This window comes from Nocardioides halotolerans DSM 19273 (assembly GCF_000422805.1).
Taxonomy (GTDB): Bacteria; Actinomycetota; Actinomycetes; order Propionibacteriales; family Nocardioidaceae; genus Nocardioides; species Nocardioides halotolerans.
In genome coordinates this window covers 159,234-215,463 of the sequence record NZ_KE383925.1, presented here as the reverse complement: position 1 = coordinate 215,463, position 56,230 = coordinate 159,234, and the positions used below count along the sequence as shown (strand labels likewise).

The following is a 56,230-nucleotide window of genomic DNA, read 5'->3' as shown; positions in this document are numbered from 1 at the left end:
CGCGAGGTCGCCGACGTTGCGGGCGAGCGGACCGCCCACCGAGGTGGTCTCCCACTGGTTGTAGAGCGGCCACTGCGGCACCCGGCCCAGGCTCGGCCGCAGGCCGACGACGCCGCAGAACGACGCGGGGTTGCGCAGCGAGCCACCCATGTCGGAGCCGTCCGCCAGCGGGACCATGCCGGCCGCGAGCGCGCAGGCGGCGCCCCCGGAGGAGCCGCCGGCGGAGCGGGTCGGGTCGACGGGGTTGAGCGTCGTACCGAAGATCGTGTTGAACGTGTGCGACCCGGCCGCGAACTCGGGCACGTTGGTCCTGCCGATCACGACCACCCCGGCCGCGCGGATCCGCTCGACGAGCAGCTCGTCCTGCTCGGGCACGAAGTCCTTGAACAGCGGGGAGCCGAACGTCGTCCGCCAGCCGGCCACGGCGTGGGTGTCCTTGAAGGCGAACGGCAGCCCGTGGAGGGGGCCGACCTCGTCGCCCCGCGCCAGCCGCTCGTCGGCGTGGGCGGCGCCTTCGCGCGCCCGCTCCTCGTCGAGGCTGACGATCGCGTTGAGCTCGGGGTTGCGCTCGGCGATGCGGGCCAGGTGGAGGTCGAGCAGCTCGCGGGCGGAGATCTCCGTGCGGCGTACGGCGGCCGCCTGCTCGCGTGCGGTCGACTCGGCGGTGAGGGTCACCGCCGGCGACCGAAGATCCCGCCGATGACGACACCGAGCACGACCAGCCCGGCGCCGACCGCGATGCCCTTGACGAAGTCGTCACGAGACGAGATGCCGCCGGGCCTCGCCGGTGCGGTGAACACCTGCGCGCCGGCGTCCGACGAGGAGGCGACGACGGCCTGCGTCGCGGACGCCGACCCGGGAGGCGCCGAGATGGCGTGCCCGACGTTGGCGAAGAACTCGCCCGCCATCCGCTTGGAGACCGAGCTGAGCATGCGCTGGCCGACTCCCCCGACCATGCCGCCCACCACCGCATCCGCGTCGTAGGCGATCTCGGTCCGGCCGGGCGCCGGCTCGGTGAAGCGCACCTGGACCGTGGCGTCGACGGTGCCGGGGGCGCCCGAGCCCTGGAGGGTCATCACCAGCGACTCGCGCTCGCGGAGGTCGGAGAGCGAGCACGACCCGTTGTAGGTGCCGCGTATCGCGGCCACGCCGGCGTTGACGGTCATGGCGTACTGGTGGTCGCCCGTCTCCTCGAGGCGCTCGCAGCCCGGGATCGTGGCGACGAGCACCCGCGGGTCGAGGATCGCCTCCCAGACCTTCTCGACGGGCTGGTCGACGACGTTGGCACCGGAGATCTTCATGGGCGTTCCTTCGCGTCCGACTGGTCCCGAGCCTGCCCCACCGACCGGCGGAGCGCGAACAGGTCCGAGGGAGAGATGGGCATGGCGGTGATCGGGATGCCCTCGGCGTCCTCGATGGCCGCGGCGAACACCGCCGCAGACGGGATCACCCCGGCCTCGCCGGCGCCCTTGATGCCGAGCGGGTTGAGCGGCGAGGGCGTCTCGACGTGGTCGATGTCGATGCCGTCGGGCACCTCGGTGACGTAGGGCATCAGGAAGTCCATGAACGACGCGTTGAGCAGCTGCCCCGACTCGTCGTAGGCCATCCGCTCGTAGAGCGCGCCGCCGACGCCCTGCGCGACGCCGCCGTGGATCTGGCCCTCGACGATCATCGGGTTGATGAGGTTGCCGCAGTCGTGGACGACGGCGTACTTCAGGATCGAGATCTCGGCCGTCTCGGGATCGGTCTCGACGATCACCGCGTGCATGCCGGAGGCGAACGTCGCCCGCTCCGGCGAGTAGAAGTCGCGGCCCTCGAGACCGGGCTCGTCGTCCTCCGCCACCGGCGGCTTGCCCGGGTCGCCGACCTGGAACTGGGTGGCCGCCTTGGACGCCTCGTCGAAGGCGTAGCGCAGCGGGTTGGAGAGCACGGAGACGGTGCCGAGGTCGATCGAGGCGCCGACGCTGTCGGGGGGAGCGCCCTTGACCGACACCACGCCGTCGGCGATCTGGAGGTCCTTCTCGTCGACCTCGAGCGCGTCGGCGGCGATCTTGAGCACCTTCTCCTTCGCGCGCTTGGCGGCGAGGTGGATCGCCGAGCCGCTCATCACCGCGGCCCTCGAGGCGAAGGTGCCGACGGCGTACGGCATCCGGCGGGTGTCGCCGGTGACGACCTCGACGTCCTCGAACCGCACGCCGAGCTCGTCGGCGACCAGCTGCGCGAACACCGTCGCGTGGCCCTGCCCCTGGGTGGTGAGGCCGGTGGCGACCTTCACCTTGCCCGAGGTCTCGATGTGGACGTGCGCGCCCTCGTAGGGGCCCACCCCGGTGCCCTCGACGTAGCACGCGAGCCCGATGCCGACCCGGCGACCCTGCGCGGCCATCTCGGCCCGGAACTGCGGGAACTCGTCCCACCCGACCAGTGTCTTGAGCTTCTCGAGCGAGGCGGGGTAGTCGCCGGAGTCGTACTCCAGCTCGCGCCCGTCCTGGAAGACCAGCCCGTGGTCGTAGGGGAACTCGTCGGGCTGGATGAAGTTGGCCGCGCGGACCTCGGCGCGGTCCTTGCCGAGGTAGCTCGCGATGGCGTCCATCGTCCGCTCCATCGCGTAGCAGCCCTGCGGGCGGCCGGCCCCGCGGTAGGGCGTCACCATCACCGTGTTGGTGTAGAGCGACTCGAAGACGACGCGGTAGCTCCGCGGCTTGTAGGGGCCGAGCAGCTGGGTCGAGGTGATGATCGGGACGATGAGGCCGTACGGCGTGTAGGCGCCGTGGTCGTGCCAGAACTCCACGTCGAGCCCGAGCAGCCGCCCGTCGTCGTCGAAGCCCACCTCGATGTGCTGCTCCTGGCCGCGCTCGTGGGCGGTGGAGATGAAGTGCTCGCGGCGGTCCTCGGTGAACTTCACCGTGCGGCCCAGCGTCTTGGCGGCCAGCGGCACCAGCAGCTCCTCGGGCCACGGGTGGTTGATCTTCACCCCGAACCCGCCACCGACGTCGGGGGTGATGACGTCGACCTGGCCGAGGTCGAGGCCGAGCTTCACCGCGATCGCGGCGCGGACGCCGGTGGAGGTCTGGGTGGAGGTCCAGGCTTGCAGCCGGTTGAGGTCGGGGTCCCAGCGGGCGACGGTGCCGCGGCCCTCCATCGGCTGGCAGGCGCTGCGCTCGACCGTCAGGTCGAGCGCGAGCCGGTGCGGCGCCGCGGCGATCGCGGCCCTGGCGTCGCCGACGTTCTGCTCCAGGCGGGCGCCGACGTTGCCGGGCACGTCGTCGTGTACCAGCCGCTCGGCCGCGCGCGCCGCCGGGATGCCGACCACCGGTGGCAGCAGCTCGTAGTCGACCCGGATGCGGTCGACGGCGTCCTCAGCGACGTAGCGGTCGTCGGCGACGACGAACGCGACCGCCTCGCCCACGTAGTTGACCTCGCCGTTGGCCAGCGCGTACTGCGTGCGCCCGTGCGTGAGCGCAGGGTGCGGGATGAGGAGCGGCAGCGGCTCGGCCATCGGGCCCTCGAGGTCGTCGTAGGTCCACACCGCGTGGACCCCCTCGACGTCCAGCACCTCGGACACGTCGATGTCGACGATCCGGGCGTGCGCGTGCGGCGACCTCAGCACGGCGGCGTGCAGCGTGGCGGTGCCGAGCGCGACGTCGTCGACGTAGCGCCCCTGGCCGCGCAGGAACCGCTGGTCCTCGACCCGCTGGACCGCTTGGCCCATCAGCTTGGTGGTCATGTGGTCACCCGCCCAGCCCGGTCGAGGCGTTGTCGTCGTCGCGCTCCTCGTAGGCGAGCTGCCCCGACTCCGGCTCGGGCGGATCCGCGGGGTGGACCCGCGGCGCGCCGTCGCGCGCCAGCTCGGCGGCGCGCTCCACGGCCTTGACGATGTTCTGGTAGCCGGTGCAGCGGCACAGGTTGCCGGCGACCATGTCGCGGGCCTCCTCGTGCGTGGGCGAGGGGTTGTCGCGCAGCCCGGCGGTGATCGTGGTGAGGAACCCCGGGGTGCAGAAGCCACACTGCAGGCCGTGGCACTCCAGGAACGCCTGCTGCACCGGGCCCAGCGAGCCGTCCGACCCGGTCAGCCCCTCGACGGTCGTGATCTCGCTGTCCTGCGCCGAGACCGCGAACATCAGGCACGACCGCACCGGGCGGCCGTCGACGAGCACGGTGCAGGCGCCGCAGACGCCGTGCTCGCAGCCGACGTGGGTGCCGGTGAGCCCGAGGTCGTGGCGCAGCGCGTCGGACAGCAGCCGCCGCCCCGGCACGCGCACGGGGTGCGCGGTGCCGTTGACGGTCAGCACGACGTCGTGCCGCTCCTCGGTCATCTGGTGCCCTCCCGCGCAGATCGAACCACGCGCGCGGTCAGCACCCGCACCAGCTGGGCGCGGTAGTCGGCGGTGGCGTGCACGTCGTCGGCCGGGTCGAGGTGCTCCAGCGCGACGTCACCGAGCCGGTCGTCGGGCACGCCGGAGAGGTCGACGACCGTCGGCACGTCCGCGACCGAGAGGTAGCCGACCTTGACCGAGTCGCCGTCGACCAGCGCGGCCGCGCCGACCAGCGCGTAGTCGCCGTGCCGGCGCGCGATCTCGTCGAAGGCCACGCCCGCACCCGGGGCGAGGGCGGGGAAGAACGCCGAGACCGCGATCTCGTCGTGGTGCAGGCAGCACTCGAGCGGCCCGACGTAGAGCTCGTGGGCGGGCACGGTGCGGGAGCCGCTCGGGCCCACCACCTCCAGCGAGCCGCCGAGCAGGGTGAGCACGACCGGCATCTCGGCCGCCGCATCGGCGTGCACGAGCGAGCCGACCGTCGTGCCGCGGTTGCGGATGGTGGCGTGCGCGACGCGCGAGAGGGCCATCGGGACGAGGGGCTGCACGCGGCGTACGTCGTCGCTGGCCAGCACGTCGGCGTGCCGGGCCAGCGCCCCCACCGTCACCCCGATGTCGTCGGCCGTGATCGTGTCGAGGCCAGGGATCGCGTTGATGTCCACGAGCATCGAGGGCGCAGCGAGCCGCATCGAGAGCAACGGGACCAGGCTCTGGCCGCCGGCCAGCACCTTGGCCCCCGCATCACCGGCCAGGGCCGCCACCGCATCGGCGAGCGACCCTGGTCGGCGATAGGCGAAGGGGGCTGGTTTCACAGTGCCCTTGTTACCTCATGGGCCCCTGTCTCCGTGCCACCGCGGCTCCCACGGTTGACCAGGTGGTAGAAGACGATGACCAGGATCGTGCCGAGCGCGATGCCGGTCAGCGAGAAGTCGTCGGTGATCTTCAGCGTGACGTCGCCGATGCCGACGATGAGCCCCGCGGCCAGGCCGACGAGGTTGACCGGGTTGCCGAAGTCGACGCGGTTCTCGACCCAGATCTTCGCGCCGACGAGGCCGATCATGCCGTAGAGCACCACGGTGATGCCGCCGAGGACGCCGCCGGGAGTCGCGTTGACGATCGCCCCGAACTTGGGGCACAGGCCGAGGAGGATGGCGACCACACCGGCGACGTAGTAGGCCGCGGTGGAGTAGACCCGCGTGGCCCCCATGACACCGATGTTCTCGGCGTATGTCGTGGTCGGCGACCCGCCGAACAGGCTGGCGAGCGCGGTGGCGAAGCCGTCGGCGCCGATGGCCCGGCCCATGTAGGGGTCGAGGTCGTCGCCGGTCATCTCCGCGACCGCCTTCACGTGGCCGGTGTTCTCCGCGATCAGGGCGATCACGCCGGGCAGCACGAGCAGGATGAACGTCATCGAGAAGCTCGGCGCGTGCACGACGTCGACGCCGTCGCTGAGCGTGCCGCTCGGCAGTCCGACCCAGTCCGCCGCCTTGACGCCGGCCATGCTGACGCGGTCGTGGTCGGTCGCCTCCGTGGCACCGCCCAGCACCGAGTTGATCTGTCCGAAGACCCCGTCGAACAGCCACGAGATGAGGTAGCCGAACACCAGCGCCAGGAGCACGGCGATGCGGGCCCAGAACCCCGGCAGCAGCACCGCGGCACACACCATGAACGTGGCCGTCAGCAGCGCCACCCACTGGTCCTGCGGCCAGTAGATGTCGGCCACCACCGGCGCGAGGTTGAAGCCGATGAGCATGACGACCGCACCGGTCACGGCCGGTGGCAGGATCTTGTGGATCAGCCCTGAACCGGCGAAGTGGACGAGCACACCCACGGCGAGGAGCACCAGGCCGGCGATCATGATCGCGCCGGTGACGTCCGCGGAGTCACCGCCCTGGGTGCGGATCGCGACGACACCGCCGACGAACGACGCGCTGGTCCCCAGGTAGCTCGGCACCCTGTTGGTGGTGATGAGCAGGAACAGGATGGTGCAGATGCCCGAGAACATGATCGCGAGGTTGGCGTCCAGCCCCATGACGAGCGGGAAGACGAAGGTGGCGCCGAACATCGCGACGACGTGCTGGGCACCGACGCCCACCGTCTTGCCCCAGGGGAGCCGCTGGTTGGGTGCGACCGGCTCGCCCGGCCCCGGATCGACCACGTCCCACTTGAACATCGACATGCTGAGTCCTTTCGCTGGCGCACCCCCGAGCGGCACGAACCGATGCTGCACATGAGACACCCGCCACCACCCCAGTGGTGTGACCTGCGCGTTACCCGTCGGTAGGTGTCGCGACCGACGAGCTCGAGTCGGCACGAGGTGCCAGGCGGCGACGACGTCTGCCGGGCCGGCGGGGCGATAGATTCCCTGAGGTGATCCCGGTGAGCACGCCGCCGCGCGTGGCGGCGCACCTGCGGTCGGTCGGCGACGCGGCGGCGAGCGTGCTGCACCGCGGCCCGGACGCGGTGTACGTCGACGTGGCGGGCCGGTGCGTCGGCGTCGTCGGCACCCGCGCCACGGCGGTGCCGTGCGCGCTGCGGACGACCCTCGACCTGCTGCCGGACGTCGTGAGCGCCTCGGTGCGCGGCGGCGTGCTCCACTTCGACGACACGCCCCTCGTGGTCGGCCGGGTCGTCGACGTGACGGTGCCGCGCCTCCCCATGAGGGGCACGCCCGGCCCGGTCGACGTCGCTGCGCTCGTGGGCCGCGGAGGCGGGCTGACGCCGTACGGCGACGACGTCCTGTGCGGCTGGCTGGCGGTGACCCGGGCGGCGGGCGTGCCGACGCCGGCGGTCGACGAGGCGGTGCGCGCCCTCGCGCCCACCACGACGCTGCTCTCCGCGACGCTGCTCGAGTGCGCGATGGCGGGCGAGGCGGTGCCGGCGTTCAACGCCTGGCTGGCGGGCACCGGTCCGGTCGAGGACGTGGAGCGGATCGGGCACACGTCCGGACGCGGCCTGGTGGAGGGCGCGCGCCTCGCGCTGTCGGGGCTTGAGAGGGTGGCAGCGTGACCCAGACACACGTCGAGCTCAGGAGGGGCGCCTACGCCGACTCGGTGACGCTCCTCCAGGTGAGCCGCACCGTCCAGGGCATCGCGGGCGTCGCCGCGGCGCAGGTCGCCATGGCGACCGCCCTGAACGTCGAGGTGCTGACCGAGATGGGCTTCGACGTACCCGCGGAGGCGACGCCCAACGACATGGTGGTCGCGGTGCGGCTCGCCGAGGACGGTTCGCTCGACGCGGCGCTGGCCGGCGTCGAGCGGGCGCTCGCGGAGTCCACCCAGCGCCGGGCCTCCGGCGCCACCGAGGAGGCCGCCCCGCGCACGACGGCGGCGGCGTTCCGGCGCGCGCCCGAGGGGGTCGCGCTGGTCTCGGTGCCGGGCGCGAACGCGTTCGTCGAGGCGATGGACGCCGTCGAGTCCGGCCACGACGTGATGGTCTTCAGCGACAACGTCCCGGTCGAGCAGGAGGTCCGGCTCAAGGAGGCGGCTGCCGAGCGGGGGCTGCTCGTGATGGGTCCGGACTGCGGCACGGCCGTGGTGGGCGGCCTCGGCCTCGGCTTCGCGAACGTCGTCGAGCCCGGCCCGGTCGGCATCGTCGCGGCGTCCGGCACGGGCTGCCAGCAGGTGCTGGCGCTCCTCGACCGCGCAGGGGTGGGAGTCACCCACGCGCTCGGCGTCGGCGGCCGCGACCTCTCCGCCGAGGTCGGCGGGCTCGCCACGCGCGAGGCCCTGCGCCGGCTGGACGCCGACGCGGGGGTCGAGCTCGTGGTCGTGATCTCCAAGCCTCCGGCGCCGGAGGTCGAGGCCGAGGTCCGCGACGCCGCGGCCTCGCTCGGCACCCCCGTCGAGCTCGCGCTGCTCGGCGCCGGGCACCCCGACCTCACCCAGGCGACCGAGGCGGTGCTGTCCCGGCTGGGCCGGGAGGTGCCCTCGTGGCCGGTCGTCGGCTCGGCCGGTGCGCCGTCGGGCGGGCGCTACCTGCGTGGCCTGTTCGTCGGCGGGACCATGGCGAGCGAGGCGAGGATCGTCGCCACCGGCCTCCTCGGCGACGACGCCGGCCACACGTTCGTCGACTTCGGCGACGACGCCTACACGACCGGGCGGGCGCACCCGATGATCGACCCGACGCTGCGGCTCGAGCACCTGCACCGCGCCGCGGAGGACCCCGACACGGCGGTGCTCCTGCTCGACGTCGTGCTGGGCCACGGCGCCGAGCCCGACCCGGCAGCGGCGCTGGCACCCGCGCTGTCCGGCGTACGTCCGCCGGTCGTCGTCAGCGTCGTCGGCACCGCGGCCGACCCCCAGGGTCTCGACCGCCAGGTCCGGGCCCTCGCGGAGGCCGGCGCCGAGGTCCACCTGTCCAACGCCGGCGCCACCCGCCGGGCCGTCGAGCTGATCGGACACCTCTCGTGAGCACTCCCGCCGCCGTCGTCAACGTCGGAGCAGACCTCCTGGCGGACGCCGTCGCCGACCAGGCGGTGCCGGTCACCCGCGTCGACTGGCGGCCGCCGATGGAGGGCACCGAGACCGACCTGGCGACCGTCGCCGCCGACCCGCGCCGCGCGGCCGCCAACGCCCGTGCTCTCGCGGCGGTGCTGGAGGTGACCGCCACCCTCGTCGACGTGGCGCCGGCCTCCGAGCTGCTCGGGCTCGAGAAGGGGCAGTTCCTGCACGCCGGGCCGCCGGTCGAGTGGGAGCGGGCGTCGGGTCCGCTGCGGGGCGCGCTGATGGGCGGTGCCGCGCTGGAGGGTCTGGTCGACGACCCGGAGGACGCCGTGGCGCTGTTCGAGGCCGACACGTCGGTCTCCCTGGAGCCCTGCCACCACCGGTCGGCCGTCGGTCCGATGGCCGGCGTCGTGACGCCGTCGATGTGGCTGTGGGTGCTCGAGGACGCCGCCACCGGCCGGCGTACGTTCTGCTCGCTCAACGAGGGCCTCGGCAAGGTGCTCCGCTACGGCGCCTACGGCCCCGAGGTGCTCACCCGGCTGCGCTGGATGGGCGACGTGCTGGGTCCGCTGCTCCAGTCAGCCGTGCGCACGGTGCGCGACGGCGCCGGCCCGATCGACGTGACCGGCATCCTCACCCAGATGCTGCAGATGGGCGACGAGGCCCACAACCGCAACCGCGCCGGCACGCTCATGCTGCTGCGGGACCTCTCCCCCGCGATGGTCACCACCGGGTTCGAAACGGGAGACGTGTCAGAGGCACTCCGCTTCATCGGCGGCAACGACCACTTCTTCCTCAACCTCGCGATGCCCGCGTGCAAGCTCGCGCTCGACGCCGCGCGCGGCATCGACGGCTCCACCATGGTCGTGGCGATGGCGCGCAACGGCACCGACTTCGGCATCCAGGTGGCCGGCACCGGCGACGAGTGGTTCACCGGCCCGGCCCAGCTCGCCGACGGCCTCTTCCTCGGCGACTACGGGCCGGACGACGCCAACCCCGACATCGGCGACTCGGCGATCACCGAGACCGCCGGCATCGGCGGGTTCGCGATGGCCACCGCTCCGGCCATCGTGCGGTTCGTCGGCGGGTCGGTGCCCGACGCGCTGGCGACCACCCGGCGGATGCACGAGATCACCCTCGGCGAGAACCCGCGCTGGTCGGTGCCGATCCTCGAGTTCCAGGGCACGCCGACCGGCATCGACGTGACCAAGGTGTGCCGCACCGGCATCCTGCCCCAGATCAACACCGGCATGGCCGGCAAGAAGGCCGGCGTCGGCCAGGTCGGCGCCGGCCTGGTCACCCCACCCGCCGAGATCTTCCCGAAGGCCCTGACCCGGCTGGCGGAGTTGAGTCGGGACTTCCGCCGGTCGAGTCGGGACTTGTGACAGTCGAGTCGGGACTTGTGACGGTCGAATCCGGCGATTCGACCGGCGGAGGTCCCGACTCAACTCAGTAGCTGGGCTGGCTGGGGTCGATCTGGTTGACCCAGGCGGCGATGCCGCCGCCGACGTGGACGGCGTCGGCGTACCCGGCGCCCTTCACGATCGCCAGGGTCTCGGCCGAGCGGACGCCGGTCTTGCAGTGCATGACGATCTGCTTGTCGCTCGGCAGCTGCTCGAGGGCGTTGCCGTTGAGGAACTCGCCCTTGGGGATCAGGACCGCGCCCGGGATCTGGTTGATCTCGTACTCGTTGGGCTCGCGGACGTCGACCAGCACGAAGTCGCGGGTGCCCTCGGCGCGCTCCTTGAGCATGTGCTCGAGCTGGACGACCGAGATCGTCGAGCCGGCGGCGGCCTCGGCGGCCTCGTCGGACACCGCGCCGCAGAAGGTCTCGTAGTCGATGAGGCCGGTGACGGTGGGGTTCTCACCGCAGAGCGCGCACTGGGGGTCCTTGCGGACGCGCAGCTTGCGCCAGCTCAGCTCGAGGGCGTCGTAGATCACGAGCTGGCCGACCGCGGGGTCGCCGATGCCGGTGATCAGCTTGATCGCCTCGTTGACCTGGATCGAGCCGATGGACGCGCACAGCACGCCCAGCACGCCGCCCTCGGCGCAGCTCGGGACCATGCCGGGCGGCGGGGGCTCGGGGTAGAGGCACCGGTAGCAGGGGGCGTCCTCGGCCAGCGTCGGCGCGAAGACCGAGGCCTGGCCGTCGAAGCGGTAGATCGAGCCCCACACGTAGGGGATCCCGAGGAAGTACGCCGCGTCGTTGACCATGTAGCGGGTCGCGAAGTTGTCGGTGCCGTCGACGATCAGGTCGTAGCCCTCGAAGACCTGCATCACGTTGTCGTTGTCGAGCCGCTCCTCGTGGAGGACGACCTCGACGTACGGGTTGGTCTCGAGCACCGACTCCTTGGCCGACTGGGCCTTGGACTTACCGATGTCGGACTGCTGGTGGATGATCTGGCGCTGCAGGTTGGACTCGTCGACCTCGTCGAACTCCGCGATGCCGAGCGTGCCGACTCCGGCCGCGGCGAGGTAGAGCAGCGCGGGGCTGCCGAGGCCGCCGGCGCCGATCACGAGGACCTTGGCGTTCTTCAGCCGCTTCTGACCCGCCATCCCGACGTCGGGGATGATCAGGTGGCGGCTGTAGCGCCGCACCTCGTCGATGGTGAGCTCGTCGGCGGGCTCCACGAGCGGGGCCAGCTGGTGGTTGGGCACGGATGCTCCTCGGTGCGGTCTCGGCGGTGACCTCGGGTGAACGCCGCGGGTGGGCCGGTGTGTTCCCGAGGCGGGTCCTCGGTCACCCCCTTGGTCACCTCCATCGTCGCCGCGCCACGGCGCACGCCCCGACACGTCCCGTCATCCGGTCAGGCGCACCGGTGGCACCTTGGGTAGGGTCTCGACCGTGAGTACCGGGCAGTACGACGTCGACGCGGCTCGCCCGCGTGGGGGGCGGCTGCCGCGGCGCGAACGACGAGCGCAGCTGCTGTCCTCGGCGCTGGAGGTGTTCGTCGCGCAGGGCTACCACGCCGCCGCGATGGACGACATCGCCGACCGGGCCGGGGTGTCCAAGCCGGTGCTCTACCAGCACTTCCCGGGCAAGCTCGACCTCTACCTCGCGCTGCTCGACCACTCCTGCGACACGATCATCGCCAACACCCGCGCGGCGCTGGAGTCGACCCAGGACAACAAGCAGCGCGTCGAGGCCACGATGGCGGTCTTCTACGACTACGTCGCCAGCGACACCGGCGCGTTCCGCCTGGTCTTCGAGTCCGACCTGACCAACGAGCCGGCCGTGCGCGAGATGGTCGAGCGGGTCACGACCGAGACCGCCGCCCTCGTCGCCGAGGTGATCCACGAGGACACCGGCCTCTCCGACGAGCAGTCGCGGCTGCTCGCGGTCTCGCTGGTGGGAATGGCGCAGGTCAGCGCGCGGTTCTGGCTCACGGAGGCCGGTGGCATCGAGCGGTCCGACGCGGCCGCCCTGGTCGCGGCGCTGGCCTGGCGGGGGATCCGTGGCTACCCCCTGACCGACGAGCACTGACCCGAGACCTTTCGTCTCACTTTCCGAGGAGGAATGACCGTGGAGGTCAAGATCGGCGTCCAGCAGGCCCAGCGCGAGCTGGTGGTGGAGGTCAACGAGACCGCGGACGCGGTCGAGAAGCTCGTCGGCGAGGCGCTGACCAACGAGGGCGGCATGCTCGCCCTGACCGACACCAAGGGCCGCCGGGTCGTCGTACCCGCCGGCAAGGTCGCCTACGTCGAGATCGGCACCGGCGTGGCCGGGACCGTCGGGTTCCGCAGCTAGGTCGCGCGCGAGGAGCAGACCATGGGTGTCGGCACCATTCTCTGGGCGCTCATCGGTGGCGCGATCATCGGCCTGCTGGGCAAGTGGATCGCGCCGGGTGACCGCGACATCCCCCTGTGGGCCACGGTCCTGTGCGGCGTCGGAGGCGTCTTCCTGGGCAACTGGATCTACGTCGAGGTCCTCGACTTCGACAGCCAGACCCGCGGCCTCGACTGGTGGCGCCACATCTGGCAGGTCGGCGTCGCCGCCCTCCTCGTCATCGCCGCGGCGCGCCTGATGGGCCGCCGCCAGCGGGTCTGAGCGGGCGGACCCGACAGCTCGGGGCTACGACGCGAGGCCGAGCTCGGCCATCCGCTCGGCGTGCCGCTCGGTGAGCCGGGTGAACATCCGGCCGATCGCGGCCAGGTCGAGGCCCGGGCGGTCGACGCCGCCGGCGAGCAGGGCGGACAGCGCGTCGCGCTCCGCGGCGACCCGCTGCGCCTGGGTGAGCGCCTCCCCCATCAGGCGGCGTCCCCACAGGGCCAGCCGCCCGCCGAGCCGCGGGTCGGCCCCGATCGCGGCCCGCACCCGGCCGACCACGAACGTCGCGTGCCCCACGTCGTCCAGCGAGGCGACCACGAGGTCGCGGGTGTCAGCGTCGAGGAATGCCGCGATCTCGCGGTAGAAGTCGTCGGCGAGCCCGTCGCCGACGTAGGCCTTGATGAGGCTCTCGAACCAGTCTGCGGGCGCCGTGTGGGCGTGGAACAGGTCGATCGCGTCGCGGAACGGCGCCATCGCGGCGAACGGGTCGGCGCCCAGCTCGGCGATCCGGGCGTGCAGGGCCGCGACCTTGCTGAACTCCGCGCTCGCCATGGTCGCGATCGCGACCTTGTCCTCGAGGGAGGGCGCCATCCGGGCGTCCTCGGCGAGCCGCTCGAAGGCCGAGATCTCGCCGTAGGAGATCGCTCCGAGCAGGTCGACCACCGCATCGCGGTAGAGCGGGTCCTCGAAGACGAGCGGGACGGCCTCCGAGGCCTCCTCGGGTGTTGATTCAGCCACCCGCGCACCCTACCGATAGCATTGATGCTGGTAGACGCCGTCAACGGACGGCGCGGTATGTGCGCGGTTGACGTGTGAGTCGGCCGCACCGAACTGACTGATCTTCCAGTTCGGCTCCCCGGCACCAGCCGGAGCGGGCTGACGACCACACACGAAAGCGACAAGACGCTGACCACCTTCCGAGAGCTCGGGGTGCTCCCCGACATCTGTGACGCGCTCGAGCGCGCCGGCATCACCACTCCCTTCGCCATCCAGGAGATGACCCTCTCGGTCGCGCTCCTCGGCACCGACCTGATCGGGCAGGCCCGCACCGGCACCGGCAAGACCCTCGCCTTCGGCATCCCGGTGCTGCAGCGCAGCGTCACGCCCAAGGACCCGGCGTACGCCGACCTCCCGCAGGGCAAGCCGCAGGCGCTGATCGTCGCCCCGACCCGCGAGCTCGCGCTCCAGGTCTCCGGCGACCTCGCCCTCGCGAGCAAGGACCTCGGGCTCCGCGTGCTCACCGTCTACGGCGGCGTGGGCTACGACACCCAGCTCGACGCGCTCAAGGACGGAGTCGACATCGTCGTCGGCACCCCCGGTCGGCTGATCGACCTCTCCGACCGCCGCGCGCTCGACCTCTCGCACGTGCACGCCGTCGTCCTCGACGAGGCCGACGAGATGCTCGACCTCGGCTTCCTGCCCGACGTCGAGAAGCTGCTGTCGAAGACCCCCGAGACGCGCCAGACGATGCTGTTCTCGGCGACGATGCCGTCTGCGATCGTGACGCTGGCCCGCCGCCACCTGCGGCACCCGATGAACATCCGCGCCGAGTCGTCCTACGACACCACGATGGTGCCCGCGACCGCGCAGTTCATCTACCTCGCCCACGACCTCGACAAGCCCGAGATGATCGGGCGGATCCTGCAGGCCGAGGACGCCGGCAAGATGATCGTCTTCACCCGCACCAAGCGCCAGGCGCAGCGGGTGGCCGACGACCTCGAGGAGCGCGGCTTCAAGACCAGTGCGCTGCACGGTGACATGGCGCAGGTCGCGCGCGAGAAGGCGCTGACGAGGTTCCGCGAGGACAAGCTCCAGGTCCTGGTCTGCACCGACGTGGCCGCCCGCGGCATCGACGTCGCCGGCGTCACCCACGTCATCAACTACACCTGCCCCGAGGACGACAAGGCCTACGTGCACCGCATCGGCCGCACCGGCCGGGCCGGCGCGTCGGGCATCGCGATCACCTTCGTCGACTGGGCGGACCTGCACCGCTGGAAGATGATCAACAAGACGCTCGACCTGCCCTTCGACGAGCCGCAGGAGACCTACTCGACCTCCGAGCACCTCTTCCACGACCAGGGCATCCCGCCGGGCACCAAGGGCCGGATCGTCCCCGAGAAGCCGAGGGAGCCCCGCGAGCCCCGCGAGGACCGCGACTCCCGTGGCGGTCGCGGCGGCGAGCGTGGTGGCCGGGGTGGCGGCGGCCGGGGTGGCCGCGACGGCGAGCGCCGCGAGCGCGGCGACCGTCCCCAGCGCGACCGCACCCGCAGCCGCACCCGCAGCGGCGAGAAGGTGGCCGAGTCCGCCGGTGCCGACAGCACCGCGCCGGCCCCGGAGAGCGCCGAGGGCGGCGCCCCACGCAGCCGCAACCGCCGCCGTCGTCGCCGTTCGGGCTCCGGGTCCGGCTCGGGCGAGGGCAAGGCTCCCGCCGGCGCCTGACCGCACGAAACTGGCGCTGACCGGCTGGAACTCCTTGCGGTCAGGACCAGTTTCACCGGGTACCCGGTGAAACTGCCTGACATCGACGTCACGCCGTGACGTCGACCTCGGTGCCGATCGGCGCGAACTCCCACAACGCGATCGCGTCGTCGCGCTCCTGACGCACGCAGCCGTGCGACTGCGGGCTGCCGAGCTGGGCGAGCGTCTGCACCGGCTCGCCGTCGTCGATCGGGATGTCGTGGAAGCCGATCGCGGCGCCGTTGGTGCCCTGGGTGAAGCGGACGAAGTACTTCATCGTGCCGGAGTCGTCGATGCCCCACGCCTGCTCCGACCTGGAGTAGACCGAGTAGGTGCCGGGCTCGAGGTTGTCGTAGAGGCTGCCCGACACGAGGTAGGTCCGCACGACCTCCTCGTCGTCGTCGACGAGCCACACGCGCTGGTCGGTCTGGTCGAACACCACGCGCCGGCCCTCGCCGGAGTCGGCCGGCACGGGCGGGTCGGCGTCGGCCGGCCGGCTGGCGGCCCCGTCCTTCGTCTTGTCGTCGCCCTTCGCGTCGCCGGCACCGGGCTTCTCCTGGCCCGAGGTGGCCGACGACGCTGACGACCCCATCGCCGACGCGGCGGCGTCCGAGGGCTCCGCGGACGGCGTGGTCTGGGCGCCGGCCAGCACCGAGCCCACGGGCGCCGAGTCACGCGCGGTGTCGGCGTTGCGGCCGCCCGCGTCGCCGCTGGCGACCGACGGCAGCACGCCGACGCCGCCGAGCATCGCGATGCCGGTGACACTCACCGAGGCGCCGAGGACCGCCAGCCGGCCGTAGCGCGGCTGGGTCTTCTCAGCGCGCCGGCGCCCGGCCGGCGGGGCGGCCCGGCGGCGCGGGGGTGCGGCCCGGTGGCTGCTCATGCCTTTCGGGGTCCCCGCGGAAGCGCGAGCCCGACCGCGCGAAGCGCGCGCACCGAGCGGTTTCGTGGGGTGATCATGGCTCAGGACGCCGCCCGGGCCGACAGGTTGGCCGCGACCTCGCGGTAGGCCCGGGCGCCCTTGCTGCTGCGGCTCGTCGCCAGGATCGACCGGCCAGCGGCCGGCGCCTCGGCGAACTTGATGGTCTTGGGGATCGGCGGCTCGATCACCTCGAGCTCGTAGGTCTCCGAGATGTTGTCGAGCACCGCCCGGGCGTGGTTGGTGCGCCCGTCGAACAGCGTCGGGAGCACGCCCCAGACGGCCAGACCGCGGTTGGTGAAGCGGCGTACGTCGTGCACCGTGTCGAGCAGCTGACCCACCCCGCGGTGCGAGAGCGTCTCGCACTGGAGCGGGATCAGCACGCCCTCGGCCGCCGTCAGCGCGGCGACGGTGAGCACGCCGAGCGAGGGCGGGCAGTCGAGGAGGATCCAGTCGTAGTCCTCGCCCTGCTCGGCGAGGTCCTCCACGACCGTGCGCAGGACGTGCTCGCGGCCGGTGCGGGTGAGCAGGTCGGCCTCGGCGCGCGCCAGCTCGATGGTGGCCGGGAGCAGGTCGACGCCGTCCTCCGTGGTGATGATCGCCTCGGTCGGCGCCAGCCCCTTGGTCAGCACGTGGTGGACCGAGAGCTCGAGGTCCTCGGGGTCGATGCCGAGCGAGAACGTCAGGCACGCCTGCGGGTCGAGGTCGACGAGCAGGACCCGGTGTCCCAGCTCGGCGAGGGCGGCCCCGATCGAGGCCACCGTCGTCGTCTTGGCGACGCCACCCTTCTGGTTGGCGATCGCGAGGACGGTCGTACGGCGCTGGGTCATGTCAGCCCCATCATGCCGGACGGCCGGGCCGGGCCGGTGCACCCACCTGCCAGACTGCGAGCCATGTCGACGACCGCACTCGTGACCGGGCCGACGGCGGGCATCGGCCACTCCTTCGCCCAGCAGCTCGCGGCCCGCGGACACGACCTCGTGCTCGTCGCGCGCGACGAGGAACGCCTCGAGAAGACCGCGGCCGAGCTCCGAGCCGCCCACGGCGTCGAGGTCGAGGTGCTGCCGGCCGACCTGACCGACCGCGCCGACCTGGCCCGCGTCGAGGCCCGCCTCGCCGACGCCGCCCGGCCGGTGGACCTGCTGGTCAACAACGCCGGGTTCGGCCTCAAGGGCAGGTTCCTCGACAACTCGGTCGACGCCGAGACAGCGATGCTCGACGTGCTGGTCACCGCCGTGCTGCGCCTCTCGCACGTGGCGCTGAAGTCGATGGCCGAGCGCGGCCACGGCGGCATCATCAACGTCTCGAGCGTCGCGGCGTTCCTCCCCCGCGGCTCCTACAGCGCCGCGAAGGCGTGGGTGAACAGCTTCTCCGAGTGGGCGGCCAACGAGTACCGCCCCCGCGGCGTGACCGTGATGGCGCTGTGCCCGGGCTTCACCAAGACGGAGTTCCACGAACGGATGGACGTCGACCGCAGCTCGGCTCCCGACTTCATGTGGCTCGACGCCGACAAGCTGGTCGCCACCGCGCTCGCCGACTTCGACAAGGGTCGCGTCTTCTCGATCCCCTCGGCGCAGTACAAGGCGATCGCCACGGCCTCGCGGCTGATCCCCAACAGCGTGCTGCAGCGGTTCCAGTCGATCGGGCGCAAGTAGACGCCGGTCAGTCCGTCAGCGCGCTGAGCGGCGCGAGCGGCACCAGCCCCTCGACCTTCGCCGCCAGCCCGGGGTCGACGGTCACGAGCGCGTCGGCCTGGAGCTGGGCGACCGCGACGTACTCCGCGTCGAACGTCGTCCGCCACCCCTGCTGGTTGGCGATCTTGAACGACGTCGCGCGCGACACCCGGTCACCCAGGACGCGGATCTTGAGCTCGGTGAGGCGGGTGTGCAGGACGCCGGCCTCCTTCTCGCTCAGCTCGCCGCGGCGTACGCGCTCGAGCAGGAGGGTGAGCGCCTGCGAGCGGATCGCGTGCGGAGCGACGAGCTGGTGCTCGGGGTTGATCGCCAGCTGCTCGGTGACGATGTGGAGCAGGGTGGGCGCGTCGATCACGTAGCGGGTCATCGCAGCACCTCGGGCGTGGTCCGGGTCGAGCGCGCCGAGGCGGCGTCGGCGAGGGCGAGCAGCCGCTCGAGCTCCTCGGGAGCGGTCGTGTTGCAGCCCAGCTCGTGGTCGTGCTTGCCGAGGCCGTGGTGGTCGCTCGACCCGGTCACGACGAGGTCGAGGTCGCGGGCGATCGCGCGGAGCCGCTCGCGGGCCGCGGGCGGGTGGTCCTGGTGGTCGACCTCGAGGCCGGCCAGCCCGAGTCCGGCGAGCTCGGTGAGGGCGCTCTCGGGCATCGACTCCTCGCCGTGCCGGCCCCACGGGTGCGCCAGCACGCTCACTCCCCCGGCCTCGTCGATCACCCGGATCATCTCGACCAGCGGGGCGGCGTACCTGTTGACGTACGCCGGCCGGCCCGGGTTGAGGAAGCGCCGGAACGCCGTGCTCCGGTCGGGCACCACGCCCAGGGTGACGAGCGCGTCCGCGACGTGCGGGCGACCGGTCGCGGCGGTGCCGTCGGCCGCCCGGCGCACGTCGCTGATGTCGACGTCCACCCCGGCCTCGCGCAGCCGCTCGAGCATCGCCGGCACCCGGCTGCTGCGGCCGTCGAGGATCTTCCGCAGGTGCTCGAGCAGGGGCGGGTACGTCGGGTCCGGCAGGTAGGCCAGCAGGTGCGCGCCGCGGCCGAGGTGCTTGGTGCTGACCTCGATGCCGCGCACCAGCGTGATGCCGACCTCCGCCGCGGTGCGCGCCGCCTCGGCCCACCCCTCGGTGGTGTCGTGGTCGGTCACCCCGAGCACGTCGAGCCCGGACGCCGCCGCCGCTCGCACCAGCTCCTCCGCCGTCTGCGTGCCGTCGCTGGCCCGCGTGTGGGTGTGGAGGTCGATGCGCACCGTTGGAGCGTAGGCCGAGGTGGTCGGCGGGGCGGCGCGGGGCGGGCGCGGGGCGGCGGTCAGCAGGCAACCTGGGGAGCCCGATCCGCCCGGATCCAGGGTGCTGGCTGACCGCTCCCCGGGCCTGAGCCGCCGCAGCGGTCAGCAGGCAACCTCGGCCACCCCGATCCGCCCGCACCCAGGTTGCTGGCTGACCGCTCCCCCGCCCGCCGCCACCCGCGCCCGCCCGGCAGGCCTCACCAGGCCGGAGCGGGTCCCCCGAACGGCAGCTCCACGAGCGGCGGGCCGAGGCCGGAGACGTCGCGGAGGATCCAGTCGTCGCGCAGCAGCATCAGCGCCGAGGCGGGGCGCAGGACCATCCAGAGCCAGCGGCCGTCGGCCTCGCCGGCGACGACGGAGCGGTCCCACTCCGCGGTGGAGGCGGAGGTCGAGACGGGCCAGAGCGGGACGGACTTGGAGTCGATGCGGACCCGGGTGGCGGGCGGTCCCTCGCCGATCTCGACACCCGGGTCGTCGTGGCGGGTGCCGGCGATGCGGGCGCCGAGCCCGGTGCCGGGCTCCTCGGTGATCACGAGGGCGTCGACGGGGCCGTCGAGAGCCGAGGTGCCCGACACGCAGGTCATCGCGGCCCGGCCGCGGTCGACGGTGCCGACCGCCGCGAAGTCCGTCACCCGCCACCCGGGGCTGAGCGGCCAGGGCAGGTACGTCGGGAAGCGCGCCGTGGCGCCGAGGTGCTCGACGAACGCGTCGTACGACGCCTCGCCCGGCCGCCAGAGGGGCTCGACCACGCCGTGGTCGGGGCACGACCAGAGCTCGCCCGCGCGAGCGATCGGGGTAGCGCAGCGCGGGCACCCGACCGACAGCGTCACTGTCCAAAGGTCGGTGAGTTGGGCGGGAGCGTCAAGCGTTCCAGTGGACGACGGCCGGACTCTCGCGCTCGTGGCCCAGCACCGAGACGGTGCCGGTGTCGAGCTTGAGCAGCCGCCCGTCGGTCGCGGGCAGCCCGAGCCACCGCGCGGCCAGCGCCCGCAGCGCGTGGCCGTGGCCCACGAGAAGCACGTCGCCGTCGGTGTCGTGGCAGCGCGCGATCACGCGGTCCAGGCGCTCGGCGACCTCGTCGGCACTCTCACCACCCGGGACGGGGTGCGTCCACACCGTCCAGCCCGGCACGGTCTCGCGGATCTCCTCGGTGGTGATGCCCTCGTAGTCGCCGTACCTCCACTCCACCAGGTCGTCGTCGACCTCCGCGTCGGGGAAGCCGGCCAGCTCGGCGGTACGCCGCGCCCGCTGCAGCGGCGAGGTGAGGACGAGCGCGAAGGGCCGCTCGGCGAGCCGCGGCGCGAGCTCGCGTGCCGACGCCTCGCCGTCCTCGGTCAGCTCGATGTCTGTCGTGCCGGTGTGCCGCCCGTCGCGGCTCCACTCGGTCTCACCGTGCCGGACCACCCAGACCTCACCCATGGGAGAGAGGTAACCACGGATCAGTCCTCCGCCAGCACCACCACGGCGTCGCCCGGGCCGATCGAGTAGGTCTGCGACTTGGGCGGGTTCACGACCACCCCGAACTTGAGCCCCGGCTCGGCGAGCAGTGCCGACTTCAGTCCGATCGCCGTCTCGTTGCGCCGCGCGGCTCCGGCCACGACCGTCGCCCAGCTGACGCCGTCGCCCGGCTGGACGTACCACTCGGCCGGCCGCAGGTAGATCTCGCTGCCGTCGGCGCCCAGCAGCTCCTTGAAGACCGCCTCGAGGCGGCCGTCCTCGGACAGCTGGGTGACGACGAGGCTGACGATCTCGCCGCTGACGACGATGTCGTCGACGTCGGCCACCGACGCGAGCACCCGGTTGCGGTCGTCGAGCATCTCGCTGACCACCGGCGTCTCGGACCCGGTCCGGCTCAGGATGTCGCGCACGTGGAGCAGGCTGATCAGCGTCCGCGAGTCGGCGGTCTGCACGTCGAGGTCGCGGTCGTAGCAGAGCACCACGATCTGGTCGAGGTCGGCGCCGACGTGCTCCTCCAGCACCGCCCGGCTGGTCGTGGACGCCTTCACGACGGTCACGGCGAGGTTCTGGAACACCGGCAGCTCCGGGTCGCCGTACGTCGTGACGACGGTGAGCGTGGAGCCGGGCGGCGCGTAGCGGTCGAGCTCGCGGACCACGATCGGCGCGCGGTCGTTCCAGCCGATGACGAGTGCCTGGGTGGGCCGCGCCTCCACGGCGCCCTGCTCGCCAAGCCGGTTCAGCGCCGGCTCGGTCATCGACCGCGACTGCCCCTCGAGCGCCGAGTCGTCCTCGACGACGACGATGAGGGTGTGGTCGGCGCTGATCACCGTGTCGGGTGCGGGGTTGAGCTTGGAGGTGGTGCCGTCGAGGATGCCGACCACGGAGGCGGCCTCGAACGCCAGCTGCGCCTCGGCGTACGTCGACCCGGCCAGGCCGTGGTCCTCGAAGAAGTAGAACTCGTCACCGGAGTAGTCGAAGAGCTCGGTGTAGACGGCCGCGGCGCCGGACTGGCGCGAGGTCTGCACGACCAGCTTGGCGACGGTCTCGCGGATGTCGAGGAGGGTGGTCCGGCCCTTGCCGACCAGGGCGGCGGCCTCGAGGTTGCTCGGCTCCTGGATCTCGGCCACGATCCGCGGCCCGTCCTCGCCGTTGTGGGTCAGCGCGAGCAGGGTCTTGATGACCTCGGAGTCGGGGTCGTCGGACTCGGGCGCCAGCAGGATCACCGACCGGGCGGTCTCGTGGCTGCTCAGGCGCAGGTCGTCGAGGTCCATGGGCGAGCCGGACCGGCAGATGATGCGGGTGCCGCGGCGGTCGGGGACCTTGACCCGCAGCTCGTCCTCCATCTCGATCTTGTCCATGTCGGCCAGGATCACGATCACCGGGTCCTTGCGGCTCTCGTTGGCCAGCGTCAGCTCCGAGACGATCGTGAAGATCGACTCCGACCAGCCGAGGATGACGGTGTGGTCCTCCTCGAGGACGATCGAGCGGCCGCGGCGCAGGTCGGCGAGCTTGGAGTCGATGCCGTTGGCGATGACACCGATCAGGGCGCTGACGATGAACAGGCCGCCGACGGTGAGCACGAGCATCGTGAGGAGGAAGCCCCACGACCCGACGTCACCGCCGATGTAGCCGGGGTCTAGCGCGTGGAGCAGGGTGTAGAAGACCTCCTTGAAGAAGCCGCGACCCGTGGTGGCCTCGCTCCGGAGCCGGAAGATCGTCGTGATCACCGCGAAGACCAGCGTCAGCATCACGGTCGCGACCGTCAGCCACATGATGAGCGCCGGCGTCCCGCGCGTCATCGAGTTGTCGAACATGTAGCGGAGCCGGTCGCCGAGGCCCGACCTACGCTCGGTCGCCGTCCGGACCGTCGCGCCGCGGCTCTCGGCCATCGCCTTCGCGGTGCGGACCCGCAGCTGCTGTCCCGTGCGCGCCATGTGTTCCTCTCCCGTGCCGGACCGGGAGTCGGTCCGCGTGCGGCCGAAATCGACCCGGACGATCCTCCCCCACCGACCGCGAGGGCGTCACTGGCACGATCGGGCCATGCAGACCGTCCCCGGACCGGCCGATCGCATGAGCGCGTCCCTGGCCCGCCGCGCCACCGCGCTCGCCTTCGCGACCCAGGGGATGGTCTTCATCAGCCTCACGACGCGGCTGCCGCGGTTCTCCGACCGCTGGGACATGTCCGAGATCGACCTGTCGCTGGTGCTGCTCATGATCGTGCTGCTGGCCGGCGTGGGCTCGGTCGTCGCCGAGCTGGTCGCGCACCGCAGCTCCAGCGCCGCGACCCTGCGGACCGGCCTGCTCGTCGTCGGCGTGGCCGTCCCGGTCGTCGCCGCGGCGCCTGCGGGCCCGGTGTTCGTGCTCGGGCTCGCGGCGTACGGCGTGGGGCTCGGCATCGTCGACGCGACCAGCAACATGCAGGCCGTGGCGATCGAGCACCGATACGGCCGGCCGATCCTGCCGTCCTTCCACGGCGCCTGGACCTTCGGCGGGATCCTCGGCGCGTGCTACGCGCTGGCGGCGGCCCACGCCCCGCTGTGGACGGCGGGTCTGGTCGCGGTGGTGCCGCTGCTCGCCCTCGCGGCGCCGTACCTCCCGCGCGAGCACGGCGAGGCGCTCGCCGAGGCCGAGGACGTCGCCGTGCCGTGGCGGCCCATTCTGCTGGTGGGGCTCGGGATGGTGCTCTTCTACATGGTCGACACCGCCTCGCAGACCTGGGGACCGACGTTCCTCGACGACGTGGTCGAGGCGCCGCACTCGCTCGTCGCCCTCGCGACCCTGCCCTACCTGGTGGCCAGCCTGGCGGTGCGGCTGGCGGGCGACTCCCTGGTCGCTAGGTACGGCGCGGCGCCGGTCCTGCGCACCGGCGCGGTCGTCGCGTCGCTCGCGATGCTGGTGGTGGTTGCGGCGCCGACCTGGCCGGTGGCGGTGCTGGGCTTCACGCTGCTGGGCGCGGGCGCTTCGGTGATCGCGCCTCTCAGCTTCTCGGCGGCCGCCCGGATCGCGGGCGGCGACAGGGTGCGCACCGACGCGGTGATCGCGCGGTTCAACCAGTTCAACTACGTCGGCGGCCTGCTCGGGGCCGTGCTCACCGGCCTGGTCGGCGCCGGGTCGCTCCGGCTCGGCTTCGCCGTGCCGATGGTGCTCATCCTCGCGATGCTGCCGCTGGCACGGGCGTTCTCCCCAGTGGGGAGAGGGGCGGCCGGCCCGGTCAGCGCACGCCCGCCATCAGCCGTGTGATCGGCTTGGTGAGGGCCAGGACGACGAGTCCGACCGCGACCGAGATCGCGCCCAGCACCAGGAAGTAGCCGGTCTCGTGCTCGGGGTCGTAGTAGCCCGCGAGCTTCCCGGCCATGGCGGTGCCGAACGCGACGGAGAGGAAGTAGAGCGCGACCATCTGCGTGTGGAACCGCGCCGGCGCGAGCTTGGTCGACAGCGACAGGCCGACCGGTGAGATCAGCAGCTCACCCATCGTGAACGCGAACAGCGTCAGCGCCAGGAGCAGCAGCGGCGCCGCGTGCTCGCCTCCGGGGTTGAGCAGGAACGACCAGAACGCGACGCCCATCACCACGGTGCCGAGGCCGAACTTCACCGGCGTCACCGGCTGGCGGTCGCCGAGCTTGGTCCACACCGCGGCGAAGACGCCCGCGAACACGATCACCATCACCGGGTTGATCGAGTTGACCCACGAGATCGGCATCTCCCAGCCGAAGAGGTCGCGGTCGAGGCGCTTGTCGCTGAAGATCGTCACGACGGTGAACTGCTGCTGGTAGAGCGACCAGAAGACGGCGTTCGCGATGAACAGCGGCACGAACGACCAGACCCGGCTGCGCTCGGTGGCGCTCACCTCGCGCGAGCCGAGGATCAGGACGAAGTAGACGACCGAGGCCACCGACACGATGCCGAGCACCCAGTCGGCGAGGTTGCCGGCCGTCATCAGACCGGTGAGGGCCAGGACGACGACCGCCGCAGCAGCGACGGCGAGCACCGCTGCGTAGCGCGCGCGCTCGGACGGCTCGAGCGGGTGCGGGACCTCGCGGGTCTCCTCCGGGAGGGAACGGCGGCCGAACGCGTACTGCGTGAGCCCGAGCCCCATCCCGATCGCCGCGAGCCCGAAGCCGTAGTGGAAGCCCTCGTTCTCCTGCAGCAGCCCGGTCAGCAGCGGTCCTGCGAACGCGCCGATGTTGATGCCCATGTAGAAGAGCGAGAAGCCGGCGTCACGCCGGGAGTCGTCCTCGGCGTACAGCGAGCCGACGAGCGCGGTGGCGTTGGCCTTCACGCCGCCGCTGCCGATCGCCACCAGGCTGAGGCCGACGCCCACGCCGCCCAGCCCGGGCAGCAGCGCCAGCGCCACGTGCCCGGCCATCACCACGACCGCCGAGGCGAACAGCGTCCGCTCGGGACCGATCAGGCGGTCGGAGACCCACGCACCGAGGATGGTGGCGAGGTAGACCGCGCCGCCGTAGGCGCCGACGATGCCCGTCGCGGTCGCCTCGGAGATGCCGAGGCCGCCCTCGCTCGCGGAGAAGTAGAGGTAGATGACGAGGATGCCCTGCATCCCGTAGAAGCTGAAGCGCTCCCACATCTCGACGCCGAACAGGTTGGCCAGCGGCCACGGCTGCCCGAAGAACCGGGTGTCGCGTCGTTCCTCGGCTTCGTGAGGTGCGGGTGTGTCGGTCCGAGTACTCACCCCTGAGCGGTGACCACCTCACGGGCGAGCATGCCTCGGAAACCTTGCTGATCGATCAGTCAGCTGCCGAGGTTGCTGATCGATCAGTCACCCACCGAGGTTGCTGATCGATCAGCCACCCACCGACGTTGCTGATCGATCAGCCACCCGCCGACGTTGCTGATCGATCAGCCACCCGCCGGGGTCGCCGGGTCCGCGGCGCCCGGCCAGTTCTTGTCCGGCTGCGGGACCGGGCGACCGGGCTGCTCGCCGCCGCGGGCCTCGAGGTAGCTGTTCTTCGGCACCATCACCTTGCGGCGGAAGATGCAGACGACCTTGCCGTCCTGGTTGTAGCCGATGGTCTCGACGTGGACGACGCCGCGGTCGTCCTTGGAGGTCGACTCCCACTTGTCGAGGACGGTCGTCTCGCCGTAGAGCGTGTCGCCGTGGAACGTCGGCGCGACGTGCCGCAGTGACTCGATCTCGAGGTTGGCGATCGCCTTGCCAGAGATGTCGGGGACCGACATGCCGAGCAGGATCGAGTAGACGTAGTTGCCGACGACGACGTTCTTGCCGAACTGCGTGGTCTCCTCGGCGTAGTGCGCGTCGAGGTGCAGCGGGTGGTGGTTCATCGTGAGCAGGCAGAACAGGTGGTCGTCGTACTCGGTGACCGTCTTGCCGGGCCAGTGCTTGTAGGTCGCGCCGACCTCGAACTCCTCGTAGCTGCGTCCGAACTGCATGGGCCCATGCTGCCCTCCCGCACGCGCGAGAGGCAGCCGGTGGACGCGTGGGCTATCTCACCAGCCCGCCTCGGAGCGGGTCAGGCGCCGCCGCCACCGGCCTTGCGCCGGTGCATCTTGGGGGCGCCGCCGACCACCTCGGAGCCGTGCGCCTTCTCCTGGACCGGGCCGTCCTCGTGGACGCCCTGCTCGCCCTTCTTGCGCCGGCCGGCGTTCTTCCGGTCGAGCGCCTCGCGCATCTTGGCCTTCAGGTCGTCGTTCGCTCCGGACATGGCCCCACCCTCGCACGAGTCAGTGACGGTAGGGCAACAGGATTCCGCTGCGGTCGGTCACCGAGCCGTCGGCGCCGAGGGTCAGCGTGCCGATCGTCACCGGCTCGGGGTCGAGCCTGATCCACTTCTTCAGCCCGCTGCGGACGGTCTCCCACAGCCGGGTGTGGTCTCGCGCGTCGCGCACCCGGACGGCGTAGTCACGGAGCGTGACGTCGAGCCGGTCGTCGTGCACGTCGAGGACGGAGTAGGTCGTCAGGCCGAACTGGAACGCGCCCCCGTGGGCGAGCTGGAGGATCCCGTCCTGGGTGGTCGCGGTGACGTCGTGCACCTCGCCGCAGAGGTAGACGTCCACGCCGTACTTGCGGAAGACCTGCCAGAGCCGCGACCGCGCACCGCCGGGGTAGTGAAGCTCGCTGGACCCGCGCGCCCGCACCGGCTCGAGGATCGGCACGTGGCCCTGGACCAGCGTCCACCGCACGCCGTCGGCGCGGGCCTTGCGCAGCACGCCGGCCAGCCAGCGCAGCTGCTGGCGGTCGACGCGGATCCGGGCGCGACCAGGGCTGATGTCGAAGGGGTCGATCGAGACGACCTGCACCTCCGGCGAGGGCCGGAACGCGTAGGCCGTGCTCGCGTGCACGCCGCCCGGGTGGTCGCGGAAGCGCGGCCGGCCTGCCTGGGTGCGGGTGAAGTAGCGCGCGAACTCCTGCTGGAACACCGGCGCGAGCCGCCTCTTCGAGGAGGTCCACGGGTTGTCGCCGTACTCGTGGTCGCCGACCGCCGGGTAGAGGTCGAGGTGGTGGGAGCGGAAGCGCTGGAGGTACTGCGGGTAGTACGTCGCCGCCGCCCGCCGGGTGGCGCTCGCGCGCTGGGCGGCGTTGCCGACCGGGCCGAAGTTGCCCGTGTGCCGGCTGTCGCGACCCCAGCGACCGTCGACCAGGTCTCCGGCCACCAGCACGCCGTCAGGCTCCTGGCGCTGCCAGTCGTCGAGGACCCGGTCGATCGCGCGCTCGTAGGCGGGGCTGGTGGAGTTCGGCGAGCGGCGCGGGTTCCAGAACCCCGGCCCGCGGCGCAGGTCGGCGACGTCGGCGTTCATGAAGTCGGGACTCGAGATCAGCCGCAGCCGGCGCGGGGTGTCGGGCGCGGCGGCCGCAACGGCCCGGCCCGGCAACGTCGTGACGACGCCCCGGTCGGTGACCGTGGCGCCCACCGGACCCGGCGCGGCGCCCGTCCGGACCTCGACCACGACGTCCTGGGCGCGCTTGCCGACCACCGTGCACACCAGGGTGACGGCGTCCGCGGAGAGGTGCGACCGGCGTCGGACCACGGTGCTGGGGGCGCACGCGTCGGGCAGGGCGACGACCGTGGCGCCCGTGACCCGCACGGTCAGCCGTGTCTCCGGCCCTGCGGCGAGGCTGACGAGCAGCGGCAGCACCGAGCGCTCGGTGGCGGAGGCGCCGCCGTCGGCCCAGGCGGCGGCGACGACCCGGCTGGCGGGCGCCGGCGCGGCGCCGACGCCGGAGGTCCCGGCCAGGGCGGCACCCACGGCCAGGACGGCGGCGAGCAGCGGGCGTGGGCGGCGCGTGGTCATGGCGGTCCGACCATAGGTGCCAGCGACCCGGCAGAGTGGGCTCATGGAACCCGGCGCGCCGTCGACCCGTCCGACCGAGATGCGATCCCTCGCGCTGACGCTCGCTGCCCTCGTGCTCCCGCTGTCGCTCGCCGCGTGCTCCGACGACGACTCAGGCGGCGTCGCCTCGGACCCCGCCCCCACGACGGCGACGAGCACGCCGAGCCCGACGGCGGAGCCCACGGTGGGCACCTACCCGGAGTTCGGGCCCACCGACTACACCTTCGAGCTCACCGTGACCTGTTTCTGCATAGGCGGCGGCGCCCCGGTCGTGGTGACCGTCGCCGACGGCGAGGTCGAGGCGGCGGTGTACGGCGCCGGCGGCGGTGGCGGCCGCGACGGCGGGATCGTCGAGGGCGCGCCGGCCGAGCAGACCTTCTGGATGACCATCAACGACGTCATCGAGAAGGCCAACGACACCGAAGCCGCCCGGGTCGACGTCGACTGGCCCGACGGTCAGGACTACCCCAGCAGCGTCTACGTCGACGGCAGCGAGGAGATCGCCGACGACGAGACCGGCTACACGATCGCGAACGTCGAGGTCAGCGACTAGCCAGGGCGCCCAGCAGCTCGTCGAGCACGGCGTACTGCCGCTCGGCCGGGAACCGGTCCGGGTCGAAGAGCGCCTGGACCACGAGGCCGTGGGTGAACGCCGTGAGGAGGTCGACCACCGTCTCGCGGTCGCGGCCGAGCGGCAGCTCGCCCGCGGCGAGCGCCTCGTCGACCAGCGGCCGCAGGCGGTCGCGCCACCGCTCGTAGCGGGCCGCCTCAGCGAGCCCGAGCTCCGCATCGGCCAGGGCGAGGTCCCAGAAGCCCACCCAGACCTTGCTCAGCACCGTCGCCTCGGCGTCGTCGACCAGCACCGCGCGCAGCCGCGCGCGAAGCCCCTCGAGGCCGGGGGCGGGCGGGCCGACGTCCTGCATGCGCGGCGCCGTGCGCTCGTGGACGACCTCGAGCGCGTGCTCCACCAGCTCGCGCTTGCTGCGGAAGTAGTGCGTCAGCAGGCCGGTCGTCGCTCCCATCTCGGTCGCGACGGCCCGCAGGCTCAACCCGGCGAACCCGGTCTCGGCCAGCACCCGCCACACCGCCTCGGCGACCTCGCGGCGACGGGTGTCGTGGTCGACCGGTGCCGGCATGGTGCTAGGGTACACAACAGTCGTTATGTACCTTGCGGAAGGCCTGCCCATGCTCTCGCTCGACCTCGGTGACGGACTCACGCTCACTGCCCTCGAGCCCTGGCAGTCCGCCGAGCTCGCGGCGTTCGTCGCGGCCGAGCGCGACCACCTCGCCCCCTGGCTCCCGTGGGGCGCCTCGCTCCACGACGAGGACCGCGCCCGCGCCTTCCTGCAGCGGTACGCCGACGGCACCGCGGCCGACGGACCGCGCATCTACGCGCTCCGGGTGGCGGGTCGGATGATCGGCGGGACGCTCTTTCGCGTCTTCGACCCGGCCGGAGGTCTCTGCGAGGTCGGCGTCTGGCTGGCCGCCGACGCGCAGGGCCGCGGGCACGTCACGCGCGCCGCGACCGCGATGCTCGACTGGGCGCTGCTCGAGCGCGGGCTGCACCGCGCCGAGTGGCACTGCGTGCCCGAGAACCTCGCCAGCCGCAAGATCGCCGAGCGGCTCGGCATGAGGCTGGAGGGCACGCTGCGCGAGTCGTGGCAGCACCGTGACCGGCTGTGGGACACCGAGGTCTGGGCCGTGCTGGCGCCGGACTGGCGGGCCAGATCGGCTACTTGAGCTTGTAGTCCTTGAGCAGCGCGCGGCCGATGATCATCTTCTGGATGTCGCTCGTGCCCTCGCCGATCAGCATGAACGCGGCCTCGCGGTAGAGGCGCTCGATCTCGTACTCCTTGGAGTAGCCGTAGCCGCCGTGGATGCGGAAGGAGTCCTGGACCACCTCGTTGCAGTACTCCGAGGCGACCATCTTGGCCATGCCGGCCTCGACGTCGTTGCGCTGTCCGGAGTCCTTCATCCGTGCGGCGCGGACCATCATCGCGTGCGCGGTCTCGACCTTGGTCGCCATCTCGGCGAGGCGGAAGAGGATGGCTTGGTGCTCCGAGATCGGCTTGCCGAAGGTCTCGCGCTGCTGGCTGTAGGCGATGGCGAGCTCGAAGGCCCGGTTGGCGATGCCGCAGGCGCGGGCGGCGACGTTGACACGGCCGACCTCGACGCCGTCCATCATCTGGTAGAAGCCCTTGCCCGTCTCGCCGCCGAGGACCTGCTCGTCGGTGGTCCGGAAGCCCTCGAAGACCGCCTCCGTGGTGTCGACGCCCTTGTAGCCCATCTTGTCGATCTTGCCCGGGATGGTCAGGCCCGGCGCGGTCTCGCCGAAGCCCTCCTCCTTCTCGACGAGGAACGTCGTCATCGATTTGTACGGCGACTCCTCGCCGCCGTCGCCGTCGGCCTGGCCGGTCCGGACCAGGGTGGCCACGAGGTTGGACGTGCCGCCGTTGGTCAGCCACATCTTCTGGCCGTCGATCTTCCACCCGTCGCCGTCCTTGACGGCCTTGGTCTTGATCGCGGACACGTCGGAGCCCAGCCCGGGCTCGGACATCGAGAACGCGCCGCGGACCTCGCCGGCGGCCATCCGCGGCAGGTACTTCTTCTTCTGCTCCTCGGTGCCGTGGCGCATGAGCATGTAGGCCACGATGAAGTGGGTGTTGATGACACCCGAGACGCTCATCCAGCCCCGGGCGATCTCCTCGACGCACAGCGCGTAGGTCAGCAGCGACTCGCCGAGCCCGTCGTACTCCTCGGGGATGGTGAGCCCGAAGATCCCCAGCTCCTTGAGCCCGTCGACGATCTCCTGCGGGTACTCGTCGGCGTGCTCGAGCTCGGTCGCAACCGGGATGATCTGCTCGTCGACGAAGGTCCTGACCGCCTTGAGGATCTCGGTCTGGTCCTCGGTCAGTCCGTCGGTCTGGCACAGGCGACCCATGGGGCTGCTCCTCGCCGGGTGTGGGGGTGGGACCGGAGCAGGTTAGCGGTCGTTCACCGCCGGCGCCGTGGCCAGGATCACGGAGACGGTGTGAGGGTCGTCGTGGTCGTGGTGGTGGCGGTCACGGTGCAGGTCGGCGGCCAGTTCGGGATGCCCGGGGCCGTCGGAGGCACTGGCGGGAGCGTCGTGGGCGCCGTGGGTGTCGTCGTGGACGTGGCGGTCGCCGTCGAGGTGGGGGCCGTGACCGTGGCCGTCGCCGTCGCGCTCACCGTCACGCAGGCCGACGGGGGCGGGACCGTCGCCGCGACCGGCAGGATCCGCACCTTGGTGGTGAGCAGGTGGTGGTCGGTGGTCCGCGCGATCTTCCGGGTGCGGAGCTGCTGGTACTTCTTGAACTTCACGCCCGAGCCGAAGATCCAGTCGACCACCATGCCGCGCGGCGGGCTGCAGCTCGTGGCGGTGCGGACCCCGCCGCTGGCAGAGATCATCCCGGCCTGCGCGGTGACCCGGCAGAACACCTGCCGCTTGGCGTTCATGTCGCCGGTCCAGATGACCGGGAGGTTGTTGCTGGCCTTGAGGTGGTTGACCAGCGCGATCTGCAGCCGCTGGCCGATCAGGCGCCACTTCTGGGCGTTGCCGCGGACGTCGGCCGGGTTCTGGAAGTTCATCACGTAGAACTGCTGGCCCGTCGAGAGCGACTGGAGGAGCACGACCGGCATCCGCAGCACGTCACCGTGGAAGTAGGGCAGCTTGATCCAGCTGTTCGACACCATCTTGAACTTGTCCTTGCGCCACGCGATCGAGTTGCGCAGGAAGCCGACGGTGTCGACGTAGCCCGGGAAGATGTCGTAGCGGGACGAGGCCTTCTTGACCCACTTGGCGTACTGCTGGGGCTGGAACTCCTGGAGCCCCACGACGTCCACGTCCTCGCTCTTGAGCACCTGGACGGCCCACTTCATCCGCTGCGCGCCGTCGGCGTAGCCCTTCTTGCTGCCGCCGGGCGCGGTGTGGTCGTAGCCGAGGATGTTGAACGACCCGACGCGGAACTTCGTCTTGCCGTGCACCACCTCGGTCACGGGGACGGGGCTGGCGCCCACCTGGCCGTACTCGTCGGCCTTCTTCGCCGAGGCGCTCACCGCGAGGGCGGTGCCGCCGGCGATGGTGCCGAGCACGAGCGCCGCGATGGACCAGCGGCGCAGGCCCTGGCCGAGGACGCGCTGGCGTACGACGGTGGGGAAGCCCGTCATGGTGGTGTTCCTCCGAGGATCGAGAGTGTCGCGCAAGCAGTGTGCCTTGACTGATGCTAAATCCACAACAGCCCCACGCGTCACAGTTTTCACAGAACTGCCGCTCCGCGACGAGCCATCATGCCTCTCCTCCCTTGACGGGGCGGAACCGCCGAAGGTTGGCCGCCGTCAGGCTCTGTGTGGGTAGGACGGGGCACACTAAGGACATGACTGGGGACATGACGGGCGAGATGACCGGCATCACCGGCGGCGCGACCGGGCTGACCAGGGCACGCAGGCGGATCCCCGCGGCGGTGGCCGGGCTGGCGCTCGTCGCCGTGGCGGCAGCCGCCTGCGGCTCCGACGACGGCAGCGGCGCCACGGCCTCCGACCCGACCGGCTCGACGACGACCAGCGCCGCACCGACCCTGACCGAGACCCCGGCGGCGTCGGAGACCCCCACGGCCAGCGACGCGCCCACGGAGAGCGACCCGGTGCCCTCGCCGATCATCACCAAGGCGGTGAAGGCCGCCCTGAAGGCGGGCTTCCCGGCACTGATCCCCGCGGGGGTCCCCGACGGGTGGACCGTCGTCTCCGCGTCGTACGCCCCGAAGGGCGGCGGCACGTGGACCATCGAGCTCACCGACCCGAACGGCGCCCCCGCCACCCTCCTGCAGTCGACCGCCTCCGCCGCCGACCTCGTCGCCCGGCTGCTCCCCGGCGCCAAGGCCGGAGGCACCGTGAAGATCAGCGGCACCGGCAAGTGGGACGCCTATACCGGCTCCGGAGGGGCGGGCATCGCGAAGGACCTCCCCGGCACCGGCGCGGCCCTGGTCGGCGCCGATCTCAACGTCGTCAGCGACTTCGCCCACCAGCTGCTCACCGCCGAGGACGCCGGCAACGGCAACGGCGGCTGACCCGCCACCGCCGCACCCAGCCCGACCCGCGCTGGTCGAGCCCGTCGAGACCTCCGCAGCGTGGACACCCGGCGGACCGAGCTCGGTTGCGTCCCAGCCCCCGCGTACGAGGTTTCGAGACGGTCGCTGCGCGACCTCCTCAACCACCGGAACGCACCGCTGGTTGAGGAAGGCGCGCTAGCGCCTGTCTCGAAACCTCCGCAGGGAGGGCACCCAGCCCGCCCACCGCTGGTCGAGCTTGTCGAGACCTCCGCAGCGGTGGCACCCGCGGGACCGAGGTCGGTTGCGTCCCAGCCCCGGCGTACGAGGGTCGCGGCTGGGGTCAGTCGCCTTCCCAGAACTGGCCGCCGGCCACGGCCGGGTCGCGCTCGACCGTGGTGACCGGGCGCCGGACCGTGACGTAGCCCTTCTCGTAGGTGCCGTCGGCCTGGCGGACCATCCGGGCGACCTTGAAGTCGGTGTACGTCGTCGTGTACGCGTTGCGCGTCCAGCGGCCGTTGTTCCAGAACGAGTTGAAGTTGGCCAGGTAGCGCTTGACGTTGTTGCGGCCCAGGATCGTGAAGAACACCTCGTCCTCGGCGGTGCCGAGGCTCGCCCAGTTGGAGGAGCCCGTCAGCACCATGTTGGTGTTGGGGACGCCGGCGTAGGTGCCCTGCACCACGAGGTACTTCTGGTGGGTGTAGTAGTCGAGGATGACGTCGTCCTCACCGTCGTGGTTGAGGTCGAAGTCGTCGTCGGGGTGGTAGTCGAGCCCGGTGGAGCGCAGCGGGATCCGGCCGCGCGCCGTCGAGGCGCCGAGGATCTGCTTGGTCTTGAAGCCGATCAGCCCGTAGCTCACCCGGAAGTCGCAGCCCTGGGCCCACTTGTTGCGGATGGCGGCGGCGAGGTAGTTGCCGCGGTTGCCGCGCATGGTGTGCATCGAGAGCGCGAGGTGGGTGCGGGTCTGGCCTCCGTTGCCGTCGGGCGTGAGGCACTGGATCTTGTTGAGCATGTCGAGCACCACGTCGCTCTGCGGCGTCGAGGTCTTGGGGAAGATCCAGGCGGTGTACTTGTCGACCGCGTCGTTGCACTCCGCGCCCTTGGGCGTGCCGCAGAAGCGGATCGGCGGCTGCTTGGTGTTGTAGTCCTTCTTCATGTCCTTGAACGTCGCCACGAACTGGTCGAACAGCGGCTCGTTGCCGGACATGAAGTAGAGGTCGTTCCACTGGTGGTAGATCGCGTTGCGGGTCAGGTTGAAGGACCCGATCGCCATCACGTGGTCGGACTTGCCGGCCTGGGTGAAGGTGTAGAACTTCGAGTGCAGGTTGCGGTACTGGTCGGCGAAGGTGCGGCAGCCCTGCTTGCACTTGTAGATGAAGTTCTTGGCGAACCGGTTGGTGCCGAGCACCGCCCGCACCCGCTTCATCGCGTGGGTGTCCTGGTGGTCGTTGAGCAGCATCTGGATCTTCACGCCGCGCTTGTGGGCGGCGATCAGCGCGTCGGCGACGCCCTCGCGGTCGAAGGAGTAGACCGCGATCCGGATCGTCGCGCCCTTCTGCGTGTGGCGGATCGTGTCGATCAGCCGGCGCTCGAGCTTGAACCGGTCGGCGTTGACGTGGGGGTTGTTGAAGAACGCCCCCTTGTAGGCCTTCCAGCGCTTCGGCTTGGGCTTCTTCTTGTCGGCGGGCGCGCCGGCGACCGTGCCGAGCGGCGCGGTCGCGGTCGTCACCTGCGTGGCCCGCGCGGACGCCTGGGCGGTGGGGACCATGCCCCACATGCTCAGGACCAGCGCGATCGAGACCGCGCTACACGCAGCAATCGAGACTCTCTTCACCGACAACCTCTCCAAGTGCTCCGGATGCATGCGACGGACGAGGTCACGCATCCTCTGTCAGGTCGGGCGGGCCCTCGCGGGCGATGCGACGGACGTCCGCGAGCAGATCAGCGACGAGTGTAGTGGCTGAGGCCAGCAGAGCCTCATTCGACACGGCGTCCGGGCGTGGCCTCTCCGGGACGTCGTCGGGCACCCGCAGGGCGTCCAGGTCGCCGACGACGTGGAACCCGCGCCGCTCGATGATGCGTACGGCGCGGTCGGCGCGCTCGCGACACTCGGCGACCTGCACGTCGTCCGCCCCGAGCCGCTCACCCTCCTGGCGCACCAGGTGGCCCTCGGCGAGGTAGCCCCTGATCCAGGTGCCGCGGTCCACCGGCTTGCGGAACGCCGTGAGGTGCGGGTTGACCCGCCGGAGCAGCTCGATCTGCACCACACCGAGGGCCGGGTTGCGCGGCTCGTCGGGCGCTTCGTAGCGGTCGGGGTCGAGGCCGAGCACACCGGCGAAGTTCCGCCAGTGCTGGTCGCGCGGCGCGCCCGACCCGGGCATCGGCAGCACGTGGACGCGCTCCGGCGGGACGTGCCGGCCCCACCGGCGCAGCACGCCGGCGAGGTCCCAGGTGCGCCAGCCGAACTCGGACTGGCCCTCGAGCGTGTCGCCGCGCATCTCCGCCAGCGGCCTGGTGCCGCCGTTCTTGACGTACTCCGCCCAGCCGGCGGTCAGCATCCCGAGGCTGTCGCGCGCGGTGATCACGACGTGCACCTCGGCAGGCGCGAGCGACTCGATGAGCCGGCGGGCCTGCTCACGCCCGGCGCCGCACATGAACTCGTGGGTGAGGATGGCCGGCCCGCGGTGCCGGTTGACGGCCTTGACCAGGCGCCCGAGCGTGCCCGGCGCCTTGGGGTGACGCTGCTCGAGCCGCGGCCGCTCCTGCAGCTCGAGGGCCGCCCAGAGGTGCTCGCGGTGCCCGCGCCCAGGCAGCAGGAACCCGTCGGCCGCGAGCGCGCTCTTGGCCCCCCAGAGCACCGACTGGAGGTAGGTGGTGCCGGTCTTGGGCAGACCGATGTGGAGGAAGACCGCGGAGGCCATGTCGGGAGAGCGCCTAGACGCTCTGGCGGTACTTCTCGAGCAGCTCGGCCAGCTTCTCCTCGTCGCGCGCCGCCACCGGGAGCAGCAGCTCGGTGACGATGTCGGTGAGCTCGGCCAGGCGCACGTTCAGCGCCCGGCACTCCTGCACCTCGGCCTCGAGCCGCTTGACCCGGCGGCGCAGGTCCAGCACCTCCCCCGCGCGCGTCGAGCGCAGCCGCTCGACCAGACCGGACTGCTTCTCAGCCATCTCCACGTCTCCATTCCACGACCAGTCGGCACACCTTCGACGGCGTCGACGAGTCCGACGCCCGGATCGTCTCCCGGTGCACGATCGTCGCACCAGCCCGCTCGAGCTCCCCCACGATCAGCCGCGGCCGCCGCCGCTTGACGCGCAGGTCCTTGGCGAACCCGTCGTCCCCGAAGCGGGCGAGGAACTCCAGGTAGAGCCGGCCACCGCCCTCCCCCGCCAGCGTCATCCGCGCCAGCCGCCACAGGTGCTGGCGGGCGTCCGGGCCGAGCGTGTCGACGAGGTGCCGGGCGACCAGCAGCCGCGGCCCGGGGCGCCGGGCGAGCTCGGCGCCGGCAGGCAGCACGTCGCGCAGCTCCAGCAGGTTGCACCGCCAGAAGTCAGCGCCCTCGACCCCGCGGGCCGCGGCCTCGGCGTACGAGCGCGGCTGGAAGTCCAGCCCGACCGACGCGACGCCGCGGCCGGCCATCCACAGGACGTCGGACCCGCGGCCGCAGCCGAGGTCGACATACGTCGCGGCGTCGGCCTCCCGCTCGGCGGCCCACGCCACGAGCGGCGACGGCTCGGTGGCGAGCGGCTTCTGCTTGCGGGAGTAGATCCGGTCCCAGCGCGCCCGGCCGACGCGCAGGCCGCGGAACCAGCCGTTGAGCCGCCGGACGGTCGTCGTCGGCGGGTCGAAGTGGAACGCGGGATCGGGCGTGCGCCACGGGCCGTACATCGCGGTGAGCAGCTTGTCGGGGTCGGCCGGGGCCGGGAAGGACCGCCCCTCGAGGGTCGTGGTGCCGAGGGGGTGGATCCAGGACTTCTCGAACCGGTCGCCGATCTCGCCCATCAGGTAGAGCCGGCCGTCCATCAGGAACCCGCCGAAGACGTCGAGGCCGCGGACCACGCCGTCGCCCTCGTCGACGTCGACCTTGAAGGCGAGCGCGGAGTAGCGGGTGATGTGGAAGCCGAGGGCGACGAGGTCGCGCTGGAGCCGGAACGACTCGCGGATCACGTCGACGGGGTGGGTGAGGTGGCTGACGTAGCCGAGGTCGGCGTCGCCGTCGTGGCCGAGCAGCCGGCCCTCGCGCACCGCGCCGAGCAGCGTCCCGTAGGCCAGGAACGCCTCGATGCCGGCCTTGCGGAGGGCGTCGAGCACGACGTCGATCGCGTTCAGCAGCGGCTCGACCTGCTCGCTGCTGCGGCTGTCGAAGGTGACGACCCGGCGCCAGGTCCGGTCAAGGCTGAGCGGCTGGCCGTTGCGGTTGACGATCGAGATCCGCCCGGTGCCGGAGCCCAGCGTGAGCTCCCGGTCGAACACGGTCTCGCCGGTCTCGTGGACCACCACGGTGAATCGCGCGGTGCCGTCGAGGAACTCGTGCAGCGTCTTCGGCCACGGCACCCGCCAGCGGCCGCGGCCCGCGCCGCTGCCGGTGACCGGGGCGCCGTCGCGGTGCAGCCAGAACGAGTAGACGCGCCGGCCGTCGACCAGCATGTCCATCACGGTCTCGCGCGTGGCGCGGGCCGTCACGCCGTCGGCGTCGACGGTCACGTCGCGCACCCGGCCGAGGACACCCACCACGGATCGCGACTCTAGTGGTCGACGGGCACCCAACCGATTTCGTGGAGAGTGCGTCCCCATGGTGAGGTGACCCCTCAACGACGACCTGTACGACGACGAACGACTTGGCTTCGGGTGCACATTTCTCTGGTTCGCAAGACGTCGGTGGCTGCCGTGGCGGTGATCGGCCTGGTCCTGGCCCTCGTGATGACCCTGGTGGCGTCAGGGGCCTTCGGCTCGACTGCCGAGCAGCACCGCTCACGCGGCGCGGCGAAGGGACACCAGGCCGACGCGCGGTGGGTGCCGGGCCACACCAAGGCGGGGCTCGCCAAGATCAAGCGGCAGCAGGCGCGCCGGGCCGCCCACCACGGTGCGCGGTTCATCAGCTTCCGCGACCGGGTGCTCGGCGCCCAGCCGGTGCTGTCCTACCGCGGCGCGGCCGACCCCACGGTGGCGCGGTACGCCGGCGGCTGGGTCGCCGTGTCGACCGGCCCCGGTGCCCCCCGTGCCATCGCGCCCCAGCCGGGCGGTCCGTGGCAGAACATCCCCTCGGCCCTCACCGTGCAGCCGAGCTGGGCGATCAGCGGCCGCTACTGGGCCTCCGACCTGGTCGAGGTCAACGGCGTCTGGCTGCTCTACTTCTCGGCCGAGGTCGCCGGGCTCGGCCTGGACGGGCGCTGCATCGGCGTCGCCACGTCCGCCGACCCGACCGGCGCGTTCGTGCCCGACGAGAAGCCGCTGGTGTGCCCGAGGCAGGCCGCGACCCCCTCGGCGTACGACAAGATCAAGCGGCGGGCGCGCGACATGCCCAAGAGCGGGGTCATCGACCCCGACTACTTCAAGGACAAGCGCGGCCACCGCTACCTGCTCTACCGCACCCAGGGCACGCCGTCCTCGATCCGCCTGGTCGAGCTGCCGCCGAGCGGCCGTCCGGAGGGCAAGGCGCGCAGCACGCAGCTGGTGCGCCGGGGCGGGGTCATCGAGAACCCCACCATGCTGCGCCGCGGGCGCCAGTACGTCCTGCTGAGCTCCGAGGGCGAGTTCGGCGAGTGCAGCTACAAGACGACGTTCCGCCGCTCCGTGAGGCTGACCGATTGGTCGCGCGCCAAGCGGCAGGTCCTCGTCGACAGCCGCAAGAGCGGGCTGTGCGGGCCCGGCGGGGCCGACGTCGGGCGCGGCCCGAGCGGCGAGCCGCTGCTGTTCTTCCACGCGTGGACCTGCCCCCAGCTCGCGGGCAACTGCCCGGGCGGGCACAACTACGACCGCGAGAACCTCTACGACGCGCGCCGGTCGCTGTTCGCCGGCGTGCTGAGGTTCACCGGCAGGCAGTCGCCGCGGATCAAGTCCTACGTCGCGCCGATCCTCCCGCCGCCCCCGCCTCCCCCGCCGACGCAGACGCCGTCGCCCACCGACCCGACCACGACGATCAAGCCCCAGCACCGCGGCAACCGGTAACCGCTGCCGTCTCAGTCGGAGTCGTCGGAGCTCTCGCTGGACGGCGAGGACTCGTCGCCGGGCTCGCCACCCCCGCCGGGGCCATCGGCGAGCGGCTCCTCGGGGATGTAGGCCTCGGCGTACACGAACGGGTGGTCGCTCACCCGGCCGACGATGCCCTTGGTCGCGCTGACGTAGCCGGAGAACTGCATGCCGGAGCCGAAGATCCAGTCGACGCCCATGTGGTCGGGGGTGTCGCAACCGCTGCCGTAGCCGCCGCCGTTCGCGGCCACCATGGCGGTGCCGCCCACGATCGGGCAGAAGACCTCAGCGCGGTCGTTGTAGTCACCGGTGAAGACGACCGGGGTGCCGTCGGCGGCGAGCTGGTTGGCGAGCTTGACCTCGATGCCGACGGCGACGCCGCGCCAGTGCGCGTTGTTGCCGTGGTTGGGGGTGGACGCGGGGTTGTGCGTGTTGAAGAACCACACCTCCCGGCCCGACTCGATGTTCTCCAGCTTGATCACCGGACGGCGGATGAGGTCGCCGTGGAAGTAGGGGATCGCGATGCTGTTGGCCTCGACCAGCCTCCACACGTCGGTGCGCCAGGCGATCGAGTCGCGGATGGAGCCGCGGTCGAGGGACGGGCCCGGGTAGACGTCCCAGCGGGAGCCCGCGAGCGACCGGAACCGGCCGTACTGGGACTCCTCGAACTCCTGGAAGCCGATCACGTCGAGGTCGGCCTGGTTGATCAGCGAGAAGGCCATGCCCATGCGGGTGCTGCCCGAGGCGTAGCCGCGCTTGTTGCCGCCGATCTTCGCGGTGTGGGAGCCGCCGAGCACGTTGAAGGTGCCGACGCGGAACGTCGTCTCGTCGGCCAGCCCGCGGCGGAGCCAGGCCAGCGACCGCTTGAGCTTCTTCGCGCCCTTGACGTCCTGGGCCGGGACGTCGGTGACGATCGCGGTCGGCTCGTCGGCGGGCGTCGTGGTCGCCTCGGCGCTCTCGTCTGTGCCCTGCTCGGTGCTGGTCGCGTCGGCCGCGCCGCTGGTCGCGGTGCCGAGGTCGGCGGCGAGCCGGCCCGTGCCATCACCGTCGTCGCGCGAGCCGATCATGCCGGTCGCGCCGCCCACGACGAGCACCATGAACACGACCACGAGCGCGGCCGTCGCCGCGACCTTGAGGTGGCCCAGGCGCCGGGAGCGTGGCATCGCGTGCTTGGACACGGACCCCTCCCAGGTGCCTGTTCGCGGCGACCCGAGAAAGGCCCCGCACGACGAAATCCTGCTTCGACAGGGTACCCCGCACGCGCGGACCCGATCTCATTGTTGACGCATCTGCCCCCGGCTGCGTTCCCTCGCTGCGGCACCGCGCACCAGTAGCGTTGCGGCGTGAGCACAGCTCCGTCGCGCGTGTACGCCGCCCGCCTGGTCGGCCTGCCGATCTTCGACCCCCAAGGTGACCAGGTGGGGAAGGTGCGCGACCTGGTGGTGGCGATCCGCTCGGAGAGCAGCCAGCCGCGGGTGCTCGGGATGGTGGGCGAGGTCTTCGGGCGCCGCCGGATCTTCGTGCCGATGACCCGGGTGACCAACATCGACAGCGGGCAGGTCTACACGACCGGGCTGCTGAACATGCGCCGCTTCGAGCAGCGCTCGACCGAGACCCTGGTCGTCGGCCAGCTGTTCGACCGCACCGTCACGATCACCACCACGGGCATCACCGGCACGATCTACGACGTCGCGATGGAGCAGGCGCGCAACCGCGACTGGGTGCTGAGCCGGATCGCGATCACCGAGCCAGCCAAGGGGCTGCGCAGGCGCGGGCAGACCCACGTCGCGGAGTGGGGCGAGGTCGAGGGCCTGACCCGCCGCGAGCCCGCCCAGGGGGCGACCCAGCTCATCCACGCCCTCAACGAGCTGCGGCCGGCAGACGCGGCGAGCGTGATCCACGACCTCCCGCCCGAGCGACGCACCGCCGTGGTCGCGGCGCTGACCGACGAGCGGCTCGCCGACGTCCTCGAGGAGCTGCCGGAGGAGGACCAGGTCGAGATCCTCGGCTTCCTCGCCGACGAGCGGGCGGCCGACGTGCTGGAGGAGATGGACCCCGACGACGCTGCCGACCTGATCGCCGAGCTCCCGCCCGAGACCGCCGAGGCGCTGCTGCTGCTCATGGCGCCCGAGGAGGCCGAGGACGTCAAGCGGCTGATGTCCTACGTCGAGAACACCGCCGGCGCGATGATGACCTCCGAGCCGGTGATCCTCGGCCCGGACGCGACCATCGCCGACGCGCTCGCCCACGTGCGCAACCCCGACCTGACCCCGGCCCTGGCCGCGCTCGTCTACGTCTGCCGGCCGCCGCTGGAGACGCCGACCGGCCGGTTCCTGGGGGTGGCGCACATCCAGCGGCTGCTCCGCGAGCCACCCTCGACGCTCGTCGCGGGTGCCCTCGACGAGTCGATGGAGAACCTGCGCCCCGAGGCGACCATCGACGAGGTCGCGGCGCACCTCGCGACGTACAACCTCGTCGCGGCGCCCGTGGTCGACGAGAACGGCCACCTGATCGGCGCCGTCACCGTCGACGACCTGCTCGACCACATGCTCCCCGAGGGGTGGCGCGACCGGGCGGTGCACAGTGCCTGAGCCCACCAGCCGCCGCGCCCGCCTCGACACGCCGCGCGAGACCCGGCGCCAGCTCGTCCGGCGGCCCGCGGTCGACCACGACCTGTTCGGGCGGTTCGCCGAGCAGTTCGCGCGGTTCATGGGCACCGCGACGTTCCTGCTCTACATGACGGCGTTCGTCGTGTTCTGGGTGGTGTGGAACTTCGCGGCGCCCGACTCGCTGCGTTTCGACGACTACCCGTTCATCTTCCTGACCCTGATGCTCTCGCTCCAGGCGTCGTACGCCGCACCGCTGATCCTGCTCGCCCAGAACCGCCAGGAGGCGCGCGACCGGGTGATCGCCGAGCAGGACCGGCAGGCCGACGCGCGGGCCCACGCGGACATGGAGTTCCTGGCCCGCGAGGTCGCCTCCCTGCGGATGGCGGTGGGCGAGGTGGCGACCCGCGACTACCTGCGCTCGGAGCTCCGGTCGCTGCTCAGCGACCTCGAGGAGCGCTCCGCCACCATCGACCGCTCCGAGGCGGGCGACGACGGCTGACAGCCCGGCCCCGACTACGCTGGGACCATCATGAGCAGCCCCCTTCTCGAGCAGGTCCACGCGGCCCTCGCCACCGTGAACGACCCCGAGATCAGGCGACCGATCACCGACCTCGGGATGGTCGAGTCCGTCGAGGTCGACGGCCCGGGCGTGGTGCGGCTGACCGTGCTGCTCACTGTGGCGGGCTGCCCGATGAAGGACACGATCACGCGCGACGTCGGCGCGGCCGTGCGCGCCGTGCCGGGCGTGACCGACGTCGACCTCACGCTCGGCGTGATGAGCGCCGAGCAGCGCGCCGGCCTCAAGGACCTCCTCAGCGACGGGAAGGCCCAGCGCGACATCCCGTTCGCCCAGCCGGGGTCGCTGACCAAGGTCTTCGCGATCGCCTCCGGCAAGGGCGGTGTCGGCAAGTCGTCGGTCACGGTCAACCTCGCGCTCGCGATGGCCGCCCAAGGCCTCAAGGTCGGCATCGTCGATGCCGACATCTACGGCCACTCGGTGCCCGCCATGCTCGGCATCGCCGACGCCAAGCCCACCCAGGTCGAGGACCTGATCATGCCGGTGCCGACGCCGTCCGGCGTCTCGGTGATCTCGATCGGCATGCTCAAGCCCCGGCGCGACCAGGTCGTCGCGTGGCGCGGGCCGATGCTCGACCGGGCGCTCGTCCAGATGCTCGCCGACGTCTACTGGGGCGACCTCGACGTCCTGCTCCTCGACCTGCCGCCCGGCACGGGCGACGTCGCCATCTCGCTCGGGCAGCACCTGCCCGGCGCCGAGGTCGTCGTCGTCACCACACCGCAGGAGGCCGCCGCCGAGGTGGCCGAGCGGGCCGGCACGATGGCCTCGATGATGCACCAGCGCGTGGTGGGCGTCGTCGAGAACATGTCCTACCTCCCCTGCCCCCACTGCACCGCGGCGGGCGAGGACCACCGCCTCGAGGTGTTCGGCGCCGGCGGCGGCGCACGGGTGGCCGACACCCTCTCGCGCCGTTTCGGCTACGACGTGCCCGTGCTCGGAGAGGTCCCGCTCGACCTGTCGCTGCGCGAGGGGGGCGACGCCGGCAAGCCGATCGTCGACTCCGACCCCACGGCTCCCGCGGCGGTCGTGCTCCGCTCGGTCGCGGAGACCCTGGCCGGCCGCGGGCGCGGCCTCGCGGGGATGCAGCTCGGGCTCACCCCCTCCGGCCGGCTCTAGGCGGCCGACGTGTTCGGGGTCGGCCTGCCGGAGCTCGCCGTCATCGCCTTCGTGGCGGTCCTCGTCTTCGGCCCCGACCGGCTGCCCGACCTGGCCCGGCAGGCCGGCCAGATGCTGCGCAAGGCGCGTCAGTTCGCGGACGCCGCGCGCGACGAGCTGCGCGAGGAGCTCGGTCCGGAGTACGCCGACCTCGAGCTGCGCGACCTCGACCCGCGCACGATCGTCCGCAAGCACATCATCGAGGCGATGAACGACGCCGAGGACGACGCCCGTCCCAAGCGGAAGGGCCTGCGCCCCCTCAAGGCCGGCGAGCTCCCGCCGTACGACGTCGAGGCCACCTGAGACCGTCCGGCTCACTTCGCGTCACGTCTGTCGTATCCGGCCGTCTCCGTTCGTGGAGAGGGTGAAGGAGGCGATCAGCCATGTGGGACACCGTCCAGACCAACGAGCAGCACCTCTCGCACGACCTGCCGTGCCCGCGTTGCGGCCACGGCGTGCACACGTTCCTCGCGTGCGGCGACGACTGTGTGTGCGCCCCGGTCGTGATGCCCGGCGCGTCGGGCCTCGCGGCCTGAGCGGGCGCAGCCCGGGCGCTCAGCCCTGGGCGCCGACCGAGCGCCAGTACTCGTTGAGCGCGTTGTTGGTCTTCACGAACCACACGATCGCGCCGACGAGGAAGAACCAGCCCAGCAGCAGGAACCACAGCCCGGTTGCGGCGCTGACCGGCCGGGCCTGGCCCCGGCGCTCGTAGAGCCCGCCGGCCTCGTGGGAGGTCAGGAACGGCATCACGACCCCGACCAGGATCGCGAGGATCAGCGCGACCGGGCCGCCGAGGCCGACGCCGGTGTGCCGCTTCATCTCGTCGTGCGTCTTGTAGTACCAGTACCAGGTGTAGAACCCGAGCGTGACGATGGTGAGCAGGATGCACGTCCCCGTGCTGCGGATCGTGCCGATCGGAGCTGTCGGATAGGCCTCGGTCATGCCGCGCACCCTAGGGCACGGGCGGTGCGGTTCAGGGCGACGACGCGGTCAGGCCGGCGTAGGTGACGTGGTCGCCGGGCCTCAGGTGCCCGACGTACCAGCCCGGGACGCCGGGGCGCTGGAAGCGGTGCGACACCGTCGCGGTGCGGGTGTGGACGCGGTCGGTCCACGGCGGCTCCGGCTCGCGGCGCGGGACCCAGACCTTGAACGTGATCCGCGGACCGGAGGCGCGCAGGCAGACCCGCCACGGGAACCGCAGCAGCTTCAGGTCCGAGGTGACGACCGGCCCCAGGTTGAACTGGCCGACCTCACGCCACGGCTGCGCCAGACGCCGGCTGTCCCAGGTGAGCACGTTGAAGACCCAGACGAACGTGCCGAAGGTGTTCTTCGTCAGCGTGACCGCGCGCGTGCGGTCGCCCGGCCCGACCACGACGCGCACGGCCAGGCCTTCCTGGTCCTGGTGACGCGACTGCCCGGTCCACGTCGCGCAGACGGTCTGGTCCAGTGTGGGCCGGTCTCCGGGACGGTGGAGGATCTCGCGCCGGTTCCAGTCGCGCGGCACCTCGCCCAGCGGCGGCCGCGCCCGCACCGTCACCTCGCCATCGGCCGAGGCCCGCGCGACGTAGCGCTCCGCGCCCGGGGTCAGCACGCGCGCGGTGTACGGCGACGGAGGCCTGCCCGCTGCCACCGACGAGGGCACCAGCAGCGGCAGCAGCAGGGCCGCGGCCAGCCCGACGATCGACGGCCGCACGTCAGCCCCGCGACTGGACGGCGGAGACGTGCGCGAGCGCGACGAGGACCAGCCGGCCACCGGTGCCGGACGCCAGCTCGACGAAGTCAGCGCCGACGCGCGCGAGCGTGCCGTCGTGGCGGCGGCCGTCGGTGCGGTGCACCGAGCACGGCTCGCCCGAGTCAGCGAGGCGGCGGAGGGCCGCACCCAGGCCGAGCCGGGCCGAGGCCGGCCAGGCGACCTCCGGCACCGCACGCTCGGAGGCACCGTGCACGCCGGCCACCGCGTCCAGCCCGACCACCCAGTCCTGGCCCGCGCCGCCCACCAGGCACCAGCCGGACGCGACGCGGGCCACGCGTCCCGTCACCGGCCCGACACCGAGGACGTCGAGCGTCACGTCGTGCTCGACCGTGGCCATCAGCCGGCCCGCCAGGGTCACCGAGCGGTACTCCTCGCGGCTGCGGTCCGCGAGCTCGGGCGCCCGCTCGGCGGCGTACAGCGCGGAGGCCTGGCCCTCGAGGTCGTCGAGGTAGGCGAACAGCTCCTCCTCCCACGACATGGCCCGACCCTGCCACGTGCCCGCCGTGCTTGTGGAGACTCCCTTGACGCTTCGCGTCAACGAGCGTTGACTGAGGCAAACAGAAGCAAATACAAGGAAACTCTCGGGATGAACGTCGTGGCGGCCAGCAGGCCGCGCTGCCTGGCCGTGGCCACCGGCCTCACCGCGGCCCTGTGGGGGGCGGCCGCGGTGCTGGTCCGGATGCTCGCGGCCGGGCAGCCGGCCACGGCGGGTGCCACCCCGGATGCCGGCCCCGATGCCGGCCTGGTCCGGCTGTGCCTGGGGGCGCTGGTCCTGGCCGTGGGCTGGGCGTGGCTGCAGGCCATGGCCGGCGTGGGTGATGCCTGGCGCGGGGCGAGGTGCGCCCCCGGCCACGGCGTGCGCCGGCTGGTCGTGGTCGCGTGCGGGGTGGCACTCGCGGGCTCCCTCGGCGGGCCCGCCCTGGCCGGCCACGGCGACCCGCCCCCGGACCCGCTCTCGGGGCTGCCGCTCCCCCAGCGCGCCGAGGGCCCCGGGCACCCCCGCGGCCACAGCGTCGTCGTCCGCCCCGGCGACACGCTCTGGTCGCTCGCGGAGCGACGGCTGCCCGAGCCGGCCAGCGCGCGGCAGGTGACCGCCGGCTGGCACGCGATCTACCGCCGCAACCGCGGCGTCATCGGACCCGATCCCGACCTGATCCGCCCCGGACAGGTCCTCGTGCTCACGAGGGAGACGACATGACCAGCAGCCAGCGACACGCGTCCGTCACGCCGATCCGCGTGCCCGTGGCCTCGGTGCAGGGCACCCTCGCCCTCGACCTCAGCCCCCGGCACGCGCCGCCGGTCCTCCCGGGGCCGACCGGGTCGCGCGCCGTGGCCGACGTCGTGCCGATCGAGCCCCACCAGCGGGACCGGCTGGAGGTGTGGGTGCACCGCTTCGTGCAGGCGAGCGTCGAGATCGTCGGCGGCGACCGGCCCGCGAGCCAGCTGCTGCGGTGGACGACTGGGTCGGTCTACGCCGACCTGCACCGCCGCGCGCTCCTCGTGGCCCGCGCCGGCGGCCACCTCCCCGGCACCGGCCGCGTCCAGCCGGTGCGCCCGCACGTGGAGAGCGTGCACGCCAGCTTCGTCAGCCCCACGGTCGCCGAGGCGAGCGCCCGGGTGCGCTACGGCGCCCGGTCACGTGCGCTGGCGCTGCGCTTCGAGAACCGCGACGAGCGGTGGCTCTGCACCGCCATGGACTTTGCCTGAACCGCAGCGTGACCGTCAGCCTGCGACGAAGGAGCAGGCGGAAATCGGTCACGGGTCGAGCGAGCCCCGCGGCTGACCTTGCGAAGCCGCGACGGGCGTGTCGAGACACTCCGCAGCGAAGGCACCCCAGCAGCAGGCCGCGAGGAACGAGCGGACTGCGGGCGCTAGGCGAAACTCCGCACCCACGTCGCCTCGCCCGCATCCAGCGCGAGCTCACCGTCGGCCGCAGCGGCCGCCTCCGGGTCGTGGGTCGCCAGCACCACGACCGCTCCGCGGTCGGCCGCAGCGCGCAGCGCGTGCAGCACCACCTCGCGGTTGCGGCCGTCGAGGTCGCTGGTGGGTTCGTCGGCCAGCAGCACCGACGCGCGGGCGGCCAGCGCGCGGGCCACGGCGACCCGCTGCTGCTGCCCGCCGGACAGCTCCTCGACCAGGTGCCCGGCCCACTCCTCGAGCCCGACCTCCTCGAGCGCCTGCCGCGCCCGGTCGTCTGCCTCGCGCGAGGGCACGCCGCCGTCGAGGAGGGGCACGACGATGTTCTCGTACGCCGTCAGGACGGCCGCGAGCCCGTTGCCCTGCGGCACCAGCACGATGCCCCGCGCCGCGGCCTCGGGGCGACCGCCGACAGGCACGCCGTCGACCTCGACCGTGCCGCGGTCGGGCTCGAGGGCACCGGCCATGAGCCACAAAAGCGTCGTCTTGCCGGCTCCGGACGGACCGGTCACCGCGAGCAGCTTCCCGCCCGGCACGGTGAGCGAGAGCGGCGCGATCGCCAGCAGCCCGCCGTAGCGCACGTCGACGTCGGCCAGGTCGAGCCGGGTCACGACTGGTCCCTCTCGACGCGGAGGCGGTACTCGCCGTCCTCGAGCTCGAGGCGCACCAGCGTGCCGGGCGGCAGCACCTCGAGGGCGTGTGCGGGCAGGGGCAGGAACCCGTCGGCGGTGACCACGGCGTACTCCTCGCCCGAGCGGCCCTCTCCCCCGATCCGGCCGTCGCGGATGGTGACCGTACGCGGCATCCAGCGGGCGACGTCACGGTCGTGCGTGACGACCACGACGGTGGTGCCGAGCTCGCGGTTGACCCGGGCGAGGGCCGCCAGCACCCGGTCGCGCGCCTCGTGGTCGAGGCGGCTGGTCGGCTCGTCGGCGAGCAGCAGGCCCGGCCGCGTCGAGAGCACGACGGCCAGCGTGGCCAGCTGCAGCTGACCCGGGGTGAGTCGGTCGAGGGGCTCGTCGCCGAGGTCGCTCAGCCCGACCATCCCGAGCAGGGTCGGCGTGCCCGGGAGGTCGCCCGCGCGCTCGGCGCGCTGGGCGGCGACCTGGGCGAACTCGATGTTCTGGGCGGCGGTGAGGAAGGGCAGCACGTTGCGCGCGGCGCCCTGCAGCATGAGCGAGACGTCGGTGGCGTGGAGGGTGTCGAGCTCGCTCGCCGTCGCCTTCGTGAGGTCGAGGTCGCCGACCACCACGGTGCCGGCCGTCGGACGGAACAGCCCGGCGAGCAGCGAGAGCAGCGTCGACTTGCCGGCGCCCGAGGGGCCGAGCAGGCCGATCATCTCCCCGGCGCGCACGCTGAGGTCGACGCCGGCCAGCGCCGCGACGTCGCGGCCCTCGCCGCGGTAGACGTGCACCAGCCCGCGGGTGTGCACCGCCAGGCCGCGCGGTGCGGTGGCGCTCGGGGCGAGGATGAGCTCGGTGGTCACGTCGGTCAGACCTCCCGCATCCGGCCCAGCCGCGCGCGGCGCGCGGTCCAGCGTGACGTGACGACCACCAGGCCCGCGAGCAGCACCAGGCCGACGCCGCACGCGACCAGCACCGCGACCCACGGCGTCGCGAAGTCGGTGGTGTCCACCGCGGGCGGGTCGGTGAACTGACGCACCTCGGGCAGGGCGAGCACCGCGGCGACGACGCCGCAGGCGCTCCCGACCAGCGCACCGACCAGGATCACCGGCAGCTGGCCCAGCAGCTCGAGCCGGCGCAGCGACGGGCTCGGCAGGCCGGCCATCCGCAGCGCCGCGAGGTCGTTGGCCCTCGCGCGCCAGGTCGTCGCGGTGGCCACGAGCATCACCAGCATCGCGACCAGCACCGAGGCGCCGCCCACGAGCACCGACAGCGCGAGGCTCCACGCGGCCGGCGAGGCGTCGAGCTCGGACCGGACGTCGTCGACGGTCGTCAGCTGCGCCGGGAGGATGCCGCGCTTCCGAAGCTCGGTCTCGGCCCGCGCGAGGACCCGCGCGTCGTCCGACCAGACCTCGACCGCATAGTTGCCGTCGCCGGCCTCCGGACGGCGCAGCACACCGTCGAGGTCCACGACCCGGCTGCCGAGCGACGAGCCCGGCACGCGGTCGAGGGTGCCGACCGCCTGGAGGTCGATCTGCCCCTCGGGCGCGGGGGCCGCGAACACGCCCTTCTCGCGGCCGGTGACGAGGGCGGGGACCGGCGAGGGCACCCACGCGCTGAGCATCACCGGTGGCGTCGCGGCCTCCGAGGAGACCAGGACGCCGAGGTTGCCCTCCGGGTCGGCGGCGGGGACGACCGAGGACCCCAGGTCGTCGGACACGCGCCGCCAGGCCGTCACCGGCCCCAGCGAGAACGGCGACCCGTCGGCGGTCAGGTCGCGCAGCACGACGGTGCCGCTGACCTCGCTGCCGATCGGAGCCCGCACGCCGATGCCGGTCACGGTGCAGGCCTCGGCGCACGGCAGCCCGGTACTGAAGGCGGTCGTGCCGTCCGCGAGCGGGATGAGCGAGAGGTCGACCAGCTCGGTCGTGACGTCGCTCGTGAGCACCTGGAGGCTGACCACCAGGTCGTCGACCCGCTTGCGGGCGGGGCCGCGCAGCCGCACCTCGTGGGAGGCGACCGTGCCCTCGAGGGTCGTCCCGGTCAGGACCAGCGGGTCGACCCCCGGGGCCAGGATCGCGTCCCAGTCGCCGCGCTCGGCGCTCGACAGGGGGAAGAACGCCACCCGCGGGAACGCGCGGGGATCCACCGCCACGGTGGGCGCGGTCAGCGACCCGTTGCCGGTGGTGGTCACCACGGGCGTCAGGTGCCGGTGGTCCGGGTCGACGGCTCTCAGCGCGGCGACCACGTCGGCCGGCCGGGCCGGCCGCTGGAGGCTGAGGGAGTACGGCGCGCCGTTGAGCTGCTCGGCGGCGTTCTGCCGGTTGTGCTGGCCGGTCACCAGGGCGTCGACGCAGAACCCGAGCAGGGCGGTGGCCACGACCACCATGGCCAGCACCCGGCGCGCGGCCGGGCGGCGGACGGCGTTGACGATGCCGGCCGCAGCAACCGCGCGTCCGCCGCGCATCAGCCGGACCGAGACGAACCGCGTGACCGGACCCAGCGCCCGGCCGAGGAGCAGCCCGGCGGCGACGGCGAGCAGGCTGGGCGCCAGGGTGGCGAGCGGCCCCTCCAGCCGGCCGCTGACCAGCGCGGCGACGGCGGTGAGAGAGAAGACGATCGTCGCGATCTCGATGACGCCGGTGCCGGTCGCCGTGTGCCGGGCCGGGACGGCGCGCAGCAGCGAGTCGACCGGCTCGCGCACGGCGCGGCGAGCCGCGAGGAGCACCACCGCGAGCACCGCCGCCACCGCGGCCAGGGCGGCGAGCACGAAGCCTCCGGTCACCTCGATGGGCACCGGCACCGGGAAGACGATCTTGGCCACCAGGGCCATCACGAACGGCGAGACGAGCACCCCGACGGCGACGCCGCCCAGGGTCAGCGGCAACAGCTCCGAGAGGAGGTACGCCGCGGCGCCCCTCCGGCCCCGACCGCGGAGCCGGGCGAGAGCCAGCTCGGCCCGGCGGTCGTCGGTGGCGCCGACGAGGACCATCCAGAGCACCACCGACACCAGGACGAGGAGCTGGGAGATCAGGACGACCACCGTCGTGCGGCCCTGCTCGCTGCCGGACGCGACGCGCTCGCTGAGCCCCGGCAGATCGGTGAGCAGCAGCACGGCGGCGCTGTTCCCCTGCAGCGCCTCCTGGCGCAGCTCGTCGACGATCGGTCCGATCACCAGCAGGCTGTCGTGGTCGACCGCGTCGAGGTCGAGCGTCCACAGCGTCGAGCTCGTGATCTTGTGCCACTGCGCGGGTGCGTCGGCTGCCGTCAGGCTGTCGGGGGCGGTGACCCAGTCGTCGGTGGCGGTGCCGACCTCGGGGACCACCGTGCCGGCCCGGCCGGTGAGCGGTGCGTCGAGCCAGTCGCCGTCGGCCGGCGGCACCTCGTAGACGCCGACCACGGTCACGGTGCCGCTGGCGACCTCGTCGGACACGTTCGGGTCGACACGCTCGGTGACGTCGACCTGGCTGCCGACCGTCCAGCCGTTGGTCTCGATGTCGGCCGTGCTCACCATCACCTCCCCCGAGCCGGTCGGGCAGCGCCCGCTCGCGACCTCGAGGCGCTCGCACGCGCCGTCGGCCGCGTAGAGGCGGGTGACGACGCTGAAGGAGCCGTCGGGGAGCACGACCTTGACCGGCGCGGCGAGCGAGACGTCGGGGTCGGAGAAGTAGGGGTCGAGCCGGGCCGGGAAGAGGCGCTCCAGCTCCTCGGCGGAGAGGTCGCTGGAGTCGAGCCGGACCGATGTCTGCTCAGGCGTCGCCTGCGTGAGCACCGAGCCGGCCAGACCCTGCTCCATGGCGCGCTGGTAGAGCGGGCCGAGGCACAGGCAGGTCGTCAGCAGCGCGGCCAGCGACAGGAGCGAGAGCGCCTGGAAGCGGCGATGGCGGATCCTGCTCCACACAGAAGCCGCCCTCCGTCCGCACTGCCTGAGACCCGGAGGCTAGTTTCCCTTGGTCACGAGAAGGACACGGAACGGTCTACGCGCGGCAACGGAACCCGGACCTGTCACCCACCTGCAGCGCGGGCGGTGAGCCCGGTGGGACCTCCCGGCCGGCCGTGGCACATCTTGTACTTCTTGCCCGACCCGCAGGGGCACTGCGCGTTGCGGCCCACCTTGGCGAACGGGTCGTCCGCCGCGGTCGCCGTGGTGCCCCTGACCTCGGCCTCGCCGTCCTCGGACGGCGCGGAATAGGAGAGGTTCTGCGGCTGCTTGGCCGGCTGCAGTCCCTTCGCCCGGATCTGGGGCTGGCGGACGAACGCCGCGGCCGGCGACTCGAGCTCCTCGTTGGGCTGCTCGGCGGGGCCGGACGCGACCAGCGGGTCGTCGGCGTCGACGTCGTCGGAGTCGGGCACGAAGTCGCCGATCACCCGGCGCATCGGCTCGACGACCTCGGCCTCCTCGTCGTCCTCCTCGTCGTCCTCCTCGACGGCGACCTCGAGGTTGAACAGGAACCCGACCGACTCCTCCTTGATGCTGTCCATCATCGCGGCGAACATCTCGAAGCCCTCGCGCTGGTACTCGACCAGCGGGTCGCGCTGGGAGTAGGCGCGCAGGTAGATGCCTTCGCGGAGGTAGTCCATCTCGTAGAGGTGCTCGCGCCACTTGCGGTCGAGCACCGAGAGGAGCACGCGCCGCTCGAGCTCGCGCATCACCTCGGCGCCCACCTCGGCCTCACGAGCGTCGTAGGCCGCCTGGGCGTCCTTCTGGAGCTCGGTGATCAGCTCGTCGCGGTCGATGTTGGCGGAGCCGTCGTGGTCGCGCACGATGCGGTCGAGGTCGAGGGACACCGGCCAGATCTGCTTGAGGTCCGTCCACAGCTGCTCGAGGTCCCACTCCTCGGCGAAGTCCTCGGTCGCGGCGGTGACCACGCCCACGACGACGTCGTCGATGAAGGTGCGGACCTGCTCCTCGATGTCGGCGCCCTCGAGGACCTCGCGGCGCTCGGCGTAGATCACCTTGCGCTGGCGGTCCATCACGTCGTCGTACTTGAGGACGTTCTTGCGGGACTCGAAGTTCTGCGACTCGACCTGGCCCTGTGCGTTGGCGATCGCGTTGGTGACCCGCTTGTTCTCGATCGGGACGTCGTCGGGGATCTTGAGGACCTGGAGCACCCGGTCGACCCAGTCGGACTTGAAGAGCCGCATCAGCTCGTCCTGGAGCGACAGGTAGAAGCGTGACTCCCCCGGGTCGCCCTGGCGACCGGAGCGACCGCGCAGCTGGTTGTCGATCCGGCGCGACTCGTGGCGCTCGGTGCCGACGACGTAGAGCCCTCCGAGGGCGCGCACCTCGTCGTGGTCGCGGCCGACCTGCTCCTTGACCTTCTCGAGGGTCGCGGGCCAGGCGGCTTCGTACTCCTCCGGCGACTCGACGGGGTCGAGACCGCGGCCGCGCAGCTCCTGGTCGGCGAGGAACTCCACCGAGCCGCCGAGCATGATGTCGGTGCCTCGGCCGGCCATGTTGGTGGCGACCGTGACCGCGCCCTTGTGGCCGGCGACGGCGACGACCTTGGCCTCGTCGGCGTGCTGCTTGGCGTTGAGGACGGAGTGGGGGACGCCGAGCTTCTTCAGCTTCTGGGACAGGTGCTCGGACTTCTCGACCGACACCGTGCCGACCAGGACCGGCTGGCCCTTGGAGTGGCGCTCGCGGATGTCCTCGACGACGGCGTCGTACTTGGCCTCCTCGGTGCGGTAGACCAGGTCGGCGTTGTCGATGCGGGCCATCGGCTTGTTGGTCGGGATCGGGACCACGCCGAGCTTGTAGATCTTGTCGAACTCCGAGGCCTCGGTCATGGCCGTTCCGGTCATGCCGGAGAGCTTCTCGTAGAGGCGGAAGTAGTTCTGCAGGGTGATCGTCGCGAGCGTCTGGTACTCCTCGCGGACCTGGACGCCCTCCTTGGCCTCGATCGCCTGGTGCAGGCCGTCGTTGTAGCGGCGGCCGGCCAGCATGCGGCCGGTGTGCTCGTCGACGATGAGCACCTCGCCGTCCATGACGACGTACTCCTTGTCGTTGTGGAAGAGCTCCTTGGCCTTGATCGAGTTGTGCATGAACGAGATCAGCGGGGTGTTCACCGACTCGTAGAGGTTGTCGATGCCGAGGTGGTCCTCGACCTTGGTGATGCCCGGCTCGAGGACCGAGATGGTGCGCTTCTTCTCGTCGACCTCGTAGTCGACGTCGCGCTCGAGGCCCTTGGCGATCGTGGCGAACTCGCCGTACCACTTCACCTCGTCCTGGGTCGGACCGCTGATGATCAACGGGGTCCGGGCCTCGTCGATGAGGATCGAGTCGACCTCGTCGACGATGGCGAAGTTGTGACCGCGCTGGACGCACTCCTCGATCGAGCCGGCCATGTTGTCGCGCAGGTAGTCGAAGCCGAGCTCGTTGTTGGTGCCGTAGGTGATGTCGGCGCCGTAGGCCACCCGCCGCTCGTCGGGGCGCATCTCCGGCAGGATCACGCCGACCGTCAGGCCCAGGAAGTGGTGGACGCGGCCCATCCATTCCGACTGGTACTTCGCGAGGTAGTCGTTGACCGTGACGACGTGGACGCCCTTGCCCTCGAGGGCGTTGAGGTAGGCCGGCAGGGTGGACACGAGGGTCTTGCCCTCACCGGTCTTCATCTCGGCGATGTTGCCGAGGTGGAGCGCCGCACCGCCCATCACCTGCACGTCGAAGTGGCGCTGGCCGATCACCCGCTTGGCGGCCTCGCGCACCGTGGCGAAAGCCTCGGGCATCAGGTCGTCGAGGGACTCGCCCTTGGCCAGGCGCTCCCGGAACTCCGCCGTCATGCCGCGCAGCTCGTCGTCGCTCATCGCGACGAAGTCGTCCTCGATGGCGTTGACTGCCTGCGAGATACCTTCGAGCTGGCGCAGGATCTTGCCCTCGCCGATGCGGAGGAGCTTGTCGAGGATGGCAGGCACGGTGCGGTGACTCCTGAAGTCGGTGGCTATGCGTCGTGGAGCGCGGGCGCGGACGGCGCGCACAGGGGCGCTGGAGCGCCTCGTTCATCGTAACGGGCGACGGGTCGCGAGCGTTCCTCGGCGGGACGGGGCCCCGTCAGCGCGCGAGGGCCACGGCCACCTGCGGCGCCAGGTCGCCCCGATGCTCGACCACGACCGAGTCGAGCCCGAGCCAGCCCGCCAGGACCCCGAGCTCCGCGGCGAGCTCCTCGGCGGTGTCGTCCGGCGCGCCGTCCTCGGCCCACGCGGACCTCACCAGCAGCAGGCCCTCCTTGCGGTCGGCCTTGAGGTCGAGCCGCGCCACGATCTCGTCGCGCAGCAGGAACGGCAGCACGTAGTAGCCGTGCACGCGCTTGTGCGCGGGGGTGTAGATCTCGATCCGGTAGTGGAAGTCGAAGAGCCTCTCGGTGCGCTCGCGCAGCCACACCACGGGATCGAAGGGGCTCAGGAAGGCCCGCGCCTCCACCTTGCGCGGCCGGCGCGCGTCGCGGTGGAGGTAGGCCGGGCGGCTCCAGCCCTCGATCGTGACCGGCTCGAGCACGCCCTCCTCGACCAGGACGTCGACGGCGGGCCTCACCTGCTCGGTCTTCATCCGGTAGTAGTCGGCCAGGCAGCGCAGGGTCGCGACGCCGTGCGAGGCGGCGGCCCGGCGCACCAGCTCGAGGTCGGCCTCGGCGGGGGTCGGGGTCGGCAGCGCCAGCACGCCGGCCGGGATCACCCGCTCGGGGACGTCGTAGACGACCTCGAACTGGCCGTTGCGGCCCGCCACGGCCAGGTCGCCGCACATGTAGAGGAAGTCGAGGGCCTTCTTGGCCTCCGACCAGTTCCACCCCCAGTGCTGCTTGTCGCGCGGTGCGCCGTCGTCGAGCTCGCGCGCGGTGCTCGGCCCGCGGGCGGAGACCTCGGCGAGCAGCCGCTGGGCGAGGTCGTCGTCGACGTCCTGCCACCACTTGCCGCGCTGGGCGCGGTAGTAGTCCATCCGGTGCTGCATCACCGGCCAGAGCTCGACCGGCATCAGCGCCTGGACGTGCGCCCAGTACTCGACCAGCCGCCGCGGCGCCTTCTCCGCCGCCCGGGTCAGCAGCGCCGGGTCGTAGGGACCCATCCGGGAGAACAGCGGCATGTAGTGCGCCCGCTGCAGCACGTTGACCGAGTCGACCTGCAGCACGCCGGTGCGCTGCAGCGTGCGCCCGAACGTCCGCATCGTCGGCGTCGCATGCCGAGGATCGAGGAACCCCTGGGCGGCCAACGCGATCCGGCGCGCCTGGGCGCGGCTCAGGGAGTCAGGCACGCACCAAACTCAACCAGAGCCCGCCGACACCGGGCGTGAAGCGCGATCGGACCCGTGGGAGCGAAGCGACCGGTAGCGCAGCGAGCAGTCGTCCCCGGATGGGTGGCCGAAGCTCGCGGGGTATCAGGCAGCGCAATGGGAGCGTGGGAGCGCAGCGACCCGGTAGTTCCGAGCGCAGCGA

The 56,230-nt window shown here is 72.2% G+C and carries 55 protein-coding genes (1 of these 55 running past the window's edge); 20 read left to right on the top strand and 35 right to left on the bottom strand.

Annotated elements, in window-relative coordinates; translation table 11 throughout:
• The 6 genes in view from G514_RS0121220 to G514_RS28190 are tightly spaced (at most 4 nt apart) and all read right to left on the bottom strand, a layout consistent with a single transcriptional unit that may run on beyond the window.
• Window positions 1-675 carry the 5' end (the start) of an amidase gene (locus G514_RS0121220; RefSeq protein ID WP_028653386.1) on the bottom strand. 714 nt of this gene lie to the left of the window's left edge, so the window shows 675 of its 1,389 coding nt (coding positions 1-675); it begins with the start codon at window positions 673-675; the stop codon falls past the left edge of the window.
• Entirely contained in the window at window positions 672-1,301 is a 630-nt protein-coding gene (locus G514_RS0121215; protein WP_028653385.1) for an SRPBCC family protein, read from the bottom strand. The genes G514_RS0121220 and G514_RS0121215 overlap by 4 nt, the downstream gene beginning before the upstream one ends.
• Window positions 1,298-3,724, bottom strand: a complete 2,427-nt coding sequence (cutA, locus tag G514_RS28200; protein WP_051247974.1) for an aerobic carbon-monoxide dehydrogenase large subunit — start codon at window positions 3,722-3,724, stop codon at window positions 1,298-1,300. Before cutA ends, G514_RS0121215 begins: the two co-directional genes overlap by 4 nt.
• A 4-nt stretch (window positions 3,725-3,728) precedes the next feature.
• Window positions 3,729-4,313 carry a (2Fe-2S)-binding protein gene (locus tag G514_RS28195; RefSeq protein WP_084152282.1) on the bottom strand — a complete coding sequence of 195 codons (585 nt, stop codon included), beginning with the start codon at window positions 4,311-4,313 and terminating at the stop codon, window positions 3,729-3,731.
• Window positions 4,310-5,125 carry an FAD binding domain-containing protein gene (locus G514_RS0121200; RefSeq protein ID WP_028653384.1) on the bottom strand — a complete coding sequence of 272 codons (816 nt, stop codon included), beginning with the start codon at window positions 5,123-5,125 and terminating at the stop codon, window positions 4,310-4,312. Before G514_RS0121200 ends, G514_RS28195 begins: the two co-directional genes overlap by 4 nt.
• Window positions 5,122-6,492, bottom strand: coding sequence for a uracil-xanthine permease family protein (locus tag G514_RS28190; RefSeq protein WP_211222202.1), 1,371 nt, complete (start codon window positions 6,490-6,492; stop codon window positions 5,122-5,124). Before G514_RS28190 ends, G514_RS0121200 begins: the two co-directional genes overlap by 4 nt.
• A gap of 200 nt (window positions 6,493-6,692) precedes the next feature.
• Here G514_RS28190 and G514_RS0121190 point away from each other — a divergent pair, with 200 nt between their 5' ends.
• The 3 genes from G514_RS0121190 to G514_RS0121180 are packed head-to-tail and all read left to right on the top strand — an operon-like array spanning window position 6,693 to window position 10,143.
• The gene (locus tag G514_RS0121190) at window positions 6,693-7,322 is read left to right on the top strand and encodes an oxamate carbamoyltransferase subunit AllH family protein (RefSeq protein ID WP_157545098.1); all 630 of its coding nucleotides are present in this window, start codon (window positions 6,693-6,695) and stop codon (window positions 7,320-7,322) included.
• On the top strand, window positions 7,319-8,725 hold the full coding sequence (locus tag G514_RS0121185; protein ID WP_028653382.1) for an AllF/FdrA family protein: 1,407 nt from the start codon (window positions 7,319-7,321) through the stop codon (window positions 8,723-8,725). The genes G514_RS0121190 and G514_RS0121185 overlap by 4 nt, the downstream gene beginning before the upstream one ends.
• On the top strand, window positions 8,722-10,143 hold the full coding sequence (locus tag G514_RS0121180) for a YlbE family protein (protein WP_028653381.1): 1,422 nt from the start codon (window positions 8,722-8,724) through the stop codon (window positions 10,141-10,143). The genes G514_RS0121185 and G514_RS0121180 overlap by 4 nt, the downstream gene beginning before the upstream one ends.
• A gap of 64 nt (window positions 10,144-10,207) precedes the next feature.
• Here G514_RS0121180 and moeZ read toward each other — a convergent pair whose 3' ends face one another.
• Window positions 10,208-11,416, bottom strand: coding sequence for an adenylyltransferase/sulfurtransferase MoeZ (gene moeZ, locus G514_RS0121175; protein ID WP_245582294.1), 1,209 nt, complete (start codon window positions 11,414-11,416; stop codon window positions 10,208-10,210).
• Window positions 11,417-11,603: 187 nt separating this feature from the next.
• Here moeZ and G514_RS0121170 point away from each other — a divergent pair, with 187 nt between their 5' ends.
• From G514_RS0121170 to G514_RS0121160, 3 genes are read left to right on the top strand one after another with little or no spacing between them, the layout of a single operon-like run.
• The gene (locus G514_RS0121170) at window positions 11,604-12,242 is read left to right on the top strand and encodes a TetR/AcrR family transcriptional regulator (RefSeq protein WP_028653379.1); all 639 of its coding nucleotides are present in this window, start codon (window positions 11,604-11,606) and stop codon (window positions 12,240-12,242) included.
• 39 nt (window positions 12,243-12,281) lie between these two features.
• Window positions 12,282-12,506 (top strand): DUF3107 domain-containing protein, encoded by a 225-nt coding sequence (locus tag G514_RS0121165; protein ID WP_028653378.1) that lies wholly within the window; start codon window positions 12,282-12,284, stop codon window positions 12,504-12,506.
• Window positions 12,507-12,527: 21 nt separating this feature from the next.
• Window positions 12,528-12,806, top strand: a complete 279-nt coding sequence (locus tag G514_RS0121160) for a GlsB/YeaQ/YmgE family stress response membrane protein (RefSeq protein ID WP_028653377.1) — start codon at window positions 12,528-12,530, stop codon at window positions 12,804-12,806.
• Window positions 12,807-12,830: 24 nt separating this feature from the next.
• Here G514_RS0121160 and G514_RS0121155 read toward each other — a convergent pair whose 3' ends face one another.
• Window positions 12,831-13,544, bottom strand: coding sequence for a ferritin-like fold-containing protein (locus G514_RS0121155; RefSeq protein WP_028653376.1), 714 nt, complete (start codon window positions 13,542-13,544; stop codon window positions 12,831-12,833).
• A 192-nt stretch (window positions 13,545-13,736) separates the two neighbouring features.
• On the opposite strand from G514_RS0121155, the gene G514_RS0121150 reads away from it, so the two are divergent.
• Window positions 13,737-15,245, top strand: a complete 1,509-nt coding sequence (locus tag G514_RS0121150; RefSeq protein ID WP_036565791.1) for a DEAD/DEAH box helicase — start codon at window positions 13,737-13,739, stop codon at window positions 15,243-15,245.
• A gap of 88 nt (window positions 15,246-15,333) precedes the next feature.
• Here the strand turns inward: G514_RS0121150 and G514_RS29565 are convergent, their stop codons facing one another.
• Both G514_RS29565 and G514_RS0121140 read right to left on the bottom strand, forming a co-directional pair.
• On the bottom strand, window positions 15,334-16,146 hold the full coding sequence (locus tag G514_RS29565) for a L,D-transpeptidase (protein WP_051247971.1): 813 nt from the start codon (window positions 16,144-16,146) through the stop codon (window positions 15,334-15,336).
• 80 nt (window positions 16,147-16,226) lie between these two features.
• Entirely contained in the window at window positions 16,227-17,012 is a 786-nt protein-coding gene (locus G514_RS0121140) for a ParA family protein (RefSeq protein WP_028653374.1), read from the bottom strand.
• Between the two features lie 63 nt (window positions 17,013-17,075).
• On the opposite strand from G514_RS0121140, the gene G514_RS0121135 reads away from it, so the two are divergent.
• Entirely contained in the window at window positions 17,076-17,837 is a 762-nt protein-coding gene (locus G514_RS0121135; protein WP_028653373.1) for an SDR family NAD(P)-dependent oxidoreductase, read from the top strand.
• Between the two features lie 7 nt (window positions 17,838-17,844).
• Here the strand turns inward: G514_RS0121135 and G514_RS0121130 are convergent, their stop codons facing one another.
• The 5 genes from G514_RS0121130 to G514_RS0121110 form a co-directional block, all read right to left on the bottom strand.
• A complete protein-coding gene (locus tag G514_RS0121130) occupies window positions 17,845-18,243 on the bottom strand; it encodes a type II toxin-antitoxin system VapC family toxin (RefSeq protein WP_028653372.1) in 399 nt (132 codons plus the stop codon).
• Window positions 18,240-19,115 carry a PHP domain-containing protein gene (locus G514_RS0121125; RefSeq protein ID WP_028653371.1) on the bottom strand — a complete coding sequence of 292 codons (876 nt, stop codon included), beginning with the start codon at window positions 19,113-19,115 and terminating at the stop codon, window positions 18,240-18,242. The genes G514_RS0121130 and G514_RS0121125 overlap by 4 nt, the downstream gene beginning before the upstream one ends.
• 236 nt (window positions 19,116-19,351) lie before the next feature.
• Window positions 19,352-19,984, bottom strand: a complete 633-nt coding sequence (locus tag G514_RS0121120; RefSeq protein WP_028653370.1) for a DUF6758 family protein — start codon at window positions 19,982-19,984, stop codon at window positions 19,352-19,354.
• A gap of 31 nt (window positions 19,985-20,015) precedes the next feature.
• On the bottom strand, window positions 20,016-20,573 hold the full coding sequence (locus tag G514_RS0121115) for a histidine phosphatase family protein (protein WP_028653369.1): 558 nt from the start codon (window positions 20,571-20,573) through the stop codon (window positions 20,016-20,018).
• 20 nt (window positions 20,574-20,593) lie between these two features.
• A complete protein-coding gene (locus tag G514_RS0121110) occupies window positions 20,594-22,546 on the bottom strand; it encodes a CASTOR/POLLUX-related putative ion channel (protein WP_051247968.1) in 1,953 nt (650 codons plus the stop codon).
• 106 nt (window positions 22,547-22,652) lie between these two features.
• Between G514_RS0121110 and G514_RS0121105 the strand changes: the two genes are divergently transcribed.
• A complete protein-coding gene (locus G514_RS0121105; protein WP_245582293.1) occupies window positions 22,653-23,852 on the top strand; it encodes an MFS transporter in 1,200 nt (399 codons plus the stop codon).
• Here the strand turns inward: G514_RS0121105 and G514_RS0121100 are convergent.
• The 4 genes from G514_RS0121100 to G514_RS0121085 form a co-directional block, all read right to left on the bottom strand.
• On the bottom strand, window positions 23,824-25,302 hold the full coding sequence (locus G514_RS0121100; RefSeq protein ID WP_028653366.1) for a peptide MFS transporter: 1,479 nt from the start codon (window positions 25,300-25,302) through the stop codon (window positions 23,824-23,826). The genes G514_RS0121105 and G514_RS0121100 overlap by 29 nt on opposite strands.
• 167 nt (window positions 25,303-25,469) lie before the next feature.
• Window positions 25,470-26,021: a MaoC family dehydratase gene (locus G514_RS0121095; RefSeq protein ID WP_028653365.1), complete on the bottom strand. Its 552-nt coding sequence runs from the start codon at window positions 26,019-26,021 to the stop codon at window positions 25,470-25,472.
• 80 nt (window positions 26,022-26,101) lie between these two features.
• The gene (locus tag G514_RS0121090; RefSeq protein ID WP_028653364.1) at window positions 26,102-26,293 is read right to left on the bottom strand and encodes a DUF5302 domain-containing protein; all 192 of its coding nucleotides are present in this window, start codon (window positions 26,291-26,293) and stop codon (window positions 26,102-26,104) included.
• Window positions 26,294-26,312: 19 nt separating this feature from the next.
• Window positions 26,313-27,881 carry a metallophosphoesterase family protein gene (locus G514_RS0121085; protein WP_028653363.1) on the bottom strand — a complete coding sequence of 523 codons (1,569 nt, stop codon included), beginning with the start codon at window positions 27,879-27,881 and terminating at the stop codon, window positions 26,313-26,315.
• A gap of 43 nt (window positions 27,882-27,924) precedes the next feature.
• On the opposite strand from G514_RS0121085, the gene G514_RS0121080 reads away from it, so the two are divergent.
• Window positions 27,925-28,473, top strand: coding sequence for a DUF6174 domain-containing protein (locus G514_RS0121080; RefSeq protein WP_028653362.1), 549 nt, complete (start codon window positions 27,925-27,927; stop codon window positions 28,471-28,473).
• Here the strand turns inward: G514_RS0121080 and G514_RS0121075 are convergent.
• Window positions 28,463-29,056 carry a TetR/AcrR family transcriptional regulator gene (locus tag G514_RS0121075; protein WP_028653361.1) on the bottom strand — a complete coding sequence of 198 codons (594 nt, stop codon included), beginning with the start codon at window positions 29,054-29,056 and terminating at the stop codon, window positions 28,463-28,465. The genes G514_RS0121080 and G514_RS0121075 overlap by 11 nt on opposite strands.
• Window positions 29,057-29,105: 49 nt before the next feature.
• Between G514_RS0121075 and G514_RS0121070 the strand changes: the two genes are divergently transcribed.
• Window positions 29,106-29,660 (top strand): GNAT family N-acetyltransferase, encoded by a 555-nt coding sequence (locus tag G514_RS0121070; RefSeq protein WP_028653360.1) that lies wholly within the window; start codon window positions 29,106-29,108, stop codon window positions 29,658-29,660.
• Here the strand turns inward: G514_RS0121070 and G514_RS0121065 are convergent.
• Window positions 29,653-30,861, bottom strand: coding sequence for an acyl-CoA dehydrogenase family protein (locus tag G514_RS0121065; RefSeq protein WP_028653359.1), 1,209 nt, complete (start codon window positions 30,859-30,861; stop codon window positions 29,653-29,655). The genes G514_RS0121070 and G514_RS0121065 overlap by 8 nt on opposite strands.
• Window positions 30,862-30,938: 77 nt before the next feature.
• On the bottom strand, window positions 30,939-32,108 hold the full coding sequence (locus G514_RS0121060) for an endonuclease/exonuclease/phosphatase family protein (RefSeq protein ID WP_028653358.1): 1,170 nt from the start codon (window positions 32,106-32,108) through the stop codon (window positions 30,939-30,941).
• 206 nt (window positions 32,109-32,314) lie between these two features.
• Here G514_RS0121060 and G514_RS0121055 point away from each other — a divergent pair, with 206 nt between their 5' ends.
• Complete coding sequence (locus G514_RS0121055; protein ID WP_157545096.1) at window positions 32,315-33,004, top strand: DUF4245 family protein; 690 nt, start codon at window positions 32,315-32,317, stop codon at window positions 33,002-33,004.
• Window positions 33,005-33,326: 322 nt separating this feature from the next.
• On the opposite strand, the gene G514_RS0121045 is transcribed toward G514_RS0121055, so the two are convergent.
• From G514_RS0121045 to G514_RS28175, 4 genes are all read right to left on the bottom strand, one after another.
• Window positions 33,327-34,751 (bottom strand): phospholipase D-like domain-containing protein, encoded by a 1,425-nt coding sequence (locus G514_RS0121045; RefSeq protein ID WP_028653356.1) that lies wholly within the window; start codon window positions 34,749-34,751, stop codon window positions 33,327-33,329.
• Window positions 34,752-34,860: 109 nt separating this feature from the next.
• Entirely contained in the window at window positions 34,861-35,904 is a 1,044-nt protein-coding gene (locus G514_RS28180; protein WP_051247965.1) for a hypothetical protein, read from the bottom strand.
• 13 nt (window positions 35,905-35,917) lie between these two features.
• On the bottom strand, window positions 35,918-36,151 hold the full coding sequence (locus tag G514_RS0121035; protein WP_036565929.1) for a DUF6752 domain-containing protein: 234 nt from the start codon (window positions 36,149-36,151) through the stop codon (window positions 35,918-35,920).
• Window positions 36,144-37,715: a LicD family protein gene (locus G514_RS28175; protein ID WP_157545095.1), complete on the bottom strand. Its 1,572-nt coding sequence runs from the start codon at window positions 37,713-37,715 to the stop codon at window positions 36,144-36,146. The genes G514_RS0121035 and G514_RS28175 overlap by 8 nt, the downstream gene beginning before the upstream one ends.
• Window positions 37,716-37,868: 153 nt before the next feature.
• Between G514_RS28175 and G514_RS0121025 the strand changes: the two genes are divergently transcribed.
• The gene (locus tag G514_RS0121025; RefSeq protein WP_028653354.1) at window positions 37,869-39,149 is read left to right on the top strand and encodes a family 43 glycosylhydrolase; all 1,281 of its coding nucleotides are present in this window, start codon (window positions 37,869-37,871) and stop codon (window positions 39,147-39,149) included.
• A gap of 11 nt (window positions 39,150-39,160) precedes the next feature.
• On the opposite strand, the gene G514_RS0121020 is transcribed toward G514_RS0121025, so the two are convergent.
• The gene (locus G514_RS0121020; RefSeq protein ID WP_028653353.1) at window positions 39,161-40,348 is read right to left on the bottom strand and encodes an endonuclease/exonuclease/phosphatase family protein; all 1,188 of its coding nucleotides are present in this window, start codon (window positions 40,346-40,348) and stop codon (window positions 39,161-39,163) included.
• Window positions 40,349-40,513: 165 nt separating this feature from the next.
• Here G514_RS0121020 and G514_RS0121015 point away from each other — a divergent pair, with 165 nt between their 5' ends.
• The 5 genes from G514_RS0121015 to G514_RS30785 all read left to right on the top strand — a co-directional run bounded on the left by G514_RS0121015 (window position 40,514) and on the right by G514_RS30785 (window position 44,047).
• A complete protein-coding gene (locus tag G514_RS0121015; RefSeq protein WP_028653352.1) occupies window positions 40,514-41,761 on the top strand; it encodes a magnesium transporter MgtE N-terminal domain-containing protein in 1,248 nt (415 codons plus the stop codon).
• Window positions 41,754-42,278 (top strand): DUF1003 domain-containing protein, encoded by a 525-nt coding sequence (locus tag G514_RS0121010; protein ID WP_028653351.1) that lies wholly within the window; start codon window positions 41,754-41,756, stop codon window positions 42,276-42,278. The genes G514_RS0121015 and G514_RS0121010 overlap by 8 nt, the downstream gene beginning before the upstream one ends.
• 30 nt (window positions 42,279-42,308) lie before the next feature.
• Window positions 42,309-43,472 carry an Mrp/NBP35 family ATP-binding protein gene (locus tag G514_RS0121005; protein ID WP_028653350.1) on the top strand — a complete coding sequence of 388 codons (1,164 nt, stop codon included), beginning with the start codon at window positions 42,309-42,311 and terminating at the stop codon, window positions 43,470-43,472.
• 9 nt (window positions 43,473-43,481) lie between these two features.
• A complete protein-coding gene (locus tag G514_RS0121000; RefSeq protein ID WP_028653349.1) occupies window positions 43,482-43,814 on the top strand; it encodes a sec-independent translocase in 333 nt (110 codons plus the stop codon).
• Window positions 43,815-43,894: 80 nt separating this feature from the next.
• A complete protein-coding gene (locus G514_RS30785; protein ID WP_169576531.1) occupies window positions 43,895-44,047 on the top strand; it encodes a hypothetical protein in 153 nt (50 codons plus the stop codon).
• 19 nt (window positions 44,048-44,066) lie between these two features.
• Here the strand turns inward: G514_RS30785 and G514_RS0120990 are convergent, their stop codons facing one another.
• From G514_RS0120990 to G514_RS0120980, 3 genes are read right to left on the bottom strand one after another with little or no spacing between them, the layout of a single operon-like run.
• Window positions 44,067-44,453 carry a DUF4234 domain-containing protein gene (locus G514_RS0120990; protein ID WP_211222201.1) on the bottom strand — a complete coding sequence of 129 codons (387 nt, stop codon included), beginning with the start codon at window positions 44,451-44,453 and terminating at the stop codon, window positions 44,067-44,069.
• A 31-nt stretch (window positions 44,454-44,484) separates the two neighbouring features.
• Window positions 44,485-45,204, bottom strand: coding sequence for a hypothetical protein (locus G514_RS0120985; RefSeq protein WP_028653347.1), 720 nt, complete (start codon window positions 45,202-45,204; stop codon window positions 44,485-44,487).
• A 1-nt stretch (window position 45,205) separates the two neighbouring features.
• The gene (locus tag G514_RS0120980; RefSeq protein WP_028653346.1) at window positions 45,206-45,742 is read right to left on the bottom strand and encodes a hypothetical protein; all 537 of its coding nucleotides are present in this window, start codon (window positions 45,740-45,742) and stop codon (window positions 45,206-45,208) included.
• A gap of 108 nt (window positions 45,743-45,850) precedes the next feature.
• Between G514_RS0120980 and G514_RS29560 the strand changes: the two genes are divergently transcribed.
• Together G514_RS29560 and G514_RS29555 are read left to right on the top strand one after the other, a co-directional pair.
• The gene (locus G514_RS29560) at window positions 45,851-46,462 is read left to right on the top strand and encodes a LysM peptidoglycan-binding domain-containing protein (RefSeq protein ID WP_051247959.1); all 612 of its coding nucleotides are present in this window, start codon (window positions 45,851-45,853) and stop codon (window positions 46,460-46,462) included.
• Window positions 46,459-46,971: an Rv3235 family protein gene (locus G514_RS29555; protein ID WP_051247956.1), complete on the top strand. Its 513-nt coding sequence runs from the start codon at window positions 46,459-46,461 to the stop codon at window positions 46,969-46,971. The genes G514_RS29560 and G514_RS29555 overlap by 4 nt, the downstream gene beginning before the upstream one ends.
• Before the next feature lie 164 nt (window positions 46,972-47,135).
• On the opposite strand, the gene G514_RS0120965 is transcribed toward G514_RS29555, so the two are convergent.
• From G514_RS0120965 to G514_RS0120945, 5 genes are all read right to left on the bottom strand, one after another.
• A complete protein-coding gene (locus G514_RS0120965; RefSeq protein ID WP_028653344.1) occupies window positions 47,136-47,792 on the bottom strand; it encodes an ATP-binding cassette domain-containing protein in 657 nt (218 codons plus the stop codon).
• Window positions 47,789-48,667 carry an ABC transporter ATP-binding protein gene (locus G514_RS0120960; RefSeq protein WP_245582292.1) on the bottom strand — a complete coding sequence of 293 codons (879 nt, stop codon included), beginning with the start codon at window positions 48,665-48,667 and terminating at the stop codon, window positions 47,789-47,791. Before G514_RS0120960 ends, G514_RS0120965 begins: the two co-directional genes overlap by 4 nt.
• Before the next feature lie 5 nt (window positions 48,668-48,672).
• Window positions 48,673-51,705, bottom strand: a complete 3,033-nt coding sequence (locus G514_RS28165; RefSeq protein ID WP_036565786.1) for an FtsX-like permease family protein — start codon at window positions 51,703-51,705, stop codon at window positions 48,673-48,675.
• A gap of 104 nt (window positions 51,706-51,809) precedes the next feature.
• Window positions 51,810-54,719: a preprotein translocase subunit SecA gene (gene secA, locus G514_RS0120950; RefSeq protein ID WP_028653342.1), complete on the bottom strand. Its 2,910-nt coding sequence runs from the start codon at window positions 54,717-54,719 to the stop codon at window positions 51,810-51,812.
• A gap of 136 nt (window positions 54,720-54,855) precedes the next feature.
• Window positions 54,856-56,049, bottom strand: a complete 1,194-nt coding sequence (locus G514_RS0120945; RefSeq protein ID WP_028653341.1) for a winged helix-turn-helix domain-containing protein — start codon at window positions 56,047-56,049, stop codon at window positions 54,856-54,858.
• Window positions 56,050-56,230: the final 181 nt, after the last annotated feature.

Coding starts and splice junctions, on each gene's coding strand:
- G514_RS0121215 (WP_028653385.1), bottom strand. CDS start 1,301: ATGAAGATCTCCGGTGCCAACGTCGTCGACCAGCCCGTCGAGAAGGTC.
- cutA (WP_051247974.1), bottom strand. CDS start 3,724: ATGACCACCAAGCTGATGGGCCAAGCGGTCCAGCGGGTCGAGGACCAG.
- G514_RS28195 (WP_084152282.1), bottom strand. CDS start 4,313: ATGACCGAGGAGCGGCACGACGTCGTGCTGACCGTCAACGGCACCGCG.
- G514_RS28190 (WP_211222202.1), bottom strand. CDS start 6,492: ATGTCGATGTTCAAGTGGGACGTGGTCGATCCGGGGCCGGGCGAGCCG.
- G514_RS0121160 (WP_028653377.1), top strand. CDS start 12,528: ATGGGTGTCGGCACCATTCTCTGGGCGCTCATCGGTGGCGCGATCATC.
- G514_RS29565 (WP_051247971.1), bottom strand. CDS start 16,146: ATGAGCAGCCACCGGGCCGCACCCCCGCGCCGCCGGGCCGCCCCGCCG.
- G514_RS0121140 (WP_028653374.1), bottom strand. CDS start 17,012: ATGACCCAGCGCCGTACGACCGTCCTCGCGATCGCCAACCAGAAGGGT.
- G514_RS0121135 (WP_028653373.1), top strand. CDS start 17,076: ATGTCGACGACCGCACTCGTGACCGGGCCGACGGCGGGCATCGGCCAC.
- G514_RS0121130 (WP_028653372.1), bottom strand. CDS start 18,243: ATGACCCGCTACGTGATCGACGCGCCCACCCTGCTCCACATCGTCACC.
- G514_RS0121115 (WP_028653369.1), bottom strand. CDS start 20,573: ATGGGTGAGGTCTGGGTGGTCCGGCACGGTGAGACCGAGTGGAGCCGC.
- G514_RS0121110 (WP_051247968.1), bottom strand. CDS start 22,546: ATGGCGCGCACGGGACAGCAGCTGCGGGTCCGCACCGCGAAGGCGATG.
- G514_RS0121105 (WP_245582293.1), top strand. CDS start 22,653: ATGCAGACCGTCCCCGGACCGGCCGATCGCATGAGCGCGTCCCTGGCC.
- G514_RS0121095 (WP_028653365.1), bottom strand. CDS start 26,021: ATGCAGTTCGGACGCAGCTACGAGGAGTTCGAGGTCGGCGCGACCTAC.
- G514_RS0121090 (WP_028653364.1), bottom strand. CDS start 26,293: ATGTCCGGAGCGAACGACGACCTGAAGGCCAAGATGCGCGAGGCGCTC.
- G514_RS0121085 (WP_028653363.1), bottom strand. CDS start 27,881: ATGACCACGCGCCGCCCACGCCCGCTGCTCGCCGCCGTCCTGGCCGTG.
- G514_RS0121080 (WP_028653362.1), top strand. CDS start 27,925: ATGGAACCCGGCGCGCCGTCGACCCGTCCGACCGAGATGCGATCCCTC.
- G514_RS0121075 (WP_028653361.1), bottom strand. CDS start 29,056: ATGCCGGCACCGGTCGACCACGACACCCGTCGCCGCGAGGTCGCCGAG.
- G514_RS0121070 (WP_028653360.1), top strand. CDS start 29,106: ATGCTCTCGCTCGACCTCGGTGACGGACTCACGCTCACTGCCCTCGAG.
- G514_RS0121065 (WP_028653359.1), bottom strand. CDS start 30,861: ATGGGTCGCCTGTGCCAGACCGACGGACTGACCGAGGACCAGACCGAG.
- G514_RS0121060 (WP_028653358.1), bottom strand. CDS start 32,108: ATGACGGGCTTCCCCACCGTCGTACGCCAGCGCGTCCTCGGCCAGGGC.
- G514_RS0121055 (WP_157545096.1), top strand. CDS start 32,315: ATGACTGGGGACATGACGGGCGAGATGACCGGCATCACCGGCGGCGCG.
- G514_RS0121045 (WP_028653356.1), bottom strand. CDS start 34,751: ATGGTCCCCACCGCCCAGGCGTCCGCGCGGGCCACGCAGGTGACGACC.
- G514_RS28180 (WP_051247965.1), bottom strand. CDS start 35,904: ATGGCCTCCGCGGTCTTCCTCCACATCGGTCTGCCCAAGACCGGCACC.
- G514_RS0121035 (WP_036565929.1), bottom strand. CDS start 36,151: ATGGCTGAGAAGCAGTCCGGTCTGGTCGAGCGGCTGCGCTCGACGCGC.
- G514_RS0121005 (WP_028653350.1), top strand. CDS start 42,309: ATGAGCAGCCCCCTTCTCGAGCAGGTCCACGCGGCCCTCGCCACCGTG.
- G514_RS30785 (WP_169576531.1), top strand. CDS start 43,895: ATGTGGGACACCGTCCAGACCAACGAGCAGCACCTCTCGCACGACCTG.
- G514_RS0120990 (WP_211222201.1), bottom strand. CDS start 44,453: ATGACCGAGGCCTATCCGACAGCTCCGATCGGCACGATCCGCAGCACG.
- G514_RS0120980 (WP_028653346.1), bottom strand. CDS start 45,742: ATGTCGTGGGAGGAGGAGCTGTTCGCCTACCTCGACGACCTCGAGGGC.
- G514_RS29560 (WP_051247959.1), top strand. CDS start 45,851: ATGAACGTCGTGGCGGCCAGCAGGCCGCGCTGCCTGGCCGTGGCCACC.
- G514_RS29555 (WP_051247956.1), top strand. CDS start 46,459: ATGACCAGCAGCCAGCGACACGCGTCCGTCACGCCGATCCGCGTGCCC.